The organism is Rhodococcus koreensis, from assembly GCF_017068375.1.
GTDB classification, from domain to species: Bacteria; Actinomycetota; Actinomycetes; order Mycobacteriales; family Mycobacteriaceae; genus Rhodococcus_F; species Rhodococcus_F koreensis.
Genome location: NZ_CP070609.1, coordinates 3,638,861 through 3,696,531, shown reverse-complemented (window position 1 = coordinate 3,696,531; position 57,671 = coordinate 3,638,861). Strand labels below are relative to the sequence as shown.

At 67.5% G+C, this 57,671-nt stretch carries 46 protein-coding genes and 2 pseudogenes (2 of these 48 running past the window's edge); 22 read left to right on the top strand and 26 right to left on the bottom strand.

Annotated features, from left to right (window positions below):
* A protein-coding gene (locus JWS14_RS17015) for an MDR family MFS transporter (protein WP_206013869.1) crosses the window boundary here: on the top strand, positions 1-1,265 show its 3' portion. The gene continues 196 nt to the left of window position 1, outside the view; 1,265 of the gene's 1,461 nt are visible here — the last part of the coding sequence; the start codon falls outside the window, past its left edge; the stop codon is at positions 1,263-1,265.
* Positions 1,266-1,446: 181 nt separating this feature from the next.
* Here the strand turns inward: JWS14_RS17015 and JWS14_RS17010 are convergent, their stop codons facing one another.
* On the bottom strand, positions 1,447-2,262 hold the full coding sequence (locus JWS14_RS17010; protein WP_206013868.1) for a FadR/GntR family transcriptional regulator: 816 nt from the start codon (positions 2,260-2,262) through the stop codon (positions 1,447-1,449).
* A gap of 784 nt (positions 2,263-3,046) precedes the next feature.
* Between JWS14_RS17010 and JWS14_RS17005 the strand changes: the two genes are divergently transcribed.
* On the top strand, positions 3,047-5,440 hold the full coding sequence (locus JWS14_RS17005; RefSeq protein ID WP_241031376.1) for an ATP-binding protein: 2,394 nt from the start codon (positions 3,047-3,049) through the stop codon (positions 5,438-5,440).
* Between the two features lie 122 nt (positions 5,441-5,562).
* On the opposite strand, the gene JWS14_RS17000 is transcribed toward JWS14_RS17005, so the two are convergent.
* The 8 genes and pseudogenes from JWS14_RS17000 to JWS14_RS16965 all read right to left on the bottom strand — a co-directional run bounded on the left by JWS14_RS17000 (position 5,563) and on the right by JWS14_RS16965 (position 11,628).
* Positions 5,563-6,252, bottom strand: coding sequence for a class I SAM-dependent methyltransferase (locus JWS14_RS17000; RefSeq protein ID WP_241031375.1), 690 nt, complete (start codon positions 6,250-6,252; stop codon positions 5,563-5,565).
* Between the two features lie 56 nt (positions 6,253-6,308).
* Positions 6,309-7,538 (bottom strand): cytochrome P450, encoded by a 1,230-nt coding sequence (locus JWS14_RS16995; protein WP_206013867.1) that lies wholly within the window; start codon positions 7,536-7,538, stop codon positions 6,309-6,311.
* 74 nt (positions 7,539-7,612) lie between these two features.
* Positions 7,613-8,458 (bottom strand): DUF4097 family beta strand repeat-containing protein, encoded by an 846-nt coding sequence (locus JWS14_RS16990; RefSeq protein WP_206013866.1) that lies wholly within the window; start codon positions 8,456-8,458, stop codon positions 7,613-7,615.
* A 299-nt stretch (positions 8,459-8,757) separates the two neighbouring features.
* Positions 8,758-9,635: pseudogene (locus JWS14_RS16985) on the bottom strand (FAD-dependent oxidoreductase).
* Positions 9,636-9,691: 56 nt separating this feature from the next.
* On the bottom strand, positions 9,692-9,985 hold the full coding sequence (locus tag JWS14_RS16980; RefSeq protein ID WP_206013865.1) for a putative quinol monooxygenase: 294 nt from the start codon (positions 9,983-9,985) through the stop codon (positions 9,692-9,694).
* 246 nt (positions 9,986-10,231) lie between these two features.
* Positions 10,232-10,477 (bottom strand): hypothetical protein, encoded by a 246-nt coding sequence (locus tag JWS14_RS16975; protein WP_072946741.1) that lies wholly within the window; start codon positions 10,475-10,477, stop codon positions 10,232-10,234.
* A gap of 88 nt (positions 10,478-10,565) precedes the next feature.
* Positions 10,566-10,895 (bottom strand): branched-chain amino acid transporter permease, encoded by a 330-nt coding sequence (locus JWS14_RS16970; RefSeq protein WP_206013864.1) that lies wholly within the window; start codon positions 10,893-10,895, stop codon positions 10,566-10,568.
* Positions 10,888-11,628, bottom strand: a complete 741-nt coding sequence (locus JWS14_RS16965) for an AzlC family ABC transporter permease (protein WP_420855116.1) — start codon at positions 11,626-11,628, stop codon at positions 10,888-10,890. Before JWS14_RS16965 ends, JWS14_RS16970 begins: the two co-directional genes overlap by 8 nt.
* An 80-nt stretch (positions 11,629-11,708) precedes the next feature.
* Between JWS14_RS16965 and JWS14_RS16960 the strand changes: the two genes are divergently transcribed.
* The 6 genes and pseudogenes from JWS14_RS16960 to JWS14_RS16935 all read left to right on the top strand — a co-directional run bounded on the left by JWS14_RS16960 (position 11,709) and on the right by JWS14_RS16935 (position 17,974).
* The gene (locus JWS14_RS16960; RefSeq protein WP_005254660.1) at positions 11,709-12,149 is read left to right on the top strand and encodes an Lrp/AsnC family transcriptional regulator; all 441 of its coding nucleotides are present in this window, start codon (positions 11,709-11,711) and stop codon (positions 12,147-12,149) included.
* A gap of 49 nt (positions 12,150-12,198) precedes the next feature.
* Positions 12,199-13,173, top strand: a complete 975-nt coding sequence (locus JWS14_RS16955) for an ERCC4 domain-containing protein (protein ID WP_095861656.1) — start codon at positions 12,199-12,201, stop codon at positions 13,171-13,173.
* A gap of 167 nt (positions 13,174-13,340) precedes the next feature.
* Positions 13,341-14,706, top strand: a pseudogene (locus JWS14_RS16950) (hemolysin family protein).
* The gene (locus JWS14_RS16945; protein WP_095861658.1) at positions 14,699-15,712 is read left to right on the top strand and encodes a hemolysin family protein; all 1,014 of its coding nucleotides are present in this window, start codon (positions 14,699-14,701) and stop codon (positions 15,710-15,712) included. Before JWS14_RS16950 ends, JWS14_RS16945 begins: the two are co-directional and overlap by 8 nt.
* 55 nt (positions 15,713-15,767) lie before the next feature.
* Positions 15,768-16,298, top strand: a complete 531-nt coding sequence (locus JWS14_RS16940; RefSeq protein WP_174705544.1) for a hypothetical protein — start codon at positions 15,768-15,770, stop codon at positions 16,296-16,298.
* Between the two features lie 218 nt (positions 16,299-16,516).
* Positions 16,517-17,974 (top strand): PepSY-associated TM helix domain-containing protein, encoded by a 1,458-nt coding sequence (locus JWS14_RS16935; RefSeq protein WP_206013862.1) that lies wholly within the window; start codon positions 16,517-16,519, stop codon positions 17,972-17,974.
* 30 nt (positions 17,975-18,004) lie between these two features.
* Here JWS14_RS16935 and JWS14_RS16930 read toward each other — a convergent pair whose 3' ends face one another.
* Complete coding sequence (locus JWS14_RS16930) at positions 18,005-18,673, bottom strand: AIM24 family protein (RefSeq protein WP_206013861.1); 669 nt, start codon at positions 18,671-18,673, stop codon at positions 18,005-18,007.
* Positions 18,674-18,694: 21 nt separating this feature from the next.
* A complete protein-coding gene (locus JWS14_RS16925) occupies positions 18,695-19,171 on the bottom strand; it encodes an Lrp/AsnC family transcriptional regulator (RefSeq protein WP_072946749.1) in 477 nt (158 codons plus the stop codon).
* Between the two features lie 135 nt (positions 19,172-19,306).
* Here JWS14_RS16925 and pdhA point away from each other — a divergent pair, with 135 nt between their 5' ends.
* From pdhA to JWS14_RS16900, 5 genes are all read left to right on the top strand, one after another.
* Complete coding sequence (gene pdhA / locus JWS14_RS16920) at positions 19,307-20,443, top strand: pyruvate dehydrogenase (acetyl-transferring) E1 component subunit alpha (RefSeq protein ID WP_206013860.1); 1,137 nt, start codon at positions 19,307-19,309, stop codon at positions 20,441-20,443.
* Between the two features lie 3 nt (positions 20,444-20,446).
* Positions 20,447-21,451 carry an alpha-ketoacid dehydrogenase subunit beta gene (locus tag JWS14_RS16915; RefSeq protein WP_095861660.1) on the top strand — a complete coding sequence of 335 codons (1,005 nt, stop codon included), beginning with the start codon at positions 20,447-20,449 and terminating at the stop codon, positions 21,449-21,451.
* On the top strand, positions 21,448-22,671 hold the full coding sequence (locus JWS14_RS16910; protein WP_206013859.1) for a dihydrolipoamide acetyltransferase family protein: 1,224 nt from the start codon (positions 21,448-21,450) through the stop codon (positions 22,669-22,671). Before JWS14_RS16915 ends, JWS14_RS16910 begins: the two co-directional genes overlap by 4 nt.
* Positions 22,672-24,045 carry a dihydrolipoyl dehydrogenase gene (lpdA, locus tag JWS14_RS16905; protein WP_206013858.1) on the top strand — a complete coding sequence of 458 codons (1,374 nt, stop codon included), beginning with the start codon at positions 22,672-22,674 and terminating at the stop codon, positions 24,043-24,045.
* A gap of 108 nt (positions 24,046-24,153) precedes the next feature.
* Positions 24,154-24,588, top strand: a complete 435-nt coding sequence (locus JWS14_RS16900; protein ID WP_095861663.1) for a VOC family protein — start codon at positions 24,154-24,156, stop codon at positions 24,586-24,588.
* 12 nt (positions 24,589-24,600) lie between these two features.
* Here JWS14_RS16900 and JWS14_RS16895 read toward each other — a convergent pair whose 3' ends face one another.
* Positions 24,601-25,479, bottom strand: a complete 879-nt coding sequence (locus JWS14_RS16895) for a nucleotidyltransferase domain-containing protein (protein WP_206016069.1) — start codon at positions 25,477-25,479, stop codon at positions 24,601-24,603.
* Here JWS14_RS16895 and JWS14_RS16890 point away from each other — a divergent pair.
* Positions 25,478-25,873 carry a VOC family protein gene (locus tag JWS14_RS16890; protein WP_206013857.1) on the top strand — a complete coding sequence of 132 codons (396 nt, stop codon included), beginning with the start codon at positions 25,478-25,480 and terminating at the stop codon, positions 25,871-25,873. The two genes, JWS14_RS16895 and JWS14_RS16890, sit on opposite strands and share 2 nt — an antisense overlap.
* A 9-nt stretch (positions 25,874-25,882) precedes the next feature.
* Here the strand turns inward: JWS14_RS16890 and JWS14_RS16885 are convergent, their stop codons facing one another.
* Entirely contained in the window at positions 25,883-27,028 is a 1,146-nt protein-coding gene (locus tag JWS14_RS16885; RefSeq protein ID WP_095861666.1) for an FUSC family protein, read from the bottom strand.
* 275 nt (positions 27,029-27,303) lie between these two features.
* On the opposite strand from JWS14_RS16885, the gene JWS14_RS16880 reads away from it, so the two are divergent.
* The gene (locus JWS14_RS16880) at positions 27,304-29,667 is read left to right on the top strand and encodes an arylsulfatase (RefSeq protein WP_420855138.1); all 2,364 of its coding nucleotides are present in this window, start codon (positions 27,304-27,306) and stop codon (positions 29,665-29,667) included.
* A 50-nt stretch (positions 29,668-29,717) separates the two neighbouring features.
* Here JWS14_RS16880 and JWS14_RS16875 read toward each other — a convergent pair whose 3' ends face one another.
* A complete protein-coding gene (locus JWS14_RS16875) occupies positions 29,718-30,830 on the bottom strand; it encodes a M48 family metallopeptidase (protein WP_206013856.1) in 1,113 nt (370 codons plus the stop codon).
* A 221-nt stretch (positions 30,831-31,051) separates the two neighbouring features.
* Here JWS14_RS16875 and JWS14_RS16870 point away from each other — a divergent pair, with 221 nt between their 5' ends.
* Positions 31,052-33,508 (top strand): transketolase-like TK C-terminal-containing protein, encoded by a 2,457-nt coding sequence (locus JWS14_RS16870; protein WP_206013855.1) that lies wholly within the window; start codon positions 31,052-31,054, stop codon positions 33,506-33,508.
* Between the two features lie 17 nt (positions 33,509-33,525).
* On the top strand, positions 33,526-34,698 hold the full coding sequence (locus tag JWS14_RS16865) for an NAD(P)/FAD-dependent oxidoreductase (RefSeq protein WP_206013854.1): 1,173 nt from the start codon (positions 33,526-33,528) through the stop codon (positions 34,696-34,698).
* A gap of 41 nt (positions 34,699-34,739) precedes the next feature.
* Here JWS14_RS16865 and JWS14_RS16860 read toward each other — a convergent pair whose 3' ends face one another.
* Positions 34,740-38,204, bottom strand: a complete 3,465-nt coding sequence (locus tag JWS14_RS16860; protein WP_206013853.1) for a serine/threonine-protein kinase — start codon at positions 38,202-38,204, stop codon at positions 34,740-34,742.
* 116 nt (positions 38,205-38,320) lie between these two features.
* Positions 38,321-39,571, bottom strand: a complete 1,251-nt coding sequence (locus JWS14_RS16855) for a helix-turn-helix transcriptional regulator (protein WP_206016065.1) — start codon at positions 39,569-39,571, stop codon at positions 38,321-38,323.
* Positions 39,572-39,762: 191 nt separating this feature from the next.
* On the opposite strand from JWS14_RS16855, the gene hxlB reads away from it, so the two are divergent.
* Both hxlB and hxlA read left to right on the top strand, forming a co-directional pair.
* Entirely contained in the window at positions 39,763-40,344 is a 582-nt protein-coding gene (gene hxlB, locus JWS14_RS16850; RefSeq protein WP_072946763.1) for a 6-phospho-3-hexuloisomerase, read from the top strand.
* Positions 40,345-40,390: 46 nt separating this feature from the next.
* Complete coding sequence (hxlA, locus tag JWS14_RS16845) at positions 40,391-41,020, top strand: 3-hexulose-6-phosphate synthase (protein ID WP_206013852.1); 630 nt, start codon at positions 40,391-40,393, stop codon at positions 41,018-41,020.
* Between the two features lie 127 nt (positions 41,021-41,147).
* Here the strand turns inward: hxlA and zwf are convergent, their stop codons facing one another.
* Positions 41,148-42,692, bottom strand: a complete 1,545-nt coding sequence (gene zwf, locus JWS14_RS16840) for a glucose-6-phosphate dehydrogenase (protein ID WP_241031373.1) — start codon at positions 42,690-42,692, stop codon at positions 41,148-41,150.
* Between the two features lie 197 nt (positions 42,693-42,889).
* On the opposite strand from zwf, the gene gnd reads away from it, so the two are divergent.
* Complete coding sequence (gnd, locus tag JWS14_RS16835; RefSeq protein WP_259375862.1) at positions 42,890-43,795, top strand: phosphogluconate dehydrogenase (NAD(+)-dependent, decarboxylating); 906 nt, start codon at positions 42,890-42,892, stop codon at positions 43,793-43,795.
* Between the two features lie 3 nt (positions 43,796-43,798).
* Positions 43,799-45,466 carry a glucose-6-phosphate isomerase gene (gene pgi / locus JWS14_RS16830; protein ID WP_241031372.1) on the top strand — a complete coding sequence of 556 codons (1,668 nt, stop codon included), beginning with the start codon at positions 43,799-43,801 and terminating at the stop codon, positions 45,464-45,466.
* Positions 45,467-45,496: 30 nt separating this feature from the next.
* Here the strand turns inward: pgi and JWS14_RS16825 are convergent, their stop codons facing one another.
* The 4 genes from JWS14_RS16825 to JWS14_RS16810 form a co-directional block, all read right to left on the bottom strand.
* Complete coding sequence (locus JWS14_RS16825) at positions 45,497-46,000, bottom strand: LysR substrate-binding domain-containing protein (RefSeq protein ID WP_206013850.1); 504 nt, start codon at positions 45,998-46,000, stop codon at positions 45,497-45,499.
* The gene (locus tag JWS14_RS51745; RefSeq protein ID WP_420855115.1) at positions 45,942-46,328 is read right to left on the bottom strand and encodes a LysR family transcriptional regulator; all 387 of its coding nucleotides are present in this window, start codon (positions 46,326-46,328) and stop codon (positions 45,942-45,944) included. Before JWS14_RS51745 ends, JWS14_RS16825 begins: the two co-directional genes overlap by 59 nt.
* The gene (locus tag JWS14_RS16815) at positions 46,315-47,697 is read right to left on the bottom strand and encodes an L-serine ammonia-lyase (protein WP_206013848.1); all 1,383 of its coding nucleotides are present in this window, start codon (positions 47,695-47,697) and stop codon (positions 46,315-46,317) included. The genes JWS14_RS51745 and JWS14_RS16815 overlap by 14 nt, the downstream gene beginning before the upstream one ends.
* 262 nt (positions 47,698-47,959) lie before the next feature.
* Entirely contained in the window at positions 47,960-49,318 is a 1,359-nt protein-coding gene (locus tag JWS14_RS16810; protein WP_206013847.1) for a bifunctional folylpolyglutamate synthase/dihydrofolate synthase, read from the bottom strand.
* A 98-nt stretch (positions 49,319-49,416) separates the two neighbouring features.
* On the opposite strand from JWS14_RS16810, the gene pabB reads away from it, so the two are divergent.
* Entirely contained in the window at positions 49,417-51,516 is a 2,100-nt protein-coding gene (gene pabB / locus JWS14_RS16805) for an aminodeoxychorismate synthase component I (RefSeq protein WP_206013846.1), read from the top strand.
* Positions 51,517-51,632: 116 nt separating this feature from the next.
* On the opposite strand, the gene JWS14_RS16800 is transcribed toward pabB, so the two are convergent.
* The 5 genes in view from JWS14_RS16800 to glyA are tightly spaced (at most 30 nt apart) and all read right to left on the bottom strand, a layout consistent with a single transcriptional unit that may run on beyond the window.
* Complete coding sequence (locus JWS14_RS16800; protein WP_206013845.1) at positions 51,633-52,226, bottom strand: sarcosine oxidase subunit gamma; 594 nt, start codon at positions 52,224-52,226, stop codon at positions 51,633-51,635.
* A complete protein-coding gene (locus JWS14_RS16795) occupies positions 52,219-55,095 on the bottom strand; it encodes a 2Fe-2S iron-sulfur cluster-binding protein (protein ID WP_206013844.1) in 2,877 nt (958 codons plus the stop codon). The genes JWS14_RS16800 and JWS14_RS16795 overlap by 8 nt, the downstream gene beginning before the upstream one ends.
* On the bottom strand, positions 55,092-55,370 hold the full coding sequence (locus JWS14_RS16790; protein ID WP_072951638.1) for a sarcosine oxidase subunit delta: 279 nt from the start codon (positions 55,368-55,370) through the stop codon (positions 55,092-55,094). The genes JWS14_RS16795 and JWS14_RS16790 overlap by 4 nt, the downstream gene beginning before the upstream one ends.
* A gap of 30 nt (positions 55,371-55,400) precedes the next feature.
* Positions 55,401-56,654 carry a sarcosine oxidase subunit beta family protein gene (locus JWS14_RS16785; protein ID WP_206013843.1) on the bottom strand — a complete coding sequence of 418 codons (1,254 nt, stop codon included), beginning with the start codon at positions 56,652-56,654 and terminating at the stop codon, positions 55,401-55,403.
* Positions 56,654-57,671: the 3' portion of a serine hydroxymethyltransferase gene (gene glyA, locus JWS14_RS16780; protein WP_420855137.1), read on the bottom strand. The gene runs 299 nt beyond the window's last position; 1,018 of the gene's 1,317 nt are visible here — the last part of the coding sequence; its start codon lies off the right edge, out of view; its stop codon occupies positions 56,654-56,656. The genes JWS14_RS16785 and glyA overlap by 1 nt, the downstream gene beginning before the upstream one ends.

Genomic DNA, 57,671 nt, shown 5'->3' with positions numbered 1-57,671 from the left:
ATCTGGTTGCCATGGCCGTGTTCCTCGTCGCATCCGGATTGTGCGGACTGGCCCAGGACATGATTCAGCTCGTAGCGGCACGCTCCCTACAGGGCTTGGGCGGCGGCGGAATGCTGGTCCTCACGTTTGCACTGGTGGGGGATGTGGCCGGTCCGGAGGACCGGAGCCGATACCAAGGTATGTTCGGTGGCGTCTACGGCGTAGCCAGCATTCTCGGTCCTGTATTGGGAGGCGTATTCACCGACCAACTCTCCTGGCGCTGGGCCTTTTTGATCAACCTCCCCATCGGCCTGGTCGGTTTGCTACTCGCTTCGCGGAACCTACCCGCGGGCGCCAAGCGCCGGACTGGTCCCATCGACTACCTCGGAGCGACGATTCTCGCGGCCCTATCGGTCTGCCTGGTGCTGATCGTCTCCTTTGGTGATCAGTGGGGCTGGATCTCCCCCCGCACCATTGCCCTTGCGGCGGCGGCCGTGGTCTTGCTCCTCGTCCTCCTTCCGGCCGAACGCCGGGCACCCGAACCGGTATTGCCACTGCCCATGTTGACGACCACAACGGTATCCATTGCCGCACTCGTCGGCTTCATCGCCAATTTCGCGATGTTTTGTGTGCTGGTCTACCTGCCCACCTATCTGCAGGTAGTGCACGGCGTTTCCGCAACACTCTCGGGCGTACATATGCTCCCGCTTGTCCTCGGCCTCGTCATCAGCCAAGCGCTCGCCGGCCGATGGACCGGACGTACCGGTAAGTGGCAACTCTGCCTCGTTGCGGGCATGGCACTGAACATTGTCGGACTGCTTCTGCTGGCCACCCTCAGCGCCCAGACCAGCGCTTGGGTACTAGGCCTCTACTTCGCTGTGGTCGGTATCGGCATCGGAATGGTGCCGATGGTCATCATGGCCGCCGTCCAAAACGCCGTCGACCCCGCCGACCTGGGCGCGGCCAGCGCCATGGTCACATACTCTCGCTCGATGGGAGCAGCTTTCGGTGTCGCAGCGTTCGGGGCCGCGTTCAACCACGCCTTCAACCCGCGACTGACCACTGCGCTGAACCATTCGGCCCTGCCGGCCGAGTTCGATCCCACCAAGACCGATACCATCGCATCTCTATCGCCCGCGGTGAAGATTCCACTCCTGGAGGCGTTCTCGGACACCGTCGCCAGCACCTTCCTCGCGACCGTCCCGCTGCTTGTCCTCGGTTTCGTTCTCACCCTCTTCCTCGCGACGAGACGCAGCGCGGCACCACGCCGCGCGGAGGTGAAATGAAACCGCGCGAGGCCGTATTCGCTGAAGGGGTAGTCCGCGGCCTGCCTGCCATCGACCGCAGTCTCGCGAGGATGCAGCAGCTCAGGCGTCAATTTGGCCCTCGTCATTCGTCTACAACACCGAGAATTCACGCGAACACACGGATCACGCCAGTTCGCGATGCGGCAACGAGACCCGCGTTCTACTGCGCAACGTCACGCCACTTCACGGGCCGCTCGTAGGCCTCCGGGTACCGCCGTTTTACGAACTCATGAAACTCGCGCATATGCCGGCGCATCGCCCACCGGGCGCCTTCGGGGTCGCCAGCACGGATCGTGTCAGCGATAGTGACGTGTGCCTTGAGCACAGCGGCGCGATTCTCGATCGAGTAGCTGACACCCAACGGCATGCCATCGGTGATCTGGTGAAGCGACACGATAAGGAGGGTGAAGAGATCATTCCCCGCTGCGGTAGCGATCGCAGCGTGGAACCGGTCGTTTTCCGCGCGAAAGTTCTCGTCGTTGTCGAGGAAGGCTTCCATCCCAGCTATGGAGTCCGCGATGAGCTCTCGGATTTCCTCTGACGCACCTACGGCGGCCCGCCCTGCCAGCTCCGGCTCGAGAATCTCGCGGGCTGCGATGATCTGACTGAAGGGCACGGCTCGAAGCTGCAGGAACAGTCCGAGGGAGCCGGCGAGATCGTGGGCATCAGGATCCGCAACAAAGGGGCCGCCTTGGGGCCCAGCTTTCATTGTCAGAACCCCGCTCATCTCCAGGAATCGCAGCGACTCACGTAGCGTTCCGCGACCCACCTCGAAGCGGGCGACCATGTCTCGTTCGCTCTGCAACCGTGTTCCCGGCGCCAGTCGGTCATCGGTAATGTCATCGACGATGAGCTGGGCGATTTCAACGGCAGCCTTGTGGGATCGCCGGCTCTTGGTTCGCCGACGAGGGACTCGGTCTTCGTGGATAGCTTTACGGACAGGCGTGGCCCGTGAATCGTCGGCGTTAGCGGGCATGGCGTCGCCTCCGGGGGCGCACAACGATGCCACGTGCCTGTCCAATCATAGTATTAATGGTACCGCAGGCCCATCGTGAGTTCGGTAGCGGTCCAGGGTGCTGTCCCCATCCATCGCCTCCCTACGGACCGCGGAGCGTGCGGGTACCTTCCGGCAGGTTGCGGGGATGTCGCAACCTACGGGGTGGAGACGCTCCCTGACGGATGCGGCACTGCTCCACTCCGGCCTCCGCGGTGGTGCTGATCGCGACGTTGTAGTTGGCCCTACGAACGATCGCGTCGAACCTTTATCCATGGTCTGGCAGTCATTGCCCAGGATCGACTGACTTTGAAAGCGAATCCTCATGATCGGCAGTCACCTACTCCACTACCGGCGATCCGCGGCGGAGTATTGCTGTCCAGCAACGAAAGTGGGCGAACGGCAACTTCGTCGACCTGGCGTGCTTGCCGGCGATTTCGCGCTGCTGTTGTTCCAGGGCTGACCCATGATCTGGATGTCTTCGTCAAGGCGGCTGAGCCGTACCACCCCGGAGGGAAACACAAGCATGTACGCCCGCTACGCGCCAGCGCAAGGACGGTTTGGGATGGTCCTAGATTCAAGGCGAATGCCAGGACGAACGGGGTCGACGCGCCACATGAGGTCGCGCATCACCGACCAATGATGTATGCGGGCCGATTCACACGAGATCCAACCGGCGCCGGTGGGGACAATCCGATGCGCAGGACGGAGATTTCCAGCCGAGTCAATAGGGACTGTAATTCCGGCGGGCACAGTCCGACAACCCATGCCAGGTGAAGGCGCCAACGGGTACGGTTGTGTGAAGAATCTCGACGAGAGTGACGATGGGATGGCAGCCGGCGTTCGGAGCAATTTAGGAAACTTGCCCCTAGAACTGACTAGTTTCGTCGGTCGTCGCCATGAAGTAGCAGAGGCAAGACGGTTGCTGTCCTCCTCCCGCCTGTTAACACTGACAGGAGTTGGAGGAGTCGGTAAAACAAGGTTGGCTTTGCGGGTTGCGGCGGAGGTGAAGCGCGCATTCCGTGACGGAGTCTGGCTGGTAGGACTCGGCGACCTGCGAGACCCCGTTCTCGTGCCGGACACCATCGCTACCGGTCTGGGACTTAGAGAACAATCATTTCGCCCGACGTTGACAATGCTGGCCGAGTATCTCAGGGACCGACAACTTCTGTTGGTCCTGGACAATTGTGAGCACCTCGTTGACGAGGTCGCGAAGTCCGTCGAAACGCTGCTCACATCCTGTTCGGACCTGCGTATCCTGGCCACGAGCCGGGAACCGCTCGGTATCGGCGGCGAATCCGCAATGAGAGTTCCCCCGCTGGCGGTACCGGATCCGTACCGTTCAGTTTCCTTACGAAGTCTTCCGCGATACGAATCCGTGACCCTCTTCGCCGAGCGGGCTGCAGCCGCACTCCCGGGTTTCGAGCTAACTGAGGACAACCAGCTGGCGGTCGCCCAAATATGCTCCCGCTTGGAAGGTCTCCCGCTACCCATCGAGCTGGCGGCGGCGCGGCTCAGAGCGATGTCGGTAACGCAGATCTTGCAGCGTCTCACGGACCGATTCAAATTGCTAACAGGTGGCAGCAGGGTTGCGCCAGGCCGTCAGCAGACTCTGCGCCTTTCCATGGACTGGAGCTTCGAACTGTGCACCACGCACGAACGACAATTGTGGGCCCGATTGTCAGTGTTCGCAGGAGGATTCGAACTCGATGCGGCGGAGGAAATCTGCGCAGACGAATTGAATTCCGGACGATTGCTCGATCACGTAGTTTCGCTCGTCGACAAATCAATTCTCATCCGAGAGGAGCCCGGCAAGGTCGTGCGGTACCGGCTTCTAGAGACGTTGCGCGAGTACGGACGTGAGAAGTTGCAGGAGGCAGGGGAGGATTCGCAGCTTAGGCGTCGCCACCGCGACTGGTACAAAAAGATGGCGCTGCGGGCGGAGGTGGAATGGATAAGCCCGTCACAAGTGGAGCTGATAACGCGATTGCAGCGAGAACAAACGAATCTTCGTGAGGCACTCAAATTTTCGATGACAGATCCGACTGAATCGGAGTCGGGCGTGGAGATCGCCGCTGCCCTCTATCCGTTCTGGCGTTTGCGTAGTCCTTTGGGTGAGGGAAGACATTGGCTTGACCTCGCCCTCGCCAGTCAGGGCGGCCAACCAAGTACCGGACGAGTCAAAGCGCTCTGCGCCGACAGCATGTTAGCCGGAGTGCAGGGGGACCTCCGCGCAGCTGCGGCTCGCATCGAAGAGGCGCGCGTCGTCGCAACCAAGATCGGCGGTGACGAGATGGGTGCGCTCGTCACCTCCGATGAAGGGCGCCTGTCGCTGTACGCCGGGGACCTCGCTCATGCCGTCGCCTGTTTCGAGTCCGCTGTCAATTTCTTCCGCAAGGGCGGCAACATTCACAGAGTGATTGGCGATCTGCTCGGACTCGGACTGGCCTGCGGACTGAACGGGGACATTGAACGAGCGGTCGCATGTCACGAGGAGGTGCTTTCACTCGCCGAGCCTCGCGGCGAGTCTGTGTACCGGTCATATGCACTGTGGATCCTTGGAATGCTGGTTGCGCAGCAAGGTGACCCTGTTCGCGCCACCACACTGCTCGAACAAGGCCTGCAACTCACGCGAGTCGTGGATGACCCTCTTACCTCTGCATGGTGCTTGGAAGCGCTGGCTTGGATCGCTGCGGGTGATCAAAGGGCGCAACGCGCCGCCATACTGTTGGGAAGCGCCGAGTCCCTCGGGAAGAAGGTCGGCGGCCGCACCGCCATTGTTCCGAATCTTCTCCTTTATCACGAGGAGTGCGAACGCCGCACACGTCGAGTGCTCGGTGACCGGGCATTCCAATCGGCCTACGCGCAAGGCGAGGCTTTCGGCTACGAGGAAGCCCTTGCTTATGCGCTCGACGAGCAGTTCCCGACAGCGTCGCCAGCTTCAACCTCAGATTCGACGACTCTGACCAAACGGGAGCTGGAAGTAGCCACTCTCGTTGCACAGGGACTCACAAACAGAGCAATCGCCACGAAACTCGTGATATCCCAACGCACAGCACAAGGGCACGTCGAGCATGTCCTTGCAAAACTCGGATTCACCTCGAGGGCGCAGATCGCGGCGTGGATGGTCGAGCAAACACATGACGAACAGAACTCCTAGTTCTTCCCGGGCGTTCTCGCAGCGTCACGCGTAACGACGAGACAGGTCGGGAGTTGTACGCGTTCGCCTCAGGCCTCCGTACCGCTCCACTGACGTCGAACCTGCGCACCAGGTCCCCGCATTCAGCGACGACTTGACGATGGCCTGCGCGCGGAGTCTGCGGATGCCGGATCAGAAACTGACCGCGGCGGAGTAGGAGGACGTGGTGTGGGCCGCGTGGCCTTTGGTCTCGGGGCTGGTTGGTGTGATGGTTGCCCACCGCGCCTGTGGGCGCGCAGGACCACGTCGTGGGTGTGGTGTGCGCCCGCGCCGCCGCTGATCGAGCGTTCCCGCACTTCGTTGACGTCGGTGTGCCAGCTGTTATCGAGTAGCGCTGCCACATCACCGGGTGTGACCCACTCATCGGGTTCGAAGCCGTGCTCGCGTGCCGCGGCCGCGTCGCGGATGTCGTGGTGCACGATCAGCAGGGTGCCGCCCGGTGCGACGGCGGAGATCAGCGCGCGTTCGGCGGCACGGTCGGCGGTTATGCGCAGGGCGGGGTACTGGGCTGAGACCAGGTCGAAACCACCCGCGGGTAACTCGGCATCGAGCAGTCCGCTCAGCACCCAGGTGATGTCCACGTTTTCCCTGTCTGCGTGGGCCCGGGCCCGGTGGACGGCGATCTGCGAAATGTCCAGCGCGGTGACGGCCCATCCCTGGCGGGCGAGCCAGAGTGCGTCGGCGCCTTCACCGCAGCCGACGTCCAGGGCGCGTCCCGGGCGTGCGCCGGTCATCTCGTCGACGAGTGCGCCGTTGGGTTCTCCGCTCCACACGCGATCGCGCTCGCTGTAGCGCGCATCCCCCGTGAGTACTTATTGACCGCCCGACGTTAATAAGTACTCACGGGCCGAAGGCACACCGGAAGTTCATGCACGCCATAGATGTTCATGTCGGACTTGAGCTTCACCTCGCCCGCCGGGACGGCGAGTTCGAGATTCGGGAAGCGGCGCAGCAGTCCCTCGAAGCCGGCGCGCATCTCGAGGCGGGCCAGTTGCTGGCCCAGGCACAGGTGGACGCCGTGGCCGAAGGACAGGTGACCGCGGGCCTTGCGGTGGATGTCCAGGGCATCGGGGTTGTCGAAACGCAGGGGGTCGCGGTTGGCGGCCAGCAGGGAGACGACGACGGTCGATCCCTTCCCGATCGTTTCGCCGCCGAGTTCGATGTCCTCCGTGGCGTAGCGATAGAAGATGTCGGCGACGGCCAGGTAGCGCGTGAGTTCCTCGACGGCATCGGGCATCAACTCCGGGTCGGCGCGGAGTTCGGCCAGCTGCTCGGGGTGCTCCAGGAGCGCGAAGGCGCCCAGTGCCAGCATGTTGGCGGTCGTCTCGTGGCCCGCGAGCAGCAGCAGGAATGCGATGCCGATCAGCTCCTCGACGGTGAGGTCGTCGTCGCGGGCCAGGTCGGACAGGATGTCCTCGCCGGGTGCGGCACGTTTGAGCGCGACCAGTTCGGCCAGGTACGTGGTCAGCGCGCCGTACGCGGCCATCTTCTCGTCGAGCGCCTGGTCCTTGACCAGGAACTTGGCCGTGTTGACCTGGAAAGTCTCCCGGTCCGCGTAGGGGACGCCGAGCAGTTCGCAGATCACCAGCGACGGCACCGGCAGTGCGAACTCCTTGACCAGGTCGACCGGCTGGGTCAGGCGCGCCATCTCGTCCAGTTGCCGCTCGACGACGTCGACGATGTGCTCCTCGAGTTGCTTCATGCGTCGCACGGTGAAGGCGCCGGTGAGCTTGCGCCGCAACCGGGTGTGGTCGGGCGGGTCCATCGCGATGAACAACCCCGGGACCTGCGGGGACGGCTCGGTGGCGGCGGGCATGCCGGGCGTCTCGTACGGCACGTGCAGAATGCCGATGTCCGGGCGCGAGCTGAACCGGGTGTCGGCCAGAAGCCGGCGGACCGCGTCGTAGCCGGTGACGAGCCAGCCCTCGTGACCGTCGGGGAAGACCAGCGGACTGACGGGTCGAGCGTCGCGCAGCCGGGTGATTGCGCTGGGCGGGTCGAACGGTCCCGCATCGCGATCCATCGGGAGGCCGTGCGGGACGGGAACGGTTCGGCTCATCGGATGTCCTTCTCGTGCCGGGTGAGTGTGCTTGACGGTCATGGGTTCTCCTGTACTCCAGGGCCGGAAATGGATCAGGAACGGCGGATCGTGATGCCGCCGAACGAGGTGTGCGCACGCACCTCGGCCGTCCTGTCGGACGCCGCGGGCCGGGTGATGTCGTCCAGCGCGTTGTGTACCCGCCCGAACTTGGACTTCACGTCCAGCCGAGCGGCGGTGCCCTCGGCGATGCCGATCTCCAGGTCGCCCATCGCGGTCCCGACCTCGACCGAGCCGTGGGCCACGTCGGCGATGCGAATGCTGCCGTTGGCCGTCTTCGCCTCGACACTCGCGCCGGCCCGGTCGACGGAGATGGCGCCGTTCGCCGAGCGCACGCGGACGTCCCCGGTGACCGCGGCGATCGTGGTGTCGCCGTTGGAGTTCTTCACGACCACGGAGCCCGCGGTCTCGCCGATGCGTACCTTCCCGGAGCCGGTGCGGATCTCGGCGTTGCCCGCGACGCCGTCCGCGGTGACGTCACCGGCCGCGGTGTTCACGCGCAAGGAACCGGTCCGCTCGAGTCGGACGTTCCCGGCGGAGGTCTTGAACGTGCACTCCCCGAGCCGGCCCGTGCCACTGAGGTTTCCCACCTGCAACGAGCCGGATACCCGTGAACCGCTGGGCAATTCGATCGACACGTTCACCGACCGGGTCTTGCGGGAGAAGTCGAAGGCGCGCGCCTTCGGTCCCGTGACCTGAAGAACGCCGTCCGCGTAGTCGACGCGGACGTGCTGGGCGGCCTGGACGTCCGACTCGTCGGAGTCGTCGCTCGGATGCACATCGACGACGGTGTCGGTCCGGTCGCTCGCGGTGATCCACACATTGCCGACGCCGAGGCCGAGCGTGACGGAAATCGGTTCGGGTGTCTCGAAATTGGGCATGGTTGTCCCCTTCGTCGTGGGTAGGTGGCACGTCTCGCAGGTCGGGGACGTGGTGTAGCGGGATGCATTGGCCGCATCCTCGATCGGCTCAGCCGGTGGTGCGGTCGCGATGTCTCTCAAACGAGATCAAGTGCATGGCACCACTATGGCACCATGTTGGCATCAACGCAAGACCTAAGTGGCTCACCACGTGGATGGCGCGGCACCACGCAGTGGCTATCGACTGAAAAGCTGCTGTTCAGGAAGCGGCCGGGTCAATCGGCGATGACTGCGGCGAAGTCCTCGGAAGGTCCGGACGGTCACTGTCCGGGATCGGGCCGTGCCTGCAGCGTCGGCGCGGCGGCGGCCGGCAGCGCGTCGCGGTCGCGGTTCAACGGGGGATAGACGCGTTGGGTGTTGATGGTGATCTTCGTGGCTTTGGCCTGCGCGCCGCGCGTCACCACCTGGCGATCCCACCCCTCGGTGTACACCGCGCCGGCCGGTCCGAGGTCGAGAATCAATCGTGGCGTACCAGGGGATCCGGAGCGGCAACATCGGCTCCCCGAGTAGATCGCCGACGACGTTGTAGCCCGCGTAGCGGCCCATCGGGCGCCCGTGCTGGCACGACATCACCGACAGGTGGCCCTCGTCCACCCGCGCCGCGGCGACGTCACCGGCGGCGAACACTCCGGGCGAGCCGATCACGCGCAGATAGTCGTCGACCGCCGCGGTCGCCGCGCCCACGCCCGCTCGGCCGTTGGACGGTGTGGCCAGGTGACGCTGCAACTTCATCGCGCCGTCGTATGTGTCCACGTCGAAGCCGAATTCCCGCAGACCGGGGATGTCGGGCTTCGCCACCCGACTGCCCAGCGCCAGGACCAATCGGTCGTACCGCTGCGTGCCCCTGCCCCGTCGCCCGAGACGGTGACGGTGCGCGCCGCGGTGTCGATCGCGGTCACCTCGGCGGCGATGCCCCGACGCCGACGGGGTCGAGCAGGTCGCTCAGCGGGATGCGGCACGCGCTCAGGTCCGCCTAGTAGTTGCGGACCCGGATGTCGTGGAAGGGCATCGCGCTGATCACCGTGACATCGACGGTGCCGGCTGCGCCGAGTTCGTCGAGCCGCCGCGCGGCTCCCAGCGCGGCCCACAAACCGGCGAACCCCGAGCCGAGGACGAGGACGCGATCGGAATCGGTCACCCCGCCATCGTGCCAGGTCTACGCCGCGACGACTGCCGGATCGCGATCGTGCGCGATCATTCGCCGAACAACGCCCGCTCGTCGGCGACGTCGTACTCGGCTACCGACGCCGTGAGCATTGCCGCGCCCTGCTCGTCGCTGGGGCCGCTGCTGCGGAAGGCATCGACCGCCGCCTGCGACTCCCAGCGCTCGAAGATGTTGATGCGGCCATGGTCGATCAGGTCGGCCGAGATGGCGAAGTCGAGGCAGCCGGCCGCGCCGCGCGCCTGTTCGACGACGCTCACGCAGCCTGCGAGGTAGGACTCGCGCTGCTCCGGTTCGACGGTGATGTGTCCGGCGACGATGACCATGGGTTCGCTCCCGGTTCGGGTAGTCGGACGCTTGTTCCGGAGTCGGGGTGATTCCGGGGGCGCGGAATATCGCGGAATATCTCCGAGGACGGTACTGTTGAACCCGCTGACGGTGTCGGACATACCCCGGGTACCACATTAAATTCGTCGCCGAGAGCGACCACTTGCCGAGAGGCGATATGACGGCACCGTCGCAGAAGCCGCCGGCACCCTCGGGTGCCGGCGGTTTTCGTTGTGCGGTGGACCTTACTGTTCCTTCTTTTCCTTCCCGAGGCGGGCGGCGAGCATCGCCTTGCCCAGATCGCCGCCCTTCCGGCTCACGGCCTGGGCGCGGCGGAAGAAGTCGGCCAACTCGGCGTCGCCGTCCATGTCGGCGTCGGAGATGTAGCCCTCGAGACGCAGAGCGTTGCTCAGTGACGCTTCGACGAACCAGATCAGGTTGTAGTCCTTGTCCCGTAGACCCGTCACCGAACCAACTTCTTGTTCACTCATCAGTGCGTCCTTCCCGAGAAACGGCCGACTGTCTTGTGGTTCCTGCCTACCCGTGTGGTTGCATCGTAGAACGTGAGGCGCGCCGGGCTCAGGCGAATGCCCAGTTCATCAGGACGACGTACAGACCGGTCCCGACGACGATCGAGAGCACCGCGTTCTTACGCCACAGTTGTACCGCGGCCGTGGCCCCCACCGCGATCAATTCGGGGATCCCGTGCGACGGCGCGGTGACGGAGACGTTCTTCAGCGAGTACGCCACCAGGATCAGCATGATCCCGGCAGGCATGTAAACACCTAGGTAGCCGACGAGCGCGGACGACCGCATCGGCATGACGATCGCGAACGGGATCGCCCGCAGGGCGAACGTGACCACCGCCATGATCGCGACGGCCGCGAGGATGTAACCGGGGTCAGGCATCGGCGGGCACCTTTCTCCGCGTGACGAAGTATCGGACGACGAGCAGGCTCACGAATGCGCCCATCGCGATCGGCAGCATGTGTTCGGCGTCGACGAGTCGCGCGGTCAGGGCGCATGCCACGGCGATCGTGGGAACCGCGAAACCGCTCTGGGCCCGGATCGCCTCGATGGACAGCACGACGAACAGTGCGGTCAGCGCGAAGTCGAGTCCGACGATGGTCTCCGGGATCCACTGCGCTGCAGTCGCTCCGAGGATCGCCCCGCCGATCCAGTACGCGTGGAGGTACAGCTGCGAGTACACCATGACCCGGCCGGTCATCGACCTCCGGTCGCCGGTGACCGACATGGCGTACGCCTCGTCGGTCAGCGCGAACATGCTGTAGAACCGGGCGAGCCGGCCCTTGACCCTGTCGAGGGGAAAGCTCAAGGCGTAGAACACGTGCCGGAAGTTCACCAGCAGCGCGGTCAGCGCGATGTAAGGGAGGGGCGTCAGGGTGGCGACCATGCCGACCGCGATGAATTCGAGGGAACCGGCGTAGATCAGCGAGGTGAAGACCATCGCCCACCAGGGGTTGAGTCCCTGCTGGACCACGAGCACCCCGAGGGCGATCCCCAGCGGAATCAGTCCGATCCCGACGGGGAGGGATGCCTGCAGGGCCCGACGCCATTCCGGCGTGTGCCGGTGGTCGGGGTCGACGACTGCGGTCGCGGCAAAGGGGGCTGGATCGATCACCACGCAAATCTATAGCAACTATCCCGGTGCGCGATTGCGAGCGAATGCCCATAATCGGCCCTGTGCGCAATAATAGTGCGATGGATGATATCGATCACGCAATTCTCGACCACCTGCGCAACGACTCCAGTCTGACCAACACCGAATTGGCGGACCTCGTGGGTCTGACTCCCTCCCCGTGTCTGCGCAGGGTCAAGAAACTCGAGGCGGACGGCGTCATCACCGGCTACCGCGCGATCGTCAGCCAGGAGGCGCTGGATCGGGGATTCCAGGTGATCGTCACCGCCGAGATCGGCGTGAACGATCAGGCGACCATCGAACAGTTCGAGTCCCGGGTCGCCGCCTTCGACGAGGTGATCGAATGCCGGAGGCTGTTCGGGATCCCCGACTATTTCATCCGGGTCGCGGTCCGCGACCTCGCGACGTACGAGAACTTCATGGCCACGAAGCTCAGCGGGCTCCCGGCGGTGTCGCGGGTGACGTCGCTGATCACGATGAAGACCATCAAGAGTGCTGACTGACCGGCCGCGAATCGGGTTTGTCCCGCGTCTGGTCCCCTATTCTGGCGATATGCCCGACGACCTGCTGATCGCGCGGAATCCGGAAGCCGGCTCGACGCTTCCCTACCTGGTGCGGGTTCCGCTGGGACCGGGCGGCATCGTCGTCAAGGCGAAGCAGCCCTGGCCCCGCGAATCCAAGGTCTACTGCCACCGGGCCGACGAATGGCCCGCCGACGCCGAGATCCTGGAGCGGCTCGAGGTTCGTTCGTGCACCCGGCGAGGCCCCGCGATCGACCTGGTGCTCACCCGTGCCCGGGAGAACCGCTCCCAGTTGGTGATGACCCGTGCGCGGGGCCGGGAGATGATCTTCTGGCAGTCGCCGCGCACCGCGAAGCAGGCGAGGCCCGCGGTCACGGTGCCGACGGCGCGGGCCCACGGCCGCGTGCTCGACATCGTCGTCGACACCGCCGAAAAGTATCCGTACACGTTCGGGAAGCAGCAGGCGACCACGGTTCGCCGACGGCTGTCCGCGGGAGATTACGCGGTCGAGGTCGGCGACGAGATCGTGGCGGTGGTGGAACGCAAGACGCTCGAGGATCTTGCGGCGAGCCTGCTGTCCGGGCGGATGACATACGCGGCGGCCGAGTTGAGCGCATTGCCTCGGGCCGCCGTGGTGGTCGAGGACCGGTACAGCCGGCTGTTCAAGCTCGAACACGTCAGCGGAGCCAGGGTCGCTGAGGCGCTGGCCGAATTGCAGGCCCGGTTTCCGGCGCTGCCGGTGACGTTCTGCGAGACGCGGCAACTGGGCCAGGAGTGGACCTATCGCTGGCTGGGCGCCTGCCTGCACGAGTGGGAATCGGCTCGGGCGACGAGCGATCTCGAAACGACGTTCGCGACGGCCCCGTCCGTGGCGCCCGCGAAAGTCGACGTGCAGCGCCCCGCGGTCGTCCGCGACTGGGCTCGGGCTCAGGGGATCGAGGTGTCGGAGAAGGGGCGGATCCCGGCAGCGGTGATGCGCGCGTTCTCGGCGGCTCATCCGCAGTGAGAGCGTGACCCTGCGCACCCATCGTCCGAAAAGGTAAAGAGTCCTTTACTATGGGTGGCTCGTACTCCGATTACAGAGAGAGCCATGACCAGCGCTTCGCGCCCCCGAAGACCCAGCCCGCCCCAGAGTGGTCACCGCAGTCCCGGACGCACGACGCGGGTGACACCGTGGTGACCGTCCTGAGCATCGGCTTCGGCGTCGTCGTCGTATTACTGATCACCGCCCTGACCGGCTATTTCGTCGCGCAGGAATTCGCGTACATGTCGGTCGACCGCTCGCGGCTCAAGGCCAGGGCCGAGGCGGGAGACATGGGCGCCGCACGCGCGCTGGCCGTCACGCGCCGCACCTCGTTCATGCTTTCCGGCGCCCAGTTGGGCATCACGGTCACCGGTCTGCTCGTCGGTTACGTCGCCGAACCCCTGATCGGGCGCGGTCTCGGCGAACTTCTCGGCGGCGTCGGCATCCCGACCGCGGTCGGGGTCGGTGTCGGTGCCGTCCTCGCCGTCCTGTTCTCCACCTTCGTCCAGATGCTGTTCGGTGAACTGTTCCCGAAGAACCTGGCGATCGCCCGTCCCGAACCGGTGGCGCGATGGCTCGCGCTGTCGACCACCGTCTACCTGAAACTTTTCGGCTGGTTGATCTGGTTGTTCGACCAGTCGTCGAACCTGCTGCTGCGCGCTGCGGATCGAGCCGGTCCACGACGTCGAGCACTCGGCGACCGCACGGGACCTCGAGCACATCGTCGCCGAGTCCCGCGACGCCGGTGAGCTGCCGCGGGAACTGTCGACCCTGCTCGACCGGATCCTCGACTTCCCCACCCGCACCGCCGGGCACGCCATGATTCCCCGCGCCCACGTCGACACCGTCCGGGCCGACGAACCCTTGAGCAGCGTGCTCGGGAAGATGGGCGCCGGACACACCCGCTACCCCGTCGTCGGGACCTCCTCCGACGACCTGCGCGGCGTCATCCACCTCCACGACCTCCTCGGCGACCAGGCCGACGGGGTGGCCGCGTCCCGGACCCGCGCGGCCGTCGTCGTGCCGACGTCGCTGCCGCTGCCCGACGTGCTGGAACAGCTGACAGCCGCCCGGGACGAGATGGCCCTCGTCGTCGACGAGTACGGCGGGTTCGCCGGCGTCATCACGATCGAGGATCTCGCGGAGGAACTCGTCGGTGAGATCGCCGACGAACACGATCCCGACGGCGACACGTCGGTGACGGGCTCCGAATCCGAGGGCTGGACGATGCCCGGCGACCTGCACATCGACGAGGTGGAGCGCGTCCTCGGACACGACCTCCGGTCCGGCGACTTCGAGACGCTCGCCGGCGCCGTCATCGCGGAGTTCGGTGGTCTCCCCCTCGTCGGGGATGTCGTCGCGATCCGATTGAACCCGGATCCGGCCGACCTGATCGCCGACGCCCATCCGCCCGTCCGCAACCTCGACGCCGAGGTGCGGGCGGTCGACAAGCACGTTCCATCCTCGCTGTTCGTGAGGCTCCGCATCGTGGAGAGTGACTCGACCGATGAGTAATCCCTGGGTCGTTCTGGTGGTCACCGTCGGGTTGATCGCGGCCAGCGCGTTCTTCGTGGCCATCGAGTTCGCACTGATCGCCGCCCGTCGCCACCGGCTCGAGGACGCCGCCCCCACCAGTCGGGCGGCGCGGGCCGCTCTGCGCAGCGCATCCGAGCTGTCGGTGTTGCTGGCGGGATCCCAGCTGGGCATCACCGTGTGCACCCTCGCACTCGGTGCCGTCACGAAGCCGGCCGTGCATCACTGGCTCACCCCGGCGTTCGAAGGGTGGGGTGCGCCGCTGTGGCTCGCGGACGTCCTCGGATTCGTCCTCGCCCTGATCATCGTCACGTTCCTGCACCTCGTCGTCGGCGAGATGGCACCGAAGTCGTGGGCGATCGCGCACCCGGAGAAATCGGCGACCCTGCTGGCGATCCCGATGCGCGCGTTCATGTGGGCCACCCGCCCACTGCTGCTGGTGCTGAACCGGATGGCGAACCGGTGCCTGCGACTGTTCGGCGTGGAACCGGTCGACCAGGTCGGGGCGGGCCAGGATCCCGATGCGCTGCGTCACCTCGTCGAGCACTCCGCGACCGTCGGCACGCTCGACGAGCGGTACCACGGCCAGCTGACCAGTGCCCTGGCACTCCAGTCGCTCACCGTGCGGGACATGGTGCGGCCGAACACCTCCCCGAGCAGCGTCGCCCCGGATGCGACCGCCGCGGCGATCAAGGCGGCAGCGGATCGGAGCGGCCACCTCCGGCTGCTCGTGCGCGACGAGGACGGGATCAGGGGCGTGGTGCACGCGCGGGACAGTCTGCGGGCAGGCGCGGGAGTCACTGCCGCCGACCTGATGCGCCCGGTGCTGACCCTCGACGCGGACGCCGCCGTGTACGAGGCGTTGCACACGATGCGCGAGACCCGTAGCCATCTCGCGATCGTCACCGACGACGGGCAGCTGATCGGCGTCGTCACGCTGACGGACGTCCTCGCGCGTCTGCGCCCGGCGGCGGGGGCGTCCGCCTGACCCGTTTCGCATACCGCGGCCGGTGCCGGGATCGTGGGAGCGGTACCCTCGCGGGGTGAATTCACGGTTGGATGTGGTCGCGCGGGTGCGCGGCTCCGTCGTGGGTTCACTGTCCGGCGCGGTCAGCATCGCCGCGCACGGTATCGCCGGCGGCGGAATGCCCCCGAGCGACGGTTCGGTGGTGCTGCTTCTCGCGGCGTGCGCCGCCGTCGGAGCGTCGGTCGCCGCCATCCGGGTGGCCAGCCGCGAATGGTTGTTCGTGCTGTCGGTGCTCGCAGTGGGCCAGCTGATCGGCCACACCACGCTGGCGTTGGCGGCCGATCATGCGCACGGCCTGGGACTGTCCACTCCGATGATCGCCGCGCACATCGCCGCCATTGCGGTGGCCGCGGTGCTGGTCCGATCGGCCGAACGCGCCTGTCTGCGGGCCCTGGCGGCGCTGACGCGCATCGTTCTCGCCGTCCTGGCCCCACTGCAGGTCGATACCGGCACCTGGTCGGCGACCCCGGTCTACCGCGCGAAGCTGTCGTTGTGGCTGCTGGTCGCCGCGGGCGCCGGCACCCGCGGGCCACCCGCACTCGTCTAGTCGAACCTCTCACCGCCCTCCCGGCGCACACGGAAAGACGTGTCGCTCGCCGGTCGGGCGTGTTCTCACACGGCACCAGCAGACTCCCGGCGAGTCCCGGTGCCGATCCCTTCCCGAGTCGGAACATCCCTGACCTCGCGTTGCCCAGCGCACCCCTGACGTGCGCGGCCTCGACGGCGCTGGGTGCCCGCCTCACCCGAACTCGAATCGAGACCATCATGTCCATTCCCGAACTCGAACGCGACAAACCCGTCGCGCCCGCCCCGTCCTCGTCGGCGTCGCCGCCGCGCAGTCTCCGGCCACTGATCCTGCGTCTGCACTTCTACGCGGGGATTCTGGTGGCCCCGTTCCTGGTGATCGCCGCCGTCAGCGGCGGCCTCTACGCCCTCGCGCCGTCCGTCGAGCAGCTGGTCTACCGCGACTACCTGCATGTCGACTCGACCGGGCCCGATCTGCCGATGTCCGAACAGGTGCGGGCCGCGCAGCAGGTTCGCCCGGACCTCGCCGTGGCGGCCGTGCGCCCGGCGACCGAACCGGGTGAGACGACGCAGGTGATGTTCACCGACCCCGGGCTGGGCGAATCCGAACGACTCGCGGTCTTCGTCGATCCCGCCACCGCGCAGCCGAAGGGCGAACTGGTGGTGTACGGCAGCAGTGGGGCGCTGCCGATGCGGACCTGGATTTCGCAGTTGCACCGGCACCTGCACCTCGGTGAGCCCGGACGTATCTACAGTGAGCTCGCCGCGTCGTGGCTGTGGGTCATCGCGCTCGGCGGCGTGTACCTGTGGGTGCAGCGGTATCGCACGACCCGGGCCCGGAACGCGGACGCCGCCAGGTTGTGGACGCTCGACCGGTCGAGCCGCGGCCGCAACCGTACCCTGAGCTGGCACGGGGTGGTCGGGGTCTGGATCGCGGTCGGTCTGGTGTTCCTCTCGGCGACGGGCCTGACCTGGTCGCGGTACGCGGGCGAGAACGTCGGCGAACTCCGTACCGCCCTGAGCTGGACCACCCCCAAGATCGACAAGAAACTGGACTCGGCTCCGAACACCGGCGGCGCTGCCTCGGGCGGTCACGACGGGCACGGCGCCGGGCACACTCCCGCGTCGGATCCGGGAATCCTCGACACGAACGTGGGCGAACTCGACACCGTCCTCGACGTCGCCCGGCGCAGCGGTGTCACCGGCGCCGTCGAGGCGACCGTTCCCGCGGACACGGGCACCGCGTTCACGGTCACCCAGACCCGCGAACCATGGCAGTTCTCGACCGATTCGATCGCCATCGACGGGGCCACGGGCACCGTGACGGACGTGTCGCGGTTCGCCGACTGGCCGCTCGCCGCGAAGCTGACGTCCTGGGGCATCGCCCTGCACATGGGTTTGCTGTTCGGTCTGCTCAACCAGCTGATCCTGGCCGCTCTCGCGGTGGCGTTGCTCGCCGTCATCATCCGCGGCTACGTCCTCTGGTGGCGGCGCAGTCCCACCCGCGGCACTGCCCGGGCGGTGGGCAGGCCGCCGGCGCGCGGCACGTGGCGTCGAATCCACCCGGTCGCGGCCGTGACCGGAGTCGCCTGCGTCGTCCTCGTCGGCTGGTTCGTCCCGCTTCTGGGACTGAGCCTCGTCGCGTTCCTGCTCGTCGACGTCGCGGTCGGTGCCCTCGGCCGTACCCGGGCCGGGTGATCGACAGGGGCACCCGCACAGACGCCGCGGTCAATGCGTGGGAACCGGGTGCCCCTCCGACGCCTGCACGACGACGAATCCGTTTCCGGTGAGGCACAGCTGATATGCCTCACCGGATCCTCGGCCGATCGCAGCGCCCATCTTCGCCGTCTTGCGGATCGTCGAGTGCAGGCCGGTCGACCACAGCACTGCGCTCTGCATGTCGACGTAAGTGGGGGTGTCCACGTTCAGGACGACGGGGGTGCCGTACACGGTGACGGCGAGAACGCCGCGCCCGGTGAACGTGGTGTTGAACAGTCCGCCACTGAGCATCGACGCGCCCTCGACGCGGTGGATATCCCAGGTCAGGGAACTGTCGAACGCGAGGACGTTGGAACCGTTGACGGTCACCGACTCGTCCTCGAGTTCGAGCAGGAAGATCTCGTCGGCGTCGCGGGCGAGGAACACGTCGCCGTTGCCGGACACCTTCATCAGCGACATGCCCTCACCGGTGAACGCCTTCTTGAAGAACTTCCCGACGCCGCCGCTGCCCTCGTACGAGAAGTCGACGTCACCCTGGTACGCGACCATCGCTCCCTGCCGGGCGAAGAAGTGGCCGCCAGTTCCGGTCAAGTCCACCTTGAGCATTCGGGGATTCTGGAGCACGAAGGTGCCCGGTTCTCCGTTGCGTTCCGCGTTCTTCATCAGGTCGCTGCGCATGCTGCGATCGTATCCGCCGCGTCAACGAACCCATTCCGGACCGGGCCCGCTGGCTTCCTCGAAAATCAGCCACGTCTTGGTCGCCTGCACACCTTCGAGGCTCTGCAACCGTTCGAGGACGACGTGACGCAGTGCGCTGTTGTCCGGTGCGCGGACGAGGACGAGAACGTCGAAATCGCCACCCAGTAGTGAGAAGTGCTCGACGAACGGCAATGTCCGCAGCTGGGTGGAGATTCCCCGCCACGAGTCCTGCCTGATCGACAGGGCGATGAACGCGGAGGAGCCCAGGCCCGCTTTGGAGTGCGAGATGCGGGTGGTGAATCCTTCGATGATCCCGGCTTCCTGCAACCGTTCGATGCGGACGTACGCGTGGGCGCGGGAGATGTGCGCCTTCTCCGCCAGCGCTCGCATCGAGATGCGGCTGTCGGCGACGAGTTCCTTGATGATGCGTCGGTCGATCGCGTCGAGTTCGTACGTGTCCGTTGTGCCCTCGGCCATCTGTCCATCCCTGCTGTGGTCGCTCACACTCCGGTGAGACATTCTGCCCCCGACAGGCCGATTCTAGGCCATTTGTCTCCGATTCCTCCCAGTCGTTGTCGATAGGTCGTTCAGTTGCGAGCATTGACGAACACAATGCATATGGAGGTAGACGTGACGCTCGTAGAGCAGCCCCCGGCGAGGCCGTATCGGAAGTTCCTTCCCGCCGACAGTGCGGTGCAGTATCTGGATTCGGCGGGCGCGCTCACCGAGAGCGAGGCCCGGTACCCGAGGCCGAGTGACGACCGTCTGGTGGAGATGCACCGGGACATGGTGCTGGGCAGGCGCTTCGATCAGCAGGCGACGGCCCTGACCAAGCAGGGCCGGCTGGCGGTGTATCCGTCCTCGCGTGGCCAGGAGGCCTGCCAGATCGCGGCGGCGATGAGCCTGCGACCGACCGATTGGATGTTCCCCACCTACCGCGACTCGGTGGCGCTCGCCGCCCGCGGTATCGAGCCGGTCGAGATCCTCAGCATGCTCGCCGGCGACTGGCACTGCGGCTACGACCCGGCGCGGCACCGCAGTGCACCCCAGTGCACCCCGCTGGCCACTCAGTTGCTGCACGCCACCGGTGTGGCGTACGGCGAACACCGCAGGGGCCGAGACGCGATCGCGCTGGCGTTCTGCGGCGACGGCGCGACCAGTGAGGGCGACTTCCACGAGGCCCTCAACTTTGCGGCCGTGTTCAAGGCCCCGGTGGTGTTCCTGGTGCAGAACAACGGATTCGCGATCAGCGTGCCGCTCGCCCGGCAGAGCGCCGCACCCACGTTGGCGCACAAAGGCGTCGGCTACGGAATCGGCAGCGAGCAGGTCGACGGCAACGACCCGGTCGCCATGCTCGCCGTGATGGACGAGGCAGCGAACTTCGTCCGGGCCGGCAACGGGCCGGTCATCGTCGAGGCCCGCACCTACCGGATCGACGCGCACACCAACGCCGACGACGCCACCCGCTACCGCGACTCGTCCGAGGTGGAGCAGTGGCTCGGACGCGACCCGCTGACCCGGCTGGAGAAGTACTTGCGCGGCCGGGACCTGCTCGACGACGCGTCCGTCGACGCCCTGACCGCCGAGGCCGACACCGCCGCCGCGGCCCTGCGCGCCGGAATGAACGTCGACCGGCCCCACGACCCGCTCGATCTGTTCCGGCACGTCTTCGCCGAACCCACCCCACAGTTGCGCGAACAGCAGGCCCAGGTGCAGGCCGAACTGGCCGCCGAATCCGAGGAGCACTGAATCATGCCCACACTCACCATGGCTCAGGCCCTGAACACCGCGCTGCGCGACGCGCTCGCCGCGGACGAGAACGTCGTCGTCTTCGGTGAGGACGTCGGCACGCTCGGCGGCGTCTTCCGGGTCACCGACGGACTCACCCGCGACTTCGGCGACGACCGCTGCTTCGACACCCCGCTCGCCGAATCCGGCATCATCGGTTTCGCCATCGGCATGGCGATGGCCGGGTTCAAGCCGGTCGTCGAGATGCAGTTCGACGCGTTCGCGTACCCGGCGTTCGAGCAGATCGTCTCCCACGTCGCGAAGATCCGGAACCGCACCAAGGGCGCGCTGTCGGTGCCGATCGTCATCCGGATCCCGTTCGCCGGCGGCATCGGCGGCGTCGAGCATCACTGCGATTCCAGTGAGGGCTACTACGCGCACACCCCGGGGCTGAAGGTGGTGGCCCCGTCCACCGTCGAGGACGCCTACACCCTGCTGCGCGCCGCCATCGACGACCCGGACCCGGTGATCTTCCTCGAGCCGAAACGGCTGTACTTCTCCCGCGCCGACGTCGATCTCGCGGTGGGCGCGCCGATCGGGAAGGCAGCCGTCCGGCGTGCCGGCCGGGACGCGACCCTCGTCGCCTACGGTCCGTCGGTGACCGTCGCGCTGGAGTCCGCCGAGGCCGCCGCGGCGGAGGGTCACGACCTCGAGGTGATCGACCTGCGGTCGATCGTGCCGTTCGACGACGAGACGGTCATGGCGTCGGTCCGGAAGACCGGCCGGTGCATCGTCATTCAGGAGGCGCAGGGATTCGCTGGCGTCGGCGCCGAGATCGCCGCCCGCGTCCAGGAACGCTGCTTCCATCACCTGCACGCCCCGGTGTTGCGGGTCAGTGGATTCGACATCCCGTACCCGGCGCCGAAACTCGAACGCCTGCACTTGCCGAACATCGACCGCGTCCTCGACAGCGTCGACCGGTTGCAGTGGAACGACTCCGCCGACACCCGTTGGGCGGTGACAGCATGAGCGGCCAAGTCTTCCTGCTCCCCGACCTCGGCGAGGGACTCACCGAGGCCGACATCGCCGAGTGGCGAATCCGCGTCGGCGACACCGTCACCATCGACCAGGTGGTCGTCGAGGTCGAGACCGCCAAAGCCGCGGTCGAGGTGCCGATTCCGTTCGAGGGTACGGTGATCTCCCTGCACGGCGACGAAGGCTCGACACTGAAGGTCGGCACCCCACTGATCACCGTGAGCGGTACCCCCGCCGCGCACGAGCAGTACCGCGAGGAGGAACAGTCCGGAAGCGGCAACGTCCTGATCGGGTACGGCACCAGTGAGGACACCGGTCGGCGCCGGCGTCGGGTCGCCGCGAACCGCGAAGTCGCGCAGGCCCCCAACGCTTCTGCGACGCGGGTCATCTCGCCGGTCGTCCGCAACCTCGCGCGGCAGAACGACCTCGACCTGTCGCGGCTGCCGGGCAGTGGTCCCGGTGGTGTGATCACCCGCGCCGACGTCGAGCGGGCGCTCGACACCACGCCCGACTCCACTGACGTGCAGCGGATACCGATCAAGGGCGTGCGCAAGGCGGTCGCCGACAAGCTGTCCACGAGCCGCCGCGAAATTCCGGACGCCACGACGTGGGTGGACGTGGACGCCACCGAACTCGTGCAGGCCCGCCGCACGATCAACGCCGCACTGCCCGAGGACGACAAGGTCGGTCTGATGGCCCTGCTCGCCCGCCTGGCGCTCGCGGCGCTCGCGCGGTACCCGGAACTGAACTCCACAGTTGACACCGAACGCAACGAGATCGTGCGCTACGGTCATGTGCACCTGGGCATTGCGGCGCAAACCCCACGCGGGCTGGTCGTCCCGGTGATCGAGAAGGCCGACTCGCTCACGACCGTCGACCTTGCCCGGCAACTGCGGGACACCACGGCGCTGGCCCGCGAGGGAGCACTCCCGCCGTCGCGGCTGACCGGGGGCACGTTCACCCTCAACAACTACGGTGTGTTCGGTGTGGACGGTTCGACCCCGATCATCAACCATCCCGAGGCGGCGATCCTCGGTGTGGGTCGTATCGTCGACAAACCGTGGGTGGTGGACGGGCAGTTGGCCGTTCGGAAGGTGATGCAGGTGTCGCTGAGTTTCGATCACCGGGTGTGTGACGGCGGTGTCGCCGGAGGATTCCTCCGGCTGTTCGCCGACTACATCGAGAACCCGATCACCTTCCTGGGGAGGCTGTAGATGACAGGCGCGCACAGCGACGTCCTGATCCTCGGCGGCGGCTCCGGCGGTTACGCCTGCGCCTTCCGGGCCGCGCAACTCGGGCTGTCGGTCACGCTGATCGAGGCGGACAAGATCGGCGGAACCTGCCTGCACCGGGGTTGCATCCCGACCAAGGCGCTGCTGCACTCCGCCGGGATCGCCGACGCCGCGCGGACCGGTGTGGAGTTCGGGGTGCGAACGACGTTCGACGGCATCGACATCGACGCGGTGCACCGGTACAAGAACGGCACGATCGATCGCTTGCACAAGGGGCTCCGAGGCCTGGTCGCCCACCACAAGATCACCGTCGTGACCGGTCACGGAAAGTATCTCGGGAACAGGACGATCGAGGTGGACGGCACCCGCTACACGGGAACGTCCGTGGTTCTCGCCACCGGCTCCGACGCCCGGACCGTTCCGTCCATCGAGCTCGGTGAGCGCATCGTCACCAGCGACGACGCCCTGAACCTCGGGTTCGTCCCGAAGAAGGCCATCGTCCTCGGCGGCGGCGTGATCGGTGTCGAGTTCGCCAGTGTCTGGGCGTCGTTCGGCGCGGACGTGACCATCGTCGAGGCACTTCCTCGCCTGGTCGCGGCGGAGGATCCCTGGTGCTCGAAGCAACTCGAACGCGCGTTCCGCAAACGCGGTATCTCCACCCGAACCGGCGTCACGGTCGCCGCGGCGAAGGAGACCGCGGACGGCGTCCTCGTGGAACTCGACGGCGGCGACACCCTCGAGGCGGACATCCTGCTCGTGGCGGTGGGGCGGGGACCGCGCACCGGAGACTGCGGATTCGCCGAACACGGCATCACCCTCGACCGCGGGTTCGTCGTCACCGACGACCGGCTCCGCACCCCCGTCGACGGCGTGTATGCCGTCGGAGACATCGTGGCCGGACTTCAATTGGCGCACCGCGGCTTTCAGCAGGGAATCTTCGTCGCCGAGGAGATCGCCGGCCTCGATCCGGTCCCCGTGGCCGAGCATCTCGTTCCGCGGGTGACGTACTCGCACCCGGAGGTCGCGTCCGTCGGCCTCACCGAGGACGCCGCCCGCGAACGGCACGGCGACGCGACCTCCGTGGTGTACGACCTCGCGGGTAACGGCAAGAGCCAGATCCTGCGAACGTCGGGCGGGATCAAGGTCGTCAGGGCCGGGGACACGGGCCCGGTGGTGGGTGTGCACATGGTCGGCGACCGCGTCGGCGAGCTGATCGGCGAGGCCCAGCTGACCGTCGCCTGGGAAGCCCTGCCCACCGACGTGGCTCCGTTCGTCCACGCGCACCCCACGCAGAACGAGGCGCTGGGCGAGGCGATGCTCGCGTTGTCGGGGAAGCCGCTCCACACGCACGGCTGAGCGCGGCGTCGTCGATGCGCCACCACGCGATGCGGAACGGTGCCACTATCTGATGCGGAGCAGTTTCGCTCCCCAGGTACACCGCCCAGCTACGGAGGAACTCGCATCATGGACTGGACACTCGAAGTGGTCGTTCTGCCCGTCAGTGACATCGATCGTTCCGTCGCGTTCTACCGCGACAAGCTCGGTTTTCATCTCGATCACGACACCACCAACGAGCACATGCACGTCGTTCAGCTGACGCCGACCGGTTCGGGGTGTTCGATCGTGATCGGCGACCTCCCGTCGCACACGGAGATGGCGCCGGGGTCGATGAGGGGACTGCAGTTGGTGGTCGCCGACGCCGCCGCTGCCCGCCAGGAGTTGCTCGATCGAGATGTCGAGGTCAGTGAGATCACCGTGTTCGACGAGCGTGACGGGGGAACGTTCTTCGGATTCGCCGATCCCGACGGCAATACGTGGGCGGTCCAGCAGATCAGGGCGCGGGCGGAGAAGCCGCTGATTCCGGTCGAGGCCCGCGGGCGGTTCGGGGCGGACGGCTGAGGGTGCGCGTGCTCAGGTGAGCGGGCAGGCGTCGCGGGTGTCCGCGACGAGCTGTTCGGCCAGGGTGAGAGCGGCAGTCAGTTCGTCCGGTGTCGTGCCGAGCCGGCCGAGGACGGCGTGAGCACGAGCGCCGAAGTCGGCCGGTGCGTTCGGCAGGGCGCCGGCGGCGGCTGCGGCGCCCTTCTCGCTGATGAGCCAGCGCCGGGCGTGGGCGTGCAGGGCGTGGGCGCACAGGCATACTGCGCGGAACAGGCACCCCGCCACGTAGGTGGTGTCGGCTCGCGGGATTGCCTTGCGGGCCAGCGCGGTGACGAACTCCGCCTCCCACAGCCCCCGCCGCACCAGGGCGTCGCGCAGCGCGTCCGGGTAGTGCTGCATGGCGGTTCGGAACTCAGCGAGCTGTCCGGACGGATCGACGAGGATCACCGCCGACGCGAGTTCGCCGGCGTACGCGATGTCCGCGAACCCGAACGGGTGACCGGTCTGGGCGTGGAACCCGTACACCCCCTGTTGCGAGTCCTGCCAGACCGAGGCCACCCGGTCGAGGTCGCGGTACAGCCAGTCCACCGCCCGGCCGTCGTACGACAGCCACGCCCCGCCGTCGACCCACGGACCCCATTCGCCGGTGCGGGTCGCAGACGCCCCGGCGCCCGCCCACTCCTGCGCGAGCGCGGTCAGCCCGTCGGTGTCGAGCGTCCCGCGGTAGTAGACGCCGAGGTCGTAGTCGGATTCCGCCGTGTGCGTGCCACGGGCGCGGCTGCCGCCGAGGGTGACGCCGACGACGCCGTCGACGCGACACAACCGCTCGGCGAGGGGCCGCAATATCGCATCCTGAAATTCCACACCCACATCGTCCACCCCGGCCCGGCACAGCGGATAAGTTCGGATCATGCTCATTCTGGGAACGACCGTCATCGGGGCACGCGACGTCGACCGCGCAGTCAGGTTCTGGACCGAGGCACTCGGATTGGCCGCGCGCCCGCCGGTCGGCGACAACGGCTTCACCAACCTGACCCGGCCCGACGGCCGGCCGGTGCTCGCGATCCAGCAGAGCGAACACGACGCGGAACCCGAACCACGACTGCACCTCGACCTGCACGCCCGCGACAGCGAAGATCAGGCCGCCGAGATCGAACGACTCGTCGGTCTCGGCGCGCAGCGGGTGCCGTGGGACCGGTACCCGGAGGAATCGGACTTCGTGGTGCTGGCGGACACCGAGGGCAACCGGTTCTGCGTCATCGACAACTCCCGTGCGCCCGACGAGTGCCGGCTCGACCTGTCCTGAGCTACGGGGCTACGCGGCTTCCGCGTACTGGGCGGGGCGGGGCAGCATCGGCCGGCAGACGGCGCGCGGGATGCCGCACACCTCGAAGAAGTCGATCACGATCGATCGGACCTGTGCGGACACGACCGCCGCGGAGAACCCGGCCGAGATCTCCTGCTGCGGCAGTGCGCGTGCGAACCGTTCGAGTTCGTCGCTGAGCTGGATTTCGTTGGGCTTCTTCGCGGGAGTCGCGAGGATCATGAGCCGCATCCGGTCGGCGAGGTGCGCCAGTTCGGAGACGGCGTCCGCCAACTGCGGGTCCACCCGCTCGCCGTCGTACGTGGCGATCAGGGCTCGCCGCACCAGAACCCGGGTGTTGCGTGCGGCGTTGTCGATCGGGTCCGCGATCGACGCGAGCCGGCCGATGCGGCGACGTCCCCGCCAGTGAATCGGCGAGATGCGCGCCACCTCGGAGCCCGAACGGAGTTCGACGCGCATGCTGTCGATGGTCGACTGCGTCGAACGGGCAAGCGCGAGAGCGTCCTCCAGTGCGGAGACATCGCCGGCGGCCAGTCCCTTCGACGTCTGCCGGAGGGCCGCGGCGACGCTGTCCAGCACCGCGGCGGCACACCGGCGCGTCCGTCGCACGGGGTCGGTGGGCAACACGGACAGCGCCACCAGACTCAGCGCACCGCCGATCAACGCATCGACGACCCGATCGAACGGGTGCGCGGCGGTCGCGGACGCCATCGCCGCGACCAACGCCGCCGACGAACCCGACTGCAGCACGATCACCGAGCCACCGTCGAGGAGCACCGCGAAAGACATGGCCACCGCCACCACGAGGCAGATCTGCCACGGGCCGTTGCCGATGTACCGCACGACGACGTCCGACACGATCGTTCCGATGGTGACACCGGCGATGAGTTCACCGGCGCGGCGGCTGCGGGCGCCACGCGCGACGCTCAGGCACACGACCGCGGCCAGCGGGGCCAGCAACGGCTGCTCGTGACCGGCCACCTCGACCGACACCCACCACGCCGCCCCCGCGGTGACCGCCGTCTGCGCAATCGGTACCAGGTACCCCGCGAAGCGAAGCAACGCGGTGCGCAGCGACGGCCATGCGGTGGAGCCGGCACGTCGGAGGAGGCCGAGTATCGAGATGAGCTGGAGCACAGTGGTACAGCTTTCTGGACGATCACACGCGGGCAGGAGCACGTTCACCGCAAATCCTGTCCTGAAAATCTTACGCGCGTGTAAAAGTGGCCCCTTTCATTGCGCAGATCACGTTCTGCCACCGGTTTTGGGCGATGCAGGTCACAGCGGGTGAACGCGGTTTGGAATCTTCGTGATTCAAACCACTCGCCGGGGTCGTGAGCATCCGTACGATTCCCCCACATGTGCGGGGAAATCCTTTCTCCGTGAGTGAAGGGATTGCGCGCGTGCCCGAAGTGGGAAGTAACGGAACCGGTGGTGTCGACGGTCAGCAGCAGATCCCGTCGGGCGCGCGAGGGTACGACGGATTCGGCGGGCGCATCGGGCGGACGAGCGCGGAGTCGACGCCGTGGTGGAAGCCGGAGACGAAGGCCCCGGCCGGCGCGCCGAACATCGTGGTGATCCTCATCGACGACATGGGCTATTCGGACATCGGGCCGTTCGGCTCCGAAATCGACACCCCCAACCTCAACCGGCTCGCCGACAGCGGCTACCGGCTGTCGAATTATCACACCACCTCGGTCTGCTCACCGGCCCGCGCTGCGCTGCTCACCGGGCTGAACCCGCACCGCGCCGGGTACGGCAGCGTCGCGAACTTCGATCCCGGCTTCCCCGGGCTGCGGATGGAACTGGCGGACGACGCGCTGAGCCTCGCCGAGATCCTCCGCGCGAACGGGTACGCCACGCACGCGGTGGGGAAGTGGCATCTCGCGCGCGACACCAACCTCGCGCCGGGGCGCACCCGCGACTCCTGGCCGCTGCAACGCGGGTTCGACAGCTACTACGGGTCGCTCGAAGGGCTGAATTCGTTCTACTACCCGAACGAGTTGATCTCCGACAATTCGGTGGTCGACGTCGAGGAGTACCCGTCGGACTACTACGTCACCGACGACATCACCGACAAGGCCGTCGCCCGCATCAAGAGCCTGCGCGCACACGACGCCGACAAGCCGTTTTTCCTGTACTTCTCGCACATCGCCATGCACGGGCCGCACCAGGCCAAGCCCGAAGACCTCGCGAAGTACCGCGGCCGCTACACCGAGGGCTGGGACGCCGTGCGACGCAACCGGTTCGATGCCCAGGTCGAGGCCGGGTTCTTCCCTCCCGGCACGCCGATCGCCGAGCGGAACACCGAACCCGGCTACGACGCCCCGCCGTGGGACGAGCTCACCGAAGAGGAGCAGTTACGGTTCGCCCGGTACCAGGAGGTCTACGCCGCCATGGTCGACAGCATCGACCAGAGCGTGGGCCGGGTCCTCGACACCCTCGACGAACTCGGCGAAACCGACAACACCATCATCGTGTTCACCTCCGACAACGGCGGCACGGCCGAAGGTGGTGCGGTGGGAACCCGTTCGTACTTCAGTCAATTCGTGCACGGGCCGGTGCCGTCCGACTGGGTGCGCGACGTCCCGCACGACGAGGAACTGATCGGCTCGGAGAAGATCGGAGTCCACTACCCGCGCGGCTGGGGCCAGGCGTCCAACACGCCGTTCCGGTTCTACAAGGGGCAGACGTTCGCCGGCGGTGTCCGGGTGCCGTTCCTGCTGTCCTGGCCTGCCGGGCTCCGGCGCGCCGACGGCGACACCGGGCTGCGCAAGCACTACTCGTACGTCACCGACATCACCCCGACCCTCCTGGACCTCGCCGGACTCGAGACGCCGACCCATCGGAACGGGCTTCCCGCGCAGGAGCGCGACGGCGTCAGCATCGCCGAGGTCCTGCGCGACGCGACGCAGCCGACCCCGCACACGGAGCAGTACGCCGAGTTCGGCGGTCACCGCGGGTTCTACCGGGACGGCTGGAAACTGCTGTCGCTGCACACGGATCCGACCCGGGTCGACGATCCGCAGTGGCAACTGTTCGACGTCGAATCCGACCCCGCCGAGACCACGGACGTCGCACACCTCTTCCCCGAGAAGGTGCAGGAACTGGCCGAGGCATGGGATCGCGCGGCCTGGCACAACACCGTGTTCCCGATCCTCAACGACCGCAAGGCCGTGCAGCGCCGGCCCGACGAGCGCCGGCTCGCGGAACCGGTGAAGATCCTCGCGGGCACACCCACGCTGGAACGCTATCGGTCCAGTGTGCTGATCCAGTACCGCGACTTCACCATCGACGTCGCCACCCACGAGATCGCCGCAGGCGACGAGGGAGTGCTCGTCGCGCACGGCGATCCGCACGGCGGTTATGTGCTCTACGTCGAGGACGGTCGAATCGTGTTCGCGGTCAACAGCTACGGCCGTGTCGCACACACGTCGGCGCCCCTGGGCGAGGGTGTGGTCGGTGTGCAGGTGCGGGCCGAGGCCACCGAATCCGTCCGGTGGAACTTCACCGTCGCGCTCACCGATGGGGCCGGGGTGACCACCGATGTCGCCACCCTCGACGACCAGTTCCAGCTCGTCGGCATGGCGCCGTGGACCGGGATCTCGGTGGGCGTCGACGCCCGCGGACCGGTGGTGTGGGATCTGCGGGAACGGCGAGGGACGTTCCGGTTCACCGGCCGACTGCGGTCGGTCACCTACACCCCCGGACCGGTGCGGGTACCCGAACCGGTCATCCAGGAGGTCGAGGAGCTGGCCGAGGCAATGGCCGACTGACGGGAAGGCCGGGCGCGGGCTGCGGCGCCCGGCCTACCGTCGGCTTCCGGTCAGTTGTCGCCGTCGCTCTTGTCGTCGGAATCCCGCTTGCCCTCGGAATCCTTCTTGCCGTCGGAGTTCCGGCGCCAGTGGGTGAAGCGTTCCTTGATGTCCGCCGCGACGTCGCCGACACCATTGCCGACGGCGTCGACGGTGGTGCCCAGTCCGCTGCCGATCTCGCGGAGCATGCGGATCAGCGGGTCGTTGGAGGCGTCGAAATTCTGCTTGTACGTTTTCGCGGCCTTGCGGAACTCTTCGCTGATCTTGGCGTCGTCGTCCTCGTGCCGGCGTGGGTACTCTCCTCGCAGGATTGCCGCGTAGGCGCCGCTGTCCACCCATTTCTTCAACTCGGCGGCCCGCAGCACCGAGAAGGGGTGGGCGAGCAGTTCGATGTTGAGGAGCTTGAGGACGCCGTCGCGGAGGTCACCGCTGGCGTCGTACTCCGCGGCCTGGGCCAGGAAGGCGTCGGTGTCGATCTCACTCACCCGGGAACCGCCGGCCAGCTTCAGTTGCACGCGGAGGGCGGTGTGGACGTCCTGACCGCACAGCAATCCGGCACGGTCGCCGGACAGTTCGGACTTACGCTGCCATTCCATGAGCGCGGCGATGATCGCCCGCAGCGCCCACCCGCCGATGGGCATCCAGCCGATGGTCCCGGCCAGCCGCATCAGGTGCATGAGGATCGTGCGATACACCGCGTGCCCGGACAGGGCGTGCCCGAGTTCGTGACCGATGACGAACCGCTGCTCTTCGTAGTTCATCACGTCGAGCAACCCGGTGGTGACCACGATGAACGGCCGGTCCATGCCGATGGTGAAGGCATTCACCACCGGGGTCTGCAGCACGAACAGCTCAGGTGTCTCGTCGGCACCCAGGATCCGCACGCAGTCGCTGCGGAGGTCGTGGAGATCGCTGAACTGCCGTTCGTCGACGCGCACCGACGTGGCCAGGTACATCAGCCGGTGCTGACGCTCCTGCAGCAGACCCGAGATGGTCCGGAAAACGGTGTCGAACCCCTTCAGCGTGCGCAGGGTGACGAGCGCCGCCCGGTCCGCGGGGTGCTCCCACGTACGCGAACTGATGTCCGGGAACGCCGTGCGAACGCGGTCTGGTGTGGTGGTCAAATCGATCCCCCTGAGTTGGTGTGCGCGGTGAACAGCCCTTCCGGTCAGGGTAGCGCCGGGCGGTGGCGACGGCGGTTGTGCTGGGCATTTTGCCAACCGTCGACCGCGGCGTCCGCTCTGTGAATGCGCAGGATGCTTAACTTTGGTAAACGGTATTGCTCAAAGTGCGTTCCGGTGGTCGACTGTTGTGAGAGATCTGCACATGAGACCTCGAAGATGCGGTGAGGCCGGTTCCCACAGGTCCGCCTGCCCGTCACCGCCGATCCGCCTCGCTCACGAACTGGGCCGAGGAGGATCGGATTCGGTGCCCGGAACTCACAGGCAAGGACGAAACCATGAACGACGCCCGCACGATCGATGCCCACACGAACCAACTCGCCCCGCGCTCGAGCACTCCGGAAGCACTCGTGGAGATCGAGCAACGGGTGTTGTGGTTGGCGACGTCGATGATCCATCACGCCAACCGGGTTCGGCCGAATCCGACGGGGTTGAAGGTGGGTGGGCATCAGGCGTCGTGTGCGTCGATGGTGTCGATCATGACGTCGTTGTGGTTCGAGCAGTTGCGGCGGGGGGATCGGGTGTCGGTGAAGCCGCATGCTTCGCCGGTGCTGCACGGCATCAACTACCTGCTGGGGGAGTTGGACGAGAAGTATCTGACGACGTTGCGGGAGTTCGGTGGCCTGCAGTCCTACCCCAGTCGGGCGAAAGATCCGGATCCGGTGGACTATTCGACCGGGTCCGTCGGGATCGGTGCCACGGCCCCGATCTGGGGTGCCATCGCCCGACGCTACGTCGACACCACCATCGGCGGTGCCGGGACGGGACGACAGTACTCACTGGTCGGGGATGCGGAGTTGGACGAGGGCGCGGTGTGGGAGGCGATCCTGGACACCTCGGTCGCCGAACTCGGGGAGATCGTGTGGATCGTCGATTTGAACCGGCAGTCCCTGGACCGGGTGGTCCCGAACATCGCCGCCGGCCGGCTCGAGGCGATGTTCTCCGCCGCGGGGTGGCAGGTGATCACCGTGAAGTTCGGGACCCTGCTCGAGTCGTTGTTCACCCGGGCCGGTGGTCCGGCGATGCGGACCCGGATTCTGGACATGCCCAACCCCGAATACCAGCGGCTGTTGCGCTGCGACGCCGAGGAACTGCGTCGTCGTTTGCCCGGCGACGGCCCCGACGCGGCGGCGATCGCCTCGCTGATCGGCGAGTTGGATGACGCCACCCTGCTGCGGGCGATCCGCAATCTCGGTGGGCACGACCTCGACGCCCTCCGCGCCGCCTATGCGCGGATCGACGACACCCGGCCGACGGTGATCATCGCGTACACCATCAAGGGCCGCGGCCTGCCCACGCAGGGGCACCCGCAGAATCATTCGTCGTTGCTGACGGTGGAGCAGTACCAACAGCTGGCCACCGAACTGGGGATGGATCCGAACGATCCGTGGGCACGGTTCGCCGCGGACAGCACCGCGGGCCGGGTGTGCGCGGCCACCGCGGAGACGTTGACGCGCAAGAAGGTCGAACTCGCCACACCGCCCGCCGTCCCCGCCGACATCGGGCGCACCCCGTCCGGGACGTCCACGACCCAGGCAGCGCTCGGGCGGGCGTTGCTGGATCTGTCGCGTCAGGCCCCGGACGCGGCGAAGCGGGTGGTCACGGTCAGCCCGGACGTCTCGTCGACGACGAATCTGGCGGGCTGGTTGAACAAGGTCGGGGTGTGGTCGCCGAACGAGCGCCGCAACTGGTTCGACGACGACGCCGAGACGATCATGCACTGGCGGGAAAAGCCCACCGGGCAGCACATGGAACTGGGGATCGCCGAAACCAACCTGGTCGGGTTGATGGGGGAGCTCGGAGCCACCTGGAGCCGGTGGGGTCAGCCGCTGTTCCCGATCGGGGTGATGTACGACCCGTTCGTCGAACGTGCCCTCGAGCCGTGGTCGTACGGGATCTACGCGGGCGGGCAGTCGATCCTGGTCGGCACTCCCTCCGGCGTCACCCTTGCCGCGGAGGGTGGGGCGCACCAGTCGATCAAGACGCCGTCGATCGGGCTGGAGCAGCCCGGGTGTGTGAGTTTCGAGCCGGCGTTCGCGATCGACGTCGAATGGACCCTGCTCGACAGCATCTCCCGGCTGGGACGGCCGGACGGTTCCTCGTCGTACCTGCGCCTGTCGACCCGCCCGGTCGATCAGACCCTCGCCGCCGTGCCCTCCGACCCCGCGGCCCGGGAACGCCGCCGCCGGCAGGTCGTCGCCGGCGCCTACACGCTGCGGCACACCGACAAGCCGGTGGTGACGTTGGTCGGGGTCGGTGCGATGATCACCGAAACCCTCACCGCCGCAGACCGGTTGGCCGAGCAGGGGATTGCCGCGGATGTGGTGTGTGTGACCAGCCCCGGACTGCTGTTCGAGGCGGTCCAGGCCCGCCGCGGACTCGCCGACGGTCCCTCGTGGATCCTCGACCAGGTGTTCCCCGCCGACCGGGCGGCGCCCATGGTGACCGTCCTGGACGGGCACCCGCACACCCTCGCGTTCCTGACCGGCATCAACAACGTGCCCGGTGCCGCGCTCGGGGTCAGCAAATTCGGGCAGGTCGGGTCCCTCGACGACGTCTACCGCTACCACGGCATCGACACTGACAGCATCGTCCGCGCCGCCCTCGACCTCACCGACTGAAAGCTGCCGTGTCCGTCATGGATTCACGGTGCGCGTGGGATGACGACCCGGTAGTGGCGGCATGGTCGGGGTTGCCGCGGTTGGAATCACGCCTGACCGCGGATGCGTGCGTCGTCGGACTCGGCGGTTCCGGTCTCGCCGCTGTCGAGGAACTGACAACCCGCGGGCTCACCGTCGTCGGCCTCGATTCGGGTCGCGTTGCCTCGGGCGCGGCCGGACGGAACGGCGGATTCCTGCTGGGTGGTCCGGCGGCGTTCCTGCATTCGTCGGTCGCCGCGTGGGGTGCGGCGTCGGTGGACCTGTACCGGGCGACGCTCGCCGAACTCGACCACCTCGCCGACGTGCTGGGTACGGACGTGATCACGCGAACCGGGTCGATTCGACTGGCCGGACTCCCCGGCGATCCCGTCGACGACGCCGAAGCCGCCGAGCGGGCAGCAGAACTGGTGGATTGCGACACGCTCGCACAGGCACTGCGGGACAATGCCATCGCCGTCGAACCCTACGACGGGGAGCTGGGGCAGGGGATATTCCTGCCCGACGACGCGGCGACGAATCCGTCGCGCCGAGCATTGGGTCTCGCGTCGATACTGCGGAATTCGGCAAGCTTGTACGAGAATTCGCCGGTCACCTCACTCGGACCCGGAGTCGTGCACACCTGGCACGGCACGGTGAGCGCACCGGTGATTCTGGTGGCCGTGGACGGGAAACTCGAGCAGGTACTTCCGGAGCTGGCCGGCCGAGTCCGCACCGCGCGACTGCAGATGCTCGGCACCGTGCCCGGACTGCCGCGGCGCCTGCCGTGCCCGGTGTACGGGCGGTGGGGCTACGACTACGCGCAGCAATCCGCCGACGGCCGATTGCTGGTCGGCGGTGGCCGCGACCTGTTCGCCGACGCGGAGTGGACGTCCGACACTGAGCCGACCCGACCGGTGCAGTCCCACATCGAGAGGGTGGCCGAACGGATGGCCGGGCGGCCGGTGTCGGTGACGCGGAGATGGGCGGCGTCCGTCGGCTTCACTCCCGACGGTCGCCCCCTGTGCTGCGAGGTGCGGCCCGGTGTCTTCGCGGTCGGAGGGTACAACGGGACCGGCAACCTGATGGGGCCCGTCGCCGCCCGGGCCGCAGTCGCGCTGGCGCTGGACGGAATCGCGCCGCCGAGCTATCTGGGTGCGTCGGTGGCTGGCTGAACCCGACGCCGCGTCTCACCGCCGACCCGTGATGCGCTCGTTCAGGCTGGTGAGCCGAGTACTCTGTCGACGAAACTCGGTGTGATCTCCGGATGCTCTTCCCCACCAGTCGCACTCAGTCGTTCACGGAGGGATCGGAGCGCGGTGACCGTCTCCGGTCCGCCGTCGAGGAGGAAGCGGATCAGGCCGTGCCGGGCACAGTGCGCAACGACGGGCAGTAGCGCCTCGTGGGCGTCATCCGCCCGCCCGGCCGCCCACAGGCACGTGGCGAGCAGCCGGCCGGCGTGGAGTCGCGCCATGGCGCGTTCGGTTCCTTCGAGGGCACGCAACCAGTCGCCGGCCCACTCGCAGGCGATACGGATCTGCTCGGCGTCGCCACTGCGGACGAGTAGCAGGATTGCGGACTCGTCCTCCAGTTCGGCGGTGACGCGTTCGATGCCGTCCACCGGTTCCCGGCGCGTTCCGCGGGTGACCGGGACGAAACGGGGCCGAGGCGGCAATCCCAGCCGCACCCGTTCACCGTCCACCGCTGCGCGCAGTCGGGGGAGGGACAGGATGTGCGCGGTGCGGATGCCTTCGTCGAGTAGGGATCCCGCGCTCGCGTGGTCGCCGCGTACCGATCTGATCCGTGCGCCCAGGCAGTAATGGCGAATCATGAAATCGGACGCACCACCCAGTGACGCGGCGTCGGAGGTCTCGCCGAGTAGCTCGGCCGCCTCCTCGATCCTGTCCTGCAGATAGAGTTCCTCGGCGAGCAGCGCACGGGTGAGTCGCGCGTGCTGGGATTGGGTGTTGCCGGCCTCCCGCACGAGATCGAACGCCCGGTGATACAGCTCGCTCGCCCCGGCGATATCGAGCTGCTCCGCCCTCGCCATGCCGGCGAAACAGTACCCGTACGCCACGGAGTAGGGCCCGGTGGTCTTCCGGTGGTACGGGGCAGCCCACGTCTGCCTGTCGTACGCCTCGTCGAAATGGAACTCGTACGTGTCGACGATGGTGGCGATCAGTGCCGCCAACGACACCACGAACGGATGATGGTCGTGGGCGTGGGTCAGGCATTCGGCGACAAGGTCTTTGACACCCGCCGCATGATCGGCGGTGATCCTGATATCGGCCTGCAGGACGTTGGCTTCCACCTGGAGCTGGGCGCGCTCGTCGTCGGGAAGGTCGAGAGTGTCGAGTAGCTCCAGCGTGCGGCGCCGTGCGTTCGCTGCGACGTCGAGCCGTTGCAGCTCGGTGTTCGCCCACCCGATCGTCAGCTGCAATCGGGGACTGGACAGCACCCAATCGGCGGGCAGCTTGTCGATCAGGCCGAGCAGCGTCGACATCTGCGACCGGTCGAGGAGATACAGGCTGTCGTCTTCGAGGAGCCGGACCGCGGCGGTTCGGTCACCGGTCGCGAGTGTGTGGTGGAGGGCCTCTCCGAGGAGGTGCCGTTCCCGGAACCAGGAGGCCGCTCGCCGGTGCAGCGCCGCGATCCGGTCGGGGTGATCGCGCTCGAGACGCTGGCGCAGGATCTGAGCGAAGAGGTGGTGATAGCGGTACCACCTACGGTCCTCGGCCGCCCGGCCGAGGAACAGATCGCGGGCGACGACCTGCTCGAGCCGCGCTGCGCCGTCGGGGATGTCGGCGAGGGCCGACGCCAATTCGCCGCACACCCGTTCCGGAACTGCGGTTGCGAGAACGAAATCGAGGAGGTCGGGTTCGAGTGCGTCGAGGACGTTCTCCGCGAGATACTCACCCAGGGTGTCGGTTCCGGCGCGGAACCGTTCGAGCAGAGTGTCCGGGCCGCCGGATTCCCGCAGGGACAGCGACGCCAATTGGAGCGCCGCGATCCATCCGTCGGTCGAGGCTCGGAGCTCCTCGACGTCGGAGTCGGTCAGGGGTGTCTGCATTCGTTCGGCAAAGAAGTCCCTGGATTCGGCGAAGTCGAATCCCAGTGCTGTGGAATTGATTTCCTTGAGTTCGTCGTGCACGCGCATGCGACTCAACGGCAGTCCGGACCGGCTGCGGCTGGCCACGATGATCTGCAGGTGGTGGCAGCCGTGGTCGAGGAGGAATTCCATCACCGCGATCGATGTCGGCGCGGTGACCCGATGCCAGTCGTCGATCACGACGACAAGTGGATCCCCGCTCTCGTGCAGTCGATTGATCAGCGAGGTGAGCACGAATCGCTCGACCGACTGCCCCTGCTCCTCGAGTGCCTGCCCGAGATCGCCGACCACTTCCGCCCGCACCCGCCGGATCGCTTCGATCAGGTGCGAGAGAAACCACACCGCATTGTCGTCGTCCGAGTCCACCGTCAGCCACGCGACAGTGACTGCGGCGGCGACGAGTTCGTCCCGCCACTGCGCGACCAGACTGCTCTTGCCGAACCCGGCGGGACCGTGGACCAGGGTCAGCCGGCAGCCCCGGCTCGCCCGGAGTTCGTCGAGCAGGCGGTGACGCCGCACCAGTTTCCGGGTGGTCGTCGGTGGGCGGAACTTGGTCAGCGGGACCGGTGGCGTCCGTGGCGTCTGCACCGGGTAGGGACGCGGTGTCGGCTTCGGTGCGAGCGGTGGCGCGGCCTCGGTGGCCTCGGCGTTCTTGCCGGGTGGCTGTCGCGGGGTTCTCTGGGCGGGCACATGCATGTGGTCGACTGCCATCCCGTGTGTGCGTTCGGTGACGCGTAGTTGGTCGCCGAATTCGGCGGCGCTGCCGGGACGTTTCTCCACGGACCGGGCCATCGCCCGTTCCAGTGCTCCGCACACGTCGTTCGGGATGCCGGTGTCGCGCAGGTCCGGGACCGGCTGCGAGGAGATCCGGAGGAACTGGGCGACGACCTGTTCACCGCTGCGGCGTTCGAACGCGGCATGTCCGGTGAGTGCGCAGAACAGTGTTGCTCCGAGGCTGTACACGTCGGAGGCGACGGTGGGCGGGCGGCCCTCGAGCACCTCGGGCGCGGTGAATGCCGGGGAACCCGTGATCGACCCGGCGGCGGTCTCGAAGCCACCGGACACCCGGGCGATACCGAAATCGGTCAGTTGCGGTTCGTCGTATTCGGTCAGCAGGATGTTCGCCGGTTTGACGTCCCGGTGCAACGTGCCCGCACGGTGAGCGGTCTCGAGTGCGCCCGCGATCTTCACCCCGAGCCGAACGGTCGATTCCCACCCGATCGGACCCGTCGTGCGAATCTGTGCGTCCAGGGATCCGTGTTCGTGATACGGCATCACCAGGAAGGGGCGGTCACTCCGGGTGATGCCCACCTGATACAGATCGACGATATTGGGGTGCCCGGACATGCGGCCCATCGCGCGTTGCTCGCGCACGAAGCGGGCGAGATTCTCGCGATCGAGGTCGGTGGTGAGGACCTTGACGGCAACGGTGCGGTCGAGATCTTCCTGCACACAGCGATAGACGACCCCGAACCCGCCCCGTCCGATCTCCACGGCGTCGTCGAAGCCGGCGGCGGACAGTTCCACCGCGATATCCGGCTCGCGCTGCGTGGCCCACCGATCATCCGCCATAGGCTTGCACCACCTCTGACACGCTTCCCCCAGGATAGTCCGCCAACCCGCGCGGCGACCCGGGACGGACGACCGCCGATCCGGATTTTCCGATCCCGAGGTGGGAGCGCCTCCCGCTACCGTCGCGCGCCGGTGACCATCGCTGCGTCGGGCGAAATGCCCGCGCGAATTCCGATCGCACCGGCTTCGCCGCGGTTGGTGACGTCGAGTTTCTGCAGCACGCTGGCGACGTGGAACTTGACCGTGCTCTCGCTGATGCCCAGTTCCGAGGCGATGGCCTTGTTGCGTTTGCCGACCGTCAGATGCGCGAGGACCTCGAGTTCCCGGGGATTGAGGGTGGACAGCAGGTGCTCGTCCGGGCGTGCGGCCGGGGGATCCAGCGGAATCACGAGCGACACCCGGCTACCCCACCCGGCGATGCTTTCGATGTCGACGCGCCCGCGCAGGGTGTGCAGCCGCCCGGCCAGTTGCCGGGTGAGGGCGCCGCCGTCGATCGCTCCGGAGCCCTGATCTCGGACCTCGAGCAGCACGTTGTCGCCGTCGCAGTCCCACGCGACCCGCAGCCGGGCCAGCACCGGTTGCGCCCCGAACGCCAGGACGATGGTGCGGACCATCGCCCTGGCCGCATGCGCGATCTCGCCCGGAAGCGGTCGCCCGTCCGCCGGGGGTTCGACGTAGTCGATCTCGACCTCGCAATGCCGCAGCAGCGGACGTAGTTCTCCCTGTAGCCGGGCGAACGCGGTGGTGACCGCCTCCTCGGAGAGGGCGCGGTCGGCATCGCCCGCCGATCGCAGCGCGATCAACGCCGCCGACGCCGTCTCGCTGGCGGTGATGCGGGAGCGGCGATCGTCGAGGTCGTTCGATCGCAGTGTCCCCAGGATCGAGGACAGGGTGGCGTCGTGAATCTCGGTGAGTTCGGCGATGGTGCGGGCCCGTTCACTGGACGCGGCGCGGGACTCGGCGAGGTAGTCGGGGCTGGCCTGGGCGACCTGCTGACGGATCGAGGTGGCGACGATCCCGAACAGCGCCACGATCAGGTCCGGGTCGGGCGGTTCGGGTTGGACCCGCTTGGGTACGACGACCAGCAGGGTGTCGGTGGCATCGCGCACCACCCAGAGCGGGCGCCGGGCCCCTCCGAGAATCTGGACCCCGTCGAAAACCGTGCCGAGGTCGGCCGACTTCTTCAGGGCGTCGAGTTCGTCGATGGTGACGCGGTCGACGATCTCCCGGTTCCCGGCGACCTTCCGTGGTCGCCCGGTGCATTCACACGTGAAGATCACGAGCGCGTCATGTGACCACAGTGAGGTCAGATACCGGGAGAAACGCGCCGCGATGTCCGGCAGCGGGCCCGCGATCACGGCGCGCATGTCCGCCCACGACTGCGCTTGCTTCCGATCGGTGTCCTCGACGCTTACCACGGCATCCACCGTAGGGCCGATCGGTGTGCGGCGGCACTGGCCATCCGGCCAGCGCGCACTCGTCGAGCGACCGGGTGCCGTCGGGGTGCGGGCTCGGCAATCTTGTCTCCACGACCGGACCCGCTATACCGAGGAGGATCATGACCGTCACCATCGAAGACACTCGAACACGGTTCGACGATGGGCGCCGCATCGTGCTGGACGAGAACGAACGGCTGCTCAATTCCGTTGCCGCCGAACAGTGGGACCGTGCCGGCGCGTTGATCACCTCCGCCCGCGCGGTGTTCGTGATCGGCAACGGACGCAGCGGCCTGGCCGTGCAGATGGCCGCGATGCGCCTGATGCACCTCGGCCTGCGCGTCCACGTGGCCGGTGAGGTCACCGCCCCCGCCGTCGGATCGGGCGACGTCCTGATCGCGGTGTCGGGGTCCGGGACCACCGCCTCGGTGATCGGGGCCGCCGACACCGCCCGGAAGGTCGGCGCCTCCGTCGTCGCGGTCACCACGGCCGCCGAGTCGCCGCTCGCGCAGCGGGCCGACGAGATCCTGGTGCTCCCGGCGGCCGACAAGCAGGACCACAGCGCCGCGATCACCGCGCAGTACGCGGGCAGCCTGTTCGAGCAGTCCGTCCTCCTCGCCTTCGACGCGCTGTTCCAGGCGCTGTGGTCGCACGCGGACCAGACCGCCGAACGGCTGTGGGAACGCCACGCCAACATCGGCTGAACCAGCACCACCCCTGAACCCCCCAAGAAAGAAACAGGAGAAATACATGACGAAGCTGCAGGTAGCAGTCGACCTTCTCACCACCGCGGACGCGCTGGCGCTGACCAACAAGGTGGCCCCGTACGTCGACATCATCGAGCTGGGCACGCCGCTGATCAAGAGCGCCGGCCTCGGTGTGATCAGCGCTGTGAAGGCTGCGCACCCCGACAAGGAGGTCTTCGCGGACCTCAAGACCGCCGACGCCGGTTTCCTCGAGGCCGACCTCGCGTTCGCGGCCGGTGCCGACCTGGTCACCGTCCTCGGTGCCGCCGGTGACGCCACCATCAAGGGTGCCGTCGAGGCCGGTCAGAAGCACGGCAAGAAGGTCGTCGCCGACCTGATCGGTGTCGAGAACCGTGTCGAGCGGGCCCGCGAGATCGCCAAGCTCGGTGTCGCGTTCGTCGAGATCCACGCCGGTCTCGACGAGCAGGCCCAGCCCGGGTACTCGATCCAGACCCTGCTCGACGACGGCAAGATCGCCGGCGTCCCGTTCTCGATCGCCGGTGGCGTGAAGGTCGACACCATCAAGGCCGTCCGTGATTCCGGTGCGGACGTCGCCGTCGCCGGTGGCGCCATCTACAGCGCCGCCGACCCGGCCGCTGCAGCGAAGGCCCTCAAGGACGCACTCGCCAAGTAGTCTTCGGCACCCGAAATACCCTGAGCAGGATCGCTGCTCAGGGTATTTCGCGTGCCCGGGAACTACCGGAGACAGGTGAGTGCCAAAGCGTGCCGGGGCACACTTTGGCACTCACGTGGGGCTGAAACTAGAGCGTGCGCCACACCCGGCCGGAGCGGCTCAGGATGTCGTCGGCGGACGCGGGGCCCGAGGTGCCTGCCGGGTAGGTGTCCGGCCGGCCGGCCGTGGCCCAGTGCTGTAGGAGGGGGTCGATGATCCGCCAGGAGTGCTCGACTTCCGCGCGGCGGGGGAACAGTGTCCCGTCCCCGCGGAGGACGTCACCGATCAGCCGCTCGTACGCCTCCGGCGCCGGGTCGAACACCGACCGGAAGTCCATGCCCAAGCTCACCGGCTGGATCTGCATGCCACCCCCCGGGCGCTTGGCGCCGATGTGCAATTCGATCCCGTCGTCGGGTTGGACGCGGAAGACGAGGACGTTCGAGACCCCGGCGGCGCGGGCCGCGGGCGACCCGTGAGCGGGTGGCGTGAACGTGACCGCGATCTCGGTGGCCCTGCGCGCCAGCCGTTTTCCGGTGCGGATGTAGAACGGCACTCCCGCCCAGCGGCGAGTGGTGATCCCGACGGTCAGGGCGGCGAAGGTCTCCGTCGACGAGTCGGCAGGGAACCCGTCCTCCTCCGTCAGGCCGGGGAGCCGAACGTCGTCGTCGATGCCGGGCCCGTACTGGCCGCGGGCCGACGTCTGATCCAGGGGTCCGAGTAGTTCGGTGGCGGAGAGGATCTTGACCTTCTCGGCGGCGATGCTGTCGGCGTCGAAGCCGACGGGTTCCTCCATGGCGATCAGCGCCAGCAACTGGAGTAGGTGGTTCTGGATGACGTCGCGGGCGGCACCGACGCCGTCGTAATACCCGGCCCGTCCGGTCACCCCGACACTCTCGGCCATCGTGATCTGCACGTGGTCGATGTGCCGGTTGTTCCACAGCGGTTCGAACATCCCGTTCGCGAACCGCAGCGCGAGGATGTTCTGTACCGTTTCCTTGCCCAGATAGTGGTCGATCCGGTAGATCGACGACGGTGGAAAATATTGTGCCAGTACGACCTCGAGCGCCCGGGAGCTCGGCAGGTCGTGACCGAACGGCTTCTCGACCACCACCCGTCGCCACCCGCGTGCGGGCCGATTCAACCCGACGACCGCGAGCCGGCCGCACACGGTGGCGAAAGCGGAGGGCGGGACCGACAGGTAGAAGACGTAATTGTCCGGCTTGCCGCGGCGCTGATCGAGGACGGCCAACAGCGAAGCCAGCTGCGTGAACCCGCCCGGATCGTCGAACGACCCCTCGACCAGGTGGATGCGCTGCGTCAGGGCCTGCCAGACCGCGGGGTCGAACGGCCGCCGGGCATGAGCGATCACCGACTCCCGCAACACCGGCTCGCTGTTCGCGGCATCGCGGGCGAATCCGACGAGATCGAACCCCGCGGGTAGCTGACCACAATGAGCGAGATCGTAGATTGCGGGAACCAGTTTCTTGCGGGCCAGATCACCGGTGATGCCGAAGATCACCAGCGAAGACAAGTCGGCCACCGGGCCGATGTCACCGATCACCAGTTCCCCGCCGACGCGGCCACCGACTTCGCTTGTGAGCGGGACGCTCTGCTGCACTTCAGACACGGTCACTTCTGCTGCACTCCGTACATTCGCTCCTCGACAGGCGCATTCGGACAATGCGTCGGCTATCAGTGTCGGAGCGGCGAGCGGCGAAAGCACTTGGCCGGGTGACCAGTAGCGGCTCCCCATCCGGTCAGGTGAACCAGGCGTCGCGCGGCACTACACATAGAGCAGGTACTCGACGGATCGACGGCGAAAGTGAAACGGTGACGATGAAACTCGGTGTGGTAGGGCTCGGTCGGATGGGATCGAACATGCGCGAACGTCTGCGTGAGAAGGGGCACGACGTCGTCGGCTACGATCCGAATCCCGACGTCAGCGACGTCCGCAGCCTCGAGGCCCTCGTCGAGGCCCTTCCCGCACCGCGGGCGGTGTGGGTGATGGTGCCCGCCGGCGCGCCCACCCGCCAGGTGATCGAGCAACTCTCCCGGCTCCTCGCCCCCGGCGACGTGGTCGTCGACGGCGGCAACTCCCGGTTCACCGACGACAAGGTGAACGCAGCCCTGCTCGCCGAACACGACGTCCGCTACGTCGACTGCGGCGTCTCCGGCGGCGTTTGGGGACGTCAGAACGGGTACGCGCTCATGGCCGGTGGCCACGAAGACGACATCGCCCGGCTGCTACCGATTTTCGACGCCCTCCGTCCCGAAGGGGACCGTGCGGACTCGTTCGTCCATGCCGGCGGCATCGGAGCCGGGCACTACGCGAAGATGGTGCACAACGGGATCGAATACGGGCTCATGCAGGCGTACGCCGAAGGCTACGAACTCCTCGCGGCCGAGGAGTCCATCGCGGACGTCCCGGCGGTGCTGCGGGCCTGGTCGCAGGGCACCGTGGTGCGCTCCTGGCTGCTGGACCTCCTCGTCCAGGCCCTGTCCGAAGACCCGGGGCTGGGCTCGATCTCCGGGTACACCGAGGACTCGGGTGAAGGCCGGTGGACGGTCGAGGAAGCGATCGCCCACGCCGTCCCCGCCCCCGTGATCTCCGCGGCACTGTTCGCCCGGTTCGCGTCCCGTCAGGACGACTCCCCGGCGATGAAGGCGGTCTCCGCGCTGCGCCGGCAGTTCGGAGGGCACGCCGTCAGCAGCGCCGAGCCTGTCGAGGTCGCGTAACCCGTGACCGCGACGTCCGTATCACCGAGCATCACAGCGTTTCTCGAATGGCAGCGCCTGCAGGACCACTACGGTGACATCGCCTCGGTGCATCTGAGGGAATTGTTCGGCGCCGACCCCCGACGCGGCAGGGATCTGACGGTCACCGCCGGTGATTTATTCATCGACTACAGCATGAGCCGCATCGACCGCGACACGCTGCCCTTGCTCGTCGCGCTGGCCCGTGCCGTCGGTCTCGAGGACCACCGCGACTGCATGCTCCGCGGAGACCCGGTCAACACCACGGAGAACCGGCCCGCCCTGCACACCGCGTTGCGGCTGCCCGCATCTGCGGAACTGTCTGTGGATGGGCGCGACGTCGTCGCCGACGTGCATCGAGTGCTGGACCGGATTGCCACCTTCACCGACCGGGTGCGCAGCGGCCGGTGGCGGGGAGCCACCGGCCGGCGCATCACCACCGTCGTCAACATCGGGATCGGCGGATCCGACCTCGGCCCGCGGATGGTGTGCCAGGCGCTGCGCCCTTACTCCCACCCCGATCTGTCGGTGCGGTTCGTCTCCAACGTCGATCCGGCAGACCTGCTGGCTGCCCTCGACGGCCTCGATCCGGCGACCACCCTGTTCGTCGTCGCGTCGAAGACCTTCACGACGATCGAGACCCTCACCAACGCCACCGCGGCCCGGTCCTGGGTCATCGGCGCGCTCGGGGAGGACGCGGTCGACCGGCATTTCGTGGCCGTGTCCACCAACGCGGCGAAGGTGGCCGAGTTCGGCATCGACCCGGCCAACATGTTCGAGTTCTGGGACTGGGTCGGTGGCCGCTACTCGATCGGCTCGGCGATCGGCCTGCCGGTGATGCTCGCGATCGGACGAGGTGCGTTCGGCGACTTCCTCGCCGGCATGCACACCGTGGACCGGCATTTCGCGACGGCGCCGCTCGAGTCGAACGCACCGGTCCTGCTCGCTCTGCTGGGTTTCTGGTATGCGAACTTCTTCGACGCCGAGACCCGGGCGGTCCTGCCCTACGCCAACGACCTCGCAGCCCTGCCCGCGTATCTGCAGCAACTCGCGATGGAATCGAACGGCAAGTCCGTGCAGCTGAACGGGACGCCGACCGATGTCTCCACCGGGGCGATCTGGTGGGGTGAGCCCGGCACCAATGGGCAGCACGCCTTCTACCAGCTCCTGCACCAGGGCACCCGCCTGGTCCCGGTCGACTTCCTCGGATTCGCCGAACCGGCCGCCGACCTGCCGCTGAGCGACGGCAGCGGCAGCATGCACGACGTTCTGGTCAGCAACCTGCTCGCCCAGCGCAGAGTGCTCGCATTCGGCCGTACCCCGGCGGATCTCGCCGCCGACGGGATCCTCGAAGACCTGATTCCCCACAAGGTGATGGCGGGGAACCGTCCGTCGACCACGATTCTCGCCCCCGAGCTGAGTCCCGGCGTGCTCGGCCAGCTGATCGCGCTCTACGAGCACCAGGTCTTCACCGAAGGTGTGCTGTCGAACATCAATTCGTTCGACCAGTGGGGCGTCGAACTCGGCAAGGATCAAGCCCTGCAACTACACCGGGCAGTCGGTGGGGGCGGGGTCGCCGAGAGTGTGGACAGTTCCACCGAAGCGATCGTGCAGTGGTACCGGGCAATCCGCGACGGCTCCCCCCGAATGTGAGCACCGGCGACCACCGGCCCCTCGTGCCCGTCACCCGCAGATGCGCGGGTGACGGCCACCACCCACCTCCTGCGCAGTCGTCATGACGACGTGCCGGAGGAAGCGGTGTTGCGGATTGTAGTTGTGGACCCGATGCCACCACATGCGCTGGACCAGGGGTGCGAGGCGGACGGGGCACGGGCGGCTCACCAGCCCACGACTGTCGACGGCGGCGTCGAACAGGCGTGTGGGGACCAGTGCCAGACGGTCGCTGCCGACAACCAGAGGCGGCACCGTCAGATACGTCTCCGTGCTGACCTGCACCCAGGGTTCGATCCCCCTCAGGCGCAACAGTTGCGCCGCGGAATCTGCCGGGGTTCGACTGTGCCGGACGAGCACCCACGGGAGGGCCTGTAGGTCGTCGATCGAGGGTCCGTGCGGTGCGGACGGGTGGTGCCGGTCCATCACGATCACCCATTCGTCGTGGAACAGTTCCTCACTCGGCAGGTCTCGACCGAGGTCTTCCGGCACCAGCATCAAGTCCAGTGCGGTCAAGATCTGCTCCGCCTGCGGCAGATGATCCGGTGCGGCAGGGACGAACCGCAATCGCGCGTTCGACGCCGTCCAGCACGAGTCGAGTGTGCAGGCGCAGTTCCATTCCCAGGGGCGTCAGCTGAAACCGATTTCCGACCCGCCGCAGCAATTCGTCGTCGAAGTGCCTGCGCAGTCGGCGAAGGGCTGCCGAGATGGCCGGCTGCAAGACGCCGAGTTGCTCGGCGGCCCGGGTCGCGTTCTGGTGATACAGAACTGCGTCGAGCGTGATGAGCAGGTTCGTCAACGCGGAACGGGTGAAGCAACTTGCCTTCCGGTCAGCACTCAACATAGTTGACGGGAACGTTGACCGCGAGGCCGCCGGTGGAGGTCTCCTTGTACTTCGAGAGCATGTCGGCGCCGGTCGAGCGCATCGTCTCGATCACCTGGTCGAGACTGACCCGGTGGGTACCGTCACCGCGCAGCGACATCCGGGCGGCGTTGATGGCCTTGCCCGCCGAGATCGCATTTCGCTCGATGCACGGAATCTGCACCAGACCTTCGATCGGATCGCAGGTCAGGCCGAGACTGTGCTCCATCGCGATCTCCGCCGCGTTCTCCACCTGTTCCGGTGTGCCGCCCAGGATCTCGGCCAGACCTGCCGCGGCCATCGACGCCGCCGAACCCACCTCGCCCTGGCACCCGACTTCGGCGCCTGAGATCGAGGCCCGCTCCTTGTACAGCGACCCGATGGCACCGGCAGTGAGCAGAAACCGGATCGCGGTGCCGTCCGGGTCGGCCTTACCCGCCGGGGTGTAGTGCACGGCGTAGTGCAACACGGCGGGAATGATGCCCGCGGCGCCGTTGGTGGGCGCGGTGACGATCCGGCCGCCCGAGGCGTTCTCCTCGTTGACCGAAAGCGCCACGAGGTTGACCCAGTCCTCCGCGAATTCCGGTGCACGATCCGGATCTTCGCCATCCAGACGCAGGAACCAGTCGCGGGCGCGTCGGCGAACCCGCAGTGCACCCGGCAGGTATCCGTCGCGGGAGATGCCACGCTGCTCGCACTCGACCATCACGTCGCGGATGTGCAGCAACCCGTCGTAAATTTCGATGGTGGACCGCGACTCCCGTTCGATCGACAGCATGAGTTCGCTGATGCTGTATCCGAAGCGGTCGCAGAGTTGGAGGAGTTCCTTCGCGGACCCGTACGTCAGGCCACGGGACTCGGCGGTGGTGGTCGCGGTGCTCTCCGCCTCCGTGACGACGAAGCCGCCGCCGACCGAGAAGTAGGTCTCCTTGTGGACCTCGACGTTCCCGCCGGCGTAGGCGGTCAGGGTCATCCCGTTGGGGTGGAACGGAAGAACGGTCAACGGGCGCAGAACAATTTCGTCCTCGGCGAGCGCGATGTCGCGGGATCCGCCCAGCGAGATGTGGCGGGTGCTGCGGATGATCTCGAGCCGCTGTTCCATCTTCTCGGTCTCGATCTCCTCGGGACGGTAGCCCTCCAGTCCGAGCAGCACGGCCGACATCGTCCCGTGCCCGGCGCCGGTCGCCGCGAGTGATCCGTACAGGTCCACTCGCACGTCGACGACTTCATCGAAAGCGCCGAGCGTGTGGAGGTCGGAGACGAATCGCGCGGCGGCTCGCATGGGTCCGACGGTATGCGAACTCGACGGGCCGACGCCGACGGAGAACAGGTCGAACACGCTGATGGTCATGGAATCACAATCCTGTGTCTGTGCACCTCGAGGGCACGCGGTGGAAGCAGCGGAGGCAGCAGGAAGACTGCGCGCTCATACCGCTTCGCCGAGTTCCTCGGTGTACTGAGCGGGAGTGAGGAGGTCTTCGCAGGACAAAGCCGACCCACCGGAGCGGCAAATCAGCAGATTGATATATCAGTGATGTGTACCACGGTAGGTCAGGTTGGGGGTGTGGTCAAGTATTGTCCGGATAACTTCCGGAAAGTGTCCGTCGACGGTGTCAGCGGTGTGCGCTCCGCGCCGGTTCGAGGACCGACGTGACGGCGCTGAGAAGAAGGAACGAGCCGCTGACGACCACCGGTGCGTCGCCCGCGACCAGTCCCGCCATCGTCACCGCCTCGATGGGGCATTCGACGGCGATGGAGCGCAAGCCGTGCGCGCGAGCGCGTTCCGCCACTTTCCGTGCGGGCATGCAGGAGGCCGCGCCGGTTCCGCGGCCGGTCTCGCGGAACTCGGTGGCCACGATCCCTGCCGCAGAGGGCGCGAGTGCGGCAAGAGCGGCGTCGATATCCTTGTCGTCCTTGAAGGCGAGGACCCAGGTCAAGCGCTGCCCCGGATAGAGGTCCTGCAGCGTCGACGTGAGGGCGGCAAGCTTCACCGCGTTGTGGGCACCGTCGAGCACGAGCTGCTGTCCGTCGACGGTCGTGCGTCGCTCGAACCGGCCGGGCAGGGTGGCATCGGCCAAGCCGTCTCGAACCCTGGCGGGGTCGAGAGACCAGCCGTCGCGGGCCGCGAGGAACTCGGCGGCGCGTAGCGCGAGAGCGGCGTTGACGCCCTGGTGGCGGCCCTCCAGGCCGAGTTTCATCGGCTCGCTGTCGTGCAATCGAACGTGCGTGCCTGCGGCGGAGATGTCGCAGGAGATCGCCCGATCGTCGAGCTGATCGAGCACGCACCGACGCTCCTGCGCCACGGTGGCGATTGTGCGCCGCACCTCACGAGAGGGGTGGCGCAGGGCGATGCCGTGACCGCCGCGCGGAAGGATGCCGGCCTTGTGCCGGGCGATCGCGGATTCGGTGTCTCCCAGCATGTCGGTGTGATCCAACCCGATTCGGGTGATCACGGCGAGTTTGTCGGGTCGGCGGATGGTGTTCGTGGCGTCGAGCAGTCCGCCGATGCCGGTCTCGATGACCGAGTAGTCCACTGGCACGCTCGCAAAGTGGGCGAACGCAATGGCATTGGCCACCTCGAAGAATGTCGGCATCCCGACGTCCGAATCGGCCATGCCCTCGGCGACCGGGGCGATGCGGTCGACGATGTCGAGGAACGCGCACTCGGTGATCGGTGCGCCGGCGACTTGGAAACGCTCCAGTATCGAACGGACATGCGGCGACAGGTGCGCGCCGACCCGCCAGCCGTGGGCGTCCAGGATCGACGCCAGGAAGGTGCTCACCGAGCCCTTACCGGCAGTCCCCGCCACGTGCACCGTGCGCACCGCATCCTGAGGCGTCCCCAACCGGTCGTAGAACTCGCCTGCGCGGGCGAGGCCGCTGCTCTTTGCTCCCCGGGGCAGTCGGTAGAGGTAGTCGGTGGCGTCACGGAAGGAGCGTCCGGGATGCAGACGTGGAATCGAGTGGGTCATGGCCGTACTCCCAACTAGTGATATACTAGTAGTTAATACACGGTATACTAAAAGTATTCCAGCGATCCGTCCGTCGCATCGAAAGCGGAGGTGTATGGATGGTGCAGTCTGTCAGAACCCTGTTGGTCGACAACTACGACTCCTTCACATACAACCTGGTCGAACTGCTCGCCGCCGTCAACGGGGTGCGTCCGACCGTGGTACCGAACGATGCGCCGTGGGAATCGATCGACTTCTCGGCCTATGACAACGTAGTCATCTCGCCGGGTCCGGGCACGCCGACCGAGCCGTCCGATTTCGGGATCGGCGCCCGCGTCATCGCCGAGGCAGGGTTGCCGGTCCTCGGGGTCTGCCTCGGACACCAGGGCCTGTGCGCGTTGTTCGGGGCCGACATCGTGCGGGCGCCGCAGCCCGTGCACGGCAGACTCTCGCCGATGGTGCACACCGGCCACGACCTATTCCGCGGACTCCCGTCGCCGATGAACGTGGTGCGATATCACTCGCTCGTTGCGGTGGACCTGCCCGACGTCCTCGAGGTGCTGGCATCGACGGCAGACGGTCTGGTCATGGCGGTGCGGCACCGGAGCAGGCCGCTCTGGGGAGTCCAATTCCATCCCGAATCGATCTCCAGCGAATACGGGAAGGAACTGTTCGCCAATTTCCGGGATCTCACGGCACCGAGTGCGGTCGAACCGCACACCCAGTGCCGGGAACGCGAACAGCTTCCGCCACCTCGCGGCCACCAGCCGTGCTTTGCCGTCGAGTATCGACGGATAGACCGCTACCCGGACCCCGAACAACTGTTCCATGCCCTGTTCGGAAGCGGTCCGGGAACCTTCTGGCTCGACGGCAGCGCCCAACCCGAACCGGGCTCCCGCTTCACCATCATGGGGGACTGTTCCGGTCCCCACGCCGAGTACATCACCTACGACGTCGACGCCTCGATAGTGCGCATCAGCCGGAAGTCGCTGCCCGACGAGCAGATTGCGGGATCGCTCTTCGACTACCTCGACGCACAACTTCGCCTTCGCGCGGTGGAACCGGACCGCACTCTTCCCTTCGATTTCAACCTCGGCTACGTCGGCTACCTCGGTTACGAGCTGAAAGGGGAGACCGGCGGAGTTCGCGCACACCGGTCCGGGCATCCGGATGCGGCCCTGATCTTTGCCGACCGGGCCGTGGTGATCGATCACGATCAACGGTGTGTGTACGTCATGAGTTTGAGCACCGCCCCGAACGACAAGCGCAGCAATGCGTGGTTCGAGACCGCGACCGCCGCAATCGAAAGCCGAGACGCGGCCGTCGACCCGGTGTGCCCACCGGCTGTCTCGGAGCGGCCGACGGGAGCGGAATTCCAACTGAGGAACAGCGAGGCGGAGTACCAGTCGCTGATCGGCGAGTGCCTCGAACTCATCAGCGCCGGCGAAACGTACGAGGTATGTCTCACCAACAGGGCAACCGTCGAGTTCGGCGTCGACGCACCACGAATCTTCGCCAATATCAAGCGACTACACCCGGTGCCGCATGCCGCTCTGCTGTCGTTCCCGGAACTGTCGGTGGTCAGCGCCTCCCCGGAGCGGTTTCTCCGGGTCGGGGCCGACCGAACAGTGGAATCGAAACCGATCAAGGGAACACGCCCGCGCGGCGCCACGGCCGACGAGGACGACAGACTGCTCCGTGCTCTCGCCCGGAGCGAGAAGGACCGGGCCGAGAATCTGATGATCGTCGACCTGGTTCGCAATGATCTCTCGAAGGTGTGCGAGCAGGGGACAGTCCACGTACCGATCCTCTTCGGAATCGAGACGTTTACATCGGTGCACCAGATGGTGTCCACGGTTCGGGGGAGTCTGCGCCGAGATGCGACTATCGTCGACGCGATTCGGGCGCTGTTTCCGGCGGGATCGATGACCGGAGCCCCCAAGATCAGGACCATGGGGATCATCGACGAACTCGAAGGAACCGCGCGCGGAGTGTATTCCGGTGCGATCGGATATCTCTCGTTGTCGGGTACCGCCGATTTGTCGGTGGCGATCCGAACGATGGTGGTCACCGACACGCACGTTCACTTCGGCGTCGGCGGAGCGATTACCGCCCTGTCCGATCCGGCGGAGGAGTACGAAGAGATCTTGGTCAAGGCGGCGTCGTCGTGCAAGGTACTCGGAGTCGAGGATCGGCAGTCCGTCGGAATCGGTGTGTGAACGCGCTTGTCACTGCCTCGCGCATCACCGCGGGACGTGAGGTGGTGCGAACCTTATTGCAGAGACCGGCCCGGGGGACGGCGCCATGTCGTCCCCCGGGGCCGAGAACTGTCGCGTTACACGGGATCGACGCCGAATTCTTCGGCGGCGTCGATGAGCCACGCCGCGAGGTAGCGGGCGAAGGAGGCTCGTACCAGGATGCGGTAGTCGGTGCCGGTGTCGTCGAGTGCGATCAGCACGACACCGGCGAGTCCGAGCATGGTCTGCACGGCGGTTCCGGGGCGGAACACGGTGGGGTGCAGGTCGATCGAGCAGCCCTTCGCGAGGATGTCGCGGGCGTGGGTGCCGCGTAGGCGGAGGGTGGTGCGTTGGGCGGAGACGTCGATGGCTGCGCCGCCGTGCGGGGTGACCGCGGTGCGGAGTTGGGTTTCGAGGGTTTCGGGTGCCTGGGTGTGGGTGGTGATGAGGAATTCGTCCGGGCCGAGCCAGATCGCGGTGGCGGTGTCCCCGGTGGTGGCGGTGGATGCGGTGGTGGGCAGGTCGACGCCGAGGACGGCGGCGGCGGCGGCGGCACCGGGTCCGGTGGGGTTCACCCAGAGGTCGATCATGGTGGCGAAGGGTTCCTCGGTGATGCGCACCGTGTCGGGGAGGTGGGAGAAGGTGTGGTTCCAGCTGTGCAGGGGGCTCAGCGGGGTGAGGGTGTCAGCCATCGCGGCGTGCTCCTTCGGGGTCGACGAGGACGGTGCCGGTGACCTGCACGGCGACGAGGTTTCCGTCGACGGGGACGTGCAGGGTGTCGCCGATTCGGGTGTGGCCGCCCTTGACGAGGGCGAGGCCGAACGGGCGGCCGAGTTCGGCGCTCATGTAGCTGGAGGTGACGTGCCCGAGCATCGGGACGGGCGGCGGTGGCAGGGTGCCGTCGGGGCGGTGTTCGATGATCTGCGCGCCCTCGGGGAGGACGGTGTGTTGGTCGAGGGGGAGCAGGCCGACGAACTGTTTGCGCAGCGGGTTCTGGTTTTCCTGCCGGGTGAAGGAGCGTTTGCCGATGAAGTCGGCCTTCTTCTTCGATACCGCCCAGCTCATGCCGAGGTCCTGGGGGGTGACGGTGCCGTCGGTGTCCTGCCCGATGATCGGGTAGCCCTTTTCGGCGCGCAGGACGTGCATGGTTTCGGTGCCGTAGGGGGTGATGTTGTGTTTGTCGCCGGCGGCGATGAGGCGGGCCCAGATGGCGGGGGCGTGCCAGCCGCCGACGTTGACCTCGTAGGCGAGCTCGCCGGAGAAGCTGACCCGGGCGATGCGCACGTGCACGCCGGCGAGGGTGGTGTCGCGCCAGGCCATGAACGGGAAGGCGTCGTTGGTGACGTCGAGGTCGCCGAAGACCTCCCCGATCACGTCGCGGGAGCGCGGTCCGACGACGGGGAAGGTGGCCCAGTGTTCGGTGACGGAGGTGAGCCGGACCTGCAGGTGCGGCCATTCGGTTTGGAGCCATTCCTCCATCCAGTCGAGGATTTTCGCGGCGCCGCCGGTGGTGGTGAACACCTGGTAGCGGTCCTCGGCGAGGCGCATGATGGTGCCGTCGTCGATGACCATGCCGTCGACGCCGCACATGAGTCCGTAGCGGACCATGCCGACCTTGAGGGTGCTCATCATGTTGGTGTAGAGCATGTCGAGCAGCACCCCGGCGTCGGGTCCTTGGACGTCGATCTTGCCGAGGGTGGAGCCGTCGAGGATGCCGACGCCGGCGCGGACGGCGGCGCATTCGCGGAGCACGGCGGTGTCCATGTCCTCGCCGGGGTGCGGGTAGTAGCGGGGGCGTTTCCATTGGCCGACGTCCTCGAATACGGCGCCGCGGCCGAGGTGCCAGTCGTGCAGGGCGGTGACCCGTTCGGGGTCGAAGAGGGTGCCGCGGGCGCGGCCGGCGAGGGCGGCGAACGGGACCGGGGTGTAGGGGGGCCGGAAGGTGGTGGTGCCGAGGGTTTCGATCGGGCGGTGCAGGAGTTCGGCGGTGATGCCGGAGGAGATGACCCCGGAGGTTTTGCCCTGGTCGTGGGCGGTGCCGATGGTGGTGTAGCGCTTGATGTGTTCCATCGACGTCATGCCGGCGCCGACGGCGCGGGCGAGGTCGGCGACCGTGGCGTCGCGTTGGACGTCGACGAACTGGGTGTCCTGCCCGGCGGGGTCGGGGACCCGCCACAGCACCAGCGGCGGCAGGCCGCCGTCGTCGGCAGAATCAGCACCGCCGGAGTTGTCGGCGGTCGATGCCACGTCCGGGGTGGTGAAGCCCAGCGCGCCCAGAATCTCCCGGCCCGCGTTCTCGCCGTCGTGCAGGCAGCCGGGGAGGTCGAGGATGCCGTTGGCGGAGCCGGCGACGGTGACGCCGTCGAGGGTCTCGCCGGGCACGAACGCACCCAGGGTGTCGTCGTACTTCAGTGTGCCGCGGGCCTGGGAGAACAGGTGCACGGCCGGGTTCCAGCCGCCGCTGACGAGCAGGGCGTCGCACGCGAGCGGGATCGGGGTGCCGGTGGTGTCGTCGCGGGAGGTGACGAGGGCGTGGCTGACGCGGCCGTTGCCGCGGGTGCCGGACACGACGGATGCGGTGCGGACGGGGATCCCGCGGGCCTCGCATTCATGCTGCCAGCGGGCGGGGGCGGTGTCGCGGGCCTCGACGACCGCGTTGATGCGGACCCCGGCGTCGTGCAGGTCGATCGCCGCCTGGTAGGCGCTGTCGTTGGTGGTGAACACGACGGCCTGGGCGCCGACGGTGACGCCGTAGCGGTGCAGGAAGGTGCGGGCGCCGTGGGCGAGCATGATGCCGGGGCGGTCGTTGTCGGTGAAGACGACGGGGCGCTCGTGGGCGCCGGCGGCGACGAGGATGTGCCGGGCCCGGATCCGCCAGACCCGCTGCCGGCTGACCGCGGCCGGGGCCTGGCCACCGAGGTGGTCGGTGCGGCGCTGCAGGGCGAGGACGAAGCCGTCGTCGTAGTGGCCGAACGCGGTGGTGCGCTGCAGGTGCAGCACGTCCGGGTAGGTGGCCAACTCGGCGACGGCGGCCGCGGCCCAGTCGAGGGCGGGGGCGCCGTCGATCAGATCGGTGGAGCCGAGGAGGTCGCCGCCGGCTTCGCTCTGCTCGTCGAGCAGCACCACCCGGGCGCCGGCGCGGGCGGCGGTGAGGGCGGCGGCGAGCCCGGCCGGGCCGGCGCCGGCGATCAGCAGGTCGGTGTGGTGGTGGGTGGCGTCGTATTTCGCCGAGTCCGGGATGGTCGCGAGCCGGCCCTGGCCGGGGATGCCGCGGGCGACGAGGCCGTCGAACAACTCGATGGTGGTGGCGAGCAGCATCGGCTCGGGGAAGGGTTCCTCGATCTGCACGAGGCCGCCGGTGTCCTCGGCCCAGGCGGCGGTGATGCCGCGGGGGCGGCCGAGTTTGATGCTGGTGGTGATCTGGTGGACGCCGTTCGCGAGCAGCGCGGAGCCGAGGGTGTCACCGGGGTGGCCGGTCAACTCTTGGCCGTCGAAGGTGAAGGTGTGGGTGGTGGTGCGGTCGAGGCGACCGCCCTGGCGGGTGCGGAAGGGTGCGTTCACGATATCGTCGGCTTCTGCTCGGCCACGCGGTAGACGCTGTGGAATCGGTAGGTGGCGGTGTCGCGGACGGCGTTGAACCAGCGCCGGCAACCGGCGGCATGGGACCACCGTTCGGCGAACAGGCCTTTCGGGTTGGCGCGGAAGAACACGAACTGCGCCCACTGTTCGTCGGTCAACGCGGCCGGGTCCGGGGGGTAGTCGACGTGGGCCTGGCCGCCGTAGTGGAACTCGGTTTCCTCACGCGGCCCGCACCACGGGCATTCGATCAACTGCATGCTGACTCCTGGTTGGTGTGCGGGGGTGGGTTAGTGGGCGACGGCGGCGGCGCCGTGCTCGTCGACGAGGGCGCCGGTGACGAACCGGTCGAGGCTGAACGGGGCGATGTAGTCGTGCGGTTCGTCGTTGGCGAGGGTGTCGGCCAGGCACCAGCCGAGCCCGGGGGTGGCCTTGAAGCCGCCGGTGCCCCACCCGCCGTTGAGGTAGACGTTGTCGTAGGGGGTGCGGCCGACGATCGGGGAGGCGTCGGGGCAGGTGTCGACGATGCCGCCCCAGGTGCGCAGCAGATGCGCGCGGGCGAAGACGGGGAACAACTCGACGGCGGCGGCCATCTGGCGTTCGATGATGTGGAAGGCGCCGCGTTGGCCGTAGCCGTTGTAGGAGTCGACGCCGGCGCCCATCACCAGTTCCCCCTTGTGGGCCTGGGAGACGTAGACGTGGATGGCGTTGGACATCACGATCGTCGGGTGCACCGGCTCGAGGAGTTCGGAGACCAAAGCCTGCAGCGGGTGGGACTGCAGGGGGGTGGCGATGCCGAGCATGTCGGTGAGGGTGGAGGTGTGCCCGGCCGCACACAGCGCGACCTGCCCGGTGGCGATGTCGCCGCGGGTGGTGCGGACCCCGGTCACCTTGTTGCCGTCGGTGACGAAGCCGGTGACCTCACAGTTCTGGATGATGTCGATGCCGGCCTGGTCGGCGCGGCGGGCGAATCCCCACGCCACGTAGTCGTGCTTGGCGATCCCGGCGCGGGGTTGGTAGGTGGCGCCGAGGACGGGGTAGCGGATGTCGGCGGAGATGTTGACCAGCGGGCAGAGTTTTTTGACCTCGTCGGGTCCGACCCATTCGGCGTCGACGCCGTTGAGTTTGTTGGCCTCGACGCGGCGGACGCTGTCGCGGACATCCTGGAGGCTGTGGGCGAGGTTGAGGACGCCGCGCTGGCTGAACAGGATCGGGTAGTCCAGGTCCTCCTCGAGGCCCTCCCACAGTTTGAGGGCGTGCTCGTAGATGCGGGTGCTCTCGTCCCACAGGTAGTTCGACCGGATCAGGGTGGTGTTGCGGGCCATGTTGCCGCCCGCGAGCCAGCCCTTCTCCAGCACGGCGACGTTGGTGATGCCGTGGTTCTTGGCGAGGTAGTGCGCGGTCGCGAGGCCGTGGCCGCCGCCGCCGACGATCACGATGTCGTAGGACTTCTTCGGTTCCGGGTTACGCCACAGAAAGTCCGGGTGGTCGGGCAGATGCGCACCGGGCGGGGTCGCCGCAGTGCCGGAGCTCAGGGTCGTCATCAGTTCGTCTCCGTGAGGTCGGGGTAGAGCGGGAACGCGGCGGCGAGGGCGTCGACCCGGGCCCGCAGCGCGGTCAGGCCGGCCTCGTCGGTGGCCGGGCGCAGCGCGTGGCTGATGATGTCGGCGACCTCGGTGAACGCGGCCTCGTCGAAACCGCGGGTGGCCAGGGCGGGGGTGCCGATCCGCACCCCGGAGGAGATCATCGGCGGGCGGGGGTCGAACGGGACGGCGTTGCGGTTGACGGTGATCCCCACCCGGTGCAACCGGTCCTCGGCCTGCTTGCCGTCGAGTTCGGATTCACGCAGGTCCACCAGCACCAGGTGCACGTCGGTGCCGCCGGAGACGACGTTGATCCCGGCGGCCCGCGAATCGGTTTGCAGGAGGCGGTCGGCGAGGATCTTCGCGCCGGTCAGGGTGCGCTGCTGGCGTTCGGCGAATTCGGGTTCGGCGGCGAGCTTGAACGCGACGGCCTTGCCGGCGATCACGTGCTCGAGCGGGCCGCCCTGCTGGCCGGGGAAGACCGAGGAGTTGAACTTCTTCGCCAGCGCCGCGTCGTTGGTGAGGATGACGCCGCCGCGGGGCCCGCCCAACGTCTTGTGGGTGGTGGAGGTGACCACGTGCGCGTGCGGGACGGGGGAGGGGTGCAGTCCGGCGGCCACCAGGCCGGCGAAGTGCGCCATGTCGACCATCAGGTAGGCGCCGACCTCGTCGGCGATGGCCCGGAACCGGGGGAAGTCGAGCCGGCGGGGGTACGCGGACCAGCCGGCCATGATCAGCTTCGGGCGGTGCTCGCGGGCCAGGCGTTCGACCTCGTCCATGTCGACGAGGTGGTCGCCCTCGCGGACGTGGTACGCGGCGACGTCGTAGAGCTTGCCGGAGAAGTTCAGCTTCATCCCGTGCGTGAGGTGACCGCCGTGCGCGAGATCCAACCCGAGGATGGAATCACCGGGGGTCAGCAGCGCCGCCATCGCCGCGGCGTTGGCCTGCGCCCCCGAATGCGGTTGCACGTTCGCGAAC

Coding starts and splice junctions, on each gene's coding strand:
- JWS14_RS16945 (WP_095861658.1), top strand. CDS start 14,699: ATGAGTAATCCCTGGGTCGTTCTGGTGGTCACCGTCGGGTTGATCGCG.
- JWS14_RS16855 (WP_206016065.1), bottom strand. CDS start 39,571: ATGCGCGCCGTGATCGCGGGCCCGCTGCCGGACATCGCGGCGCGTTTC.
- JWS14_RS16990 (WP_206013866.1), bottom strand. CDS start 8,458: ATGCCCAATTTCGAGACACCCGAACCGATTTCCGTCACGCTCGGCCTC.
- pdhA (WP_206013860.1), top strand. CDS start 19,307: ATGCATATGGAGGTAGACGTGACGCTCGTAGAGCAGCCCCCGGCGAGG.
- JWS14_RS16890 (WP_206013857.1), top strand. CDS start 25,478: ATGCTCATTCTGGGAACGACCGTCATCGGGGCACGCGACGTCGACCGC.
- JWS14_RS16930 (WP_206013861.1), bottom strand. CDS start 18,673: ATGCGCAGCGACCTGATGAAGAACGCGGAACGCAACGGAGAACCGGGC.
- JWS14_RS16975 (WP_072946741.1), bottom strand. CDS start 10,477: ATGAGTGAACAAGAAGTTGGTTCGGTGACGGGTCTACGGGACAAGGAC.
- JWS14_RS16910 (WP_206013859.1), top strand. CDS start 21,448: ATGAGCGGCCAAGTCTTCCTGCTCCCCGACCTCGGCGAGGGACTCACC.
- JWS14_RS16790 (WP_072951638.1), bottom strand. CDS start 55,370: ATGCAGTTGATCGAATGCCCGTGGTGCGGGCCGCGTGAGGAAACCGAG.
- JWS14_RS17005 (WP_241031376.1), top strand. CDS start 3,047: ATGCCAGGTGAAGGCGCCAACGGGTACGGTTGTGTGAAGAATCTCGAC.
- JWS14_RS16960 (WP_005254660.1), top strand. CDS start 11,709: ATGGATGATATCGATCACGCAATTCTCGACCACCTGCGCAACGACTCC.
- pabB (WP_206013846.1), top strand. CDS start 49,417: ATGGTGCAGTCTGTCAGAACCCTGTTGGTCGACAACTACGACTCCTTC.
- JWS14_RS16970 (WP_206013864.1), bottom strand. CDS start 10,895: ATGCCTGACCCCGGTTACATCCTCGCGGCCGTCGCGATCATGGCGGTG.
- JWS14_RS16935 (WP_206013862.1), top strand. CDS start 16,517: ATGTCCATTCCCGAACTCGAACGCGACAAACCCGTCGCGCCCGCCCCG.
- JWS14_RS16900 (WP_095861663.1), top strand. CDS start 24,154: ATGGACTGGACACTCGAAGTGGTCGTTCTGCCCGTCAGTGACATCGAT.
- JWS14_RS16915 (WP_095861660.1), top strand. CDS start 20,447: ATGCCCACACTCACCATGGCTCAGGCCCTGAACACCGCGCTGCGCGAC.
- JWS14_RS16980 (WP_206013865.1), bottom strand. CDS start 9,985: ATGGTCATCGTCGCCGGACACATCACCGTCGAACCGGAGCAGCGCGAG.
- JWS14_RS16815 (WP_206013848.1), bottom strand. CDS start 47,697: ATGACCATCAGCGTGTTCGACCTGTTCTCCGTCGGCGTCGGCCCGTCG.
- JWS14_RS16895 (WP_206016069.1), bottom strand. CDS start 25,479: ATGATCCGAACTTATCCGCTGTGCCGGGCCGGGGTGGACGATGTGGGT.
- hxlA (WP_206013852.1), top strand. CDS start 40,391: ATGACGAAGCTGCAGGTAGCAGTCGACCTTCTCACCACCGCGGACGCG.
- JWS14_RS17010 (WP_206013868.1), bottom strand. CDS start 2,262: ATGCCCGCTAACGCCGACGATTCACGGGCCACGCCTGTCCGTAAAGCT.
- JWS14_RS16810 (WP_206013847.1), bottom strand. CDS start 49,318: ATGACCCACTCGATTCCACGTCTGCATCCCGGACGCTCCTTCCGTGAC.
- JWS14_RS16785 (WP_206013843.1), bottom strand. CDS start 56,654: ATGACGACCCTGAGCTCCGGCACTGCGGCGACCCCGCCCGGTGCGCAT.
- JWS14_RS16925 (WP_072946749.1), bottom strand. CDS start 19,171: ATGGCCGAGGGCACAACGGACACGTACGAACTCGACGCGATCGACCGA.
- JWS14_RS51745 (WP_420855115.1), bottom strand. CDS start 46,328: ATGTTGAGTGCTGACCGGAAGGCAAGTTGCTTCACCCGTTCCGCGTTG.
- hxlB (WP_072946763.1), top strand. CDS start 39,763: ATGACCGTCACCATCGAAGACACTCGAACACGGTTCGACGATGGGCGC.
- JWS14_RS16995 (WP_206013867.1), bottom strand. CDS start 7,538: ATGAGCCGAACCGTTCCCGTCCCGCACGGCCTCCCGATGGATCGCGAT.
- lpdA (WP_206013858.1), top strand. CDS start 22,672: ATGACAGGCGCGCACAGCGACGTCCTGATCCTCGGCGGCGGCTCCGGC.
- JWS14_RS16865 (WP_206013854.1), top strand. CDS start 33,526: ATGGATTCACGGTGCGCGTGGGATGACGACCCGGTAGTGGCGGCATGG.
- JWS14_RS16955 (WP_095861656.1), top strand. CDS start 12,199: ATGCCCGACGACCTGCTGATCGCGCGGAATCCGGAAGCCGGCTCGACG.
- JWS14_RS16800 (WP_206013845.1), bottom strand. CDS start 52,226: ATGGCTGACACCCTCACCCCGCTGAGCCCCCTGCACAGCTGGAACCAC.
- JWS14_RS16860 (WP_206013853.1), bottom strand. CDS start 38,204: ATGGCGGATGATCGGTGGGCCACGCAGCGCGAGCCGGATATCGCGGTG.